Below are 54,525 nucleotides of genomic sequence, written 5' to 3'. Positions count from 1 at the left end.
AGTGCCGCGACCTGCTTGCTCGTGGCCGCGTCCGCGACCTCGGGGAACCGCGTCCGGCGGGACTGCTTGCCCGCCTCCCGCGCGGTGGCACGCCACTTGGCGAGCGCCTTCAGCCCCCGCTCGCCCCGCCACTGGGTGATGCAGCGGGCGGCGGCCCAGGGCACGATCGCGTCGATGCCGACCTCGGTCATGGTCTCGACGGCCAGTTCGCCCCGGTCGCCCTTGGGCAGCGCCTGGACGACGGTGAGCCGGGGCTCGGCCGGGGGCTCCTCGTAGAGGCACCCCACGTCCATGACGACCAGCCGGTCCTTGCCCTCGGCGGCCTTCACCACGCCTTCCACCCACCGGCCCCGGCCGTCGGTGAGGACGACGTCCTCACCGGGCTGCAGCCGCTTCACCGAGACGGCGTGCCGGCCTTCGGGGCCGTCGAGCACGATCTCCGGTCCCCGGCCGTCGAACCGGTCCACCACGAACACCGGCGCGGTCATCGGTCCTCGCTCCCGGTGCGGCCCCCGCCCGTCCCGCCGACCCGTGCGGCGGCCTGCTCGGCCCGCGCGGCGGCGATCTCGGCGGCCAGCACCCCGACCAGCTCCCCGGCAGGCAGCTTCCGGGCCATGCGGTGCCCCTGCCCGGCCCACAGCGCCATGCCCTGCGCGTCGCCGGCCTGGGCGGCGGCCTTGCGCAGCGGCGAGGTGAGGTGGTGGACCTCGGGGTAGGCGACCGGCGCGTACGGGCCGTGCTCGCGCAGGAAGCGGTTGACCAGGCCGCGGGCCGGGCGGCCGGAGAAGGCACGGGTCAGCTCGGTGCGGACGAAGAGGGGGTCGGTCAGGGCCTGCTTGTGCACGGCGTGCGCGCCGGACTCGTCGGTGGCGACGAAGGCGGTGCCGAGCTGGGCCGCGCTCACGCCCGCCGTGAGGAGGGCGGCGATCTGGCCGCCGCGCATGATGCCGCCGGCCGCGACCATCGGCAGGGCCACGGCCTCGCGGACCTGGGCGACCAGCGAGAGCAGGCCGATGCCGGCGCAGTCCCGCTCGGGGTCGTCCCGGTGGGTGCCCTGGTGGCCGCCCGCCTCGACGCCCTGCACGATCACGGCGTGGGCCCCGGACCGCTCCACGGCCTGGGCCTCCTCCGCCGAGGTCGCGGTGACCAGGGTGAGCGTGCCCTTGCGGGCGAGGGACTCCACGACCTCGGGGGTCGGACAGCCGAAGTGGAACGACACCACCGGGACGGGGTTGTCGAGCAGCACGGCCAGCTTAGCCTCGTAGCCGTCGTCGCGTCCGCTGTCCGGGTCGCCCAGCTCGGCGTCGTACCAGGTGGCCTCGCCGGCCAGCTGCTCCGCGTAGACGTCGACGGCGGCGGGCTCGGAATACTCCGGCTGCGGCATGAACAGGTTCACGCCGAAGGGACGGGAGGTGAGGGCCCGGAGGGCCTTGATCTCCTGGTACATCCCGTCGGCCGTCTTGTACCCGGCGGCGAGGAAGCCCAGCCCGCCCGCCTCGGACACGGCGGCGGCCAGCCGCGGCACGGACACACCGCCCGCCATGGGGGCCTGCACGATCGGCAGCGGGACGAGATCGGTCAGCGCGGAGGACATGACGGCATGGTGCCATGCCCTCCGGGGGGAGCCGAATCGGGGACGGACGGTGCGTGGTCGGGTGCGGGTGGGTGGGGGTTGCTCGCGCAGTTCCCCGCGCCCCTGAAAAGCAGGGGCTGCGCCCCGTGCTTTTCAGGGCCCGCAGGGGCCGTTGCTTTTAGGGGCGCGGGGAACTGCGCGAGAAGCCCCACCGGGCCCGCGCCCGGCAACGAACCCACTCAGCGCCCGTTGAACGCGTCCTTCAGCCGGGAGAACAGCCCCTGCTGCCCGGGCTGGAACTGCCCCGTGGGCCGCTCCTCCCCGCGCAGCGCGGCGAGCTGCCGCAGCAGGGCCTCCTGCTCGGGATCCAGCTTCGTCGGCGTCTGCACCTCGACGTGGACGATCAGATCGCCCCGGCCGCCGCCCCGCAGATGCGTGACACCGCGGCCGTGCAGCGGGATCGACTGCCCGGACTGCGTCCCGGGCCGGATGTCGACCTCCTCCAGCCCGTCCAGCGTCTCCAGCGGCACCTTGGTGCCGAGGGAGGCCGCCGTCATCGGGATGGTGACCGTGCAGTGCAGATCGTCACCGCGCCGCTGGAACGTCGAGTGCGGCAGCTCGTGGATCTCGACGTACAGGTCACCGGCGGGACCGCCACCGGGCCCGACCTCGCCCTCACCGGCGAGCTGGATCCGCGTGCCGTTGTCGACACCGGCCGGGATCTTGACCGTGAGCGTCCGCCGCGACCGCACCCGCCCGTCGCCCGCGCACTCGGGGCACGGGTTGGGGACGATCGTGCCGAACCCCTGGCACTGCGGGCAGGGCCGGGAGGTCATGACCTGACCGAGGAAGGACCGCGTGACCTGCGAGACCTCACCGCGGCCGCGGCACATGTCACAGGTCTGCGCGGTGGTGCCCGGGGCCGCGCCCTCGCCGCTGCACGTCGTGCAGACGATGGCGGTGTCGACCTGGATGTCCTTCGTGGTGCCGAAGGCCGCCTCGTCGAGGTCGATCTCCAGCCGGATCATCGCGTCCTGCCCCCGGCGCGTACGCGAGCGGGGACCCCGCTGCGACGCCGTGCCGAAGAAGGCGTCCATGATGTCCGAGAAGTTCCCGAAGCCGCCGGCGCCGAAGCCGCCCGCGCCCTGGCCGCCCGCCTGGGACAGGGGGTCGCCGCCGAGGTCGTAGACCTGCTTCTTCTGCGGGTCCGACAACACCTCGTAGGCGGCGTTGATCTCCTTGAACCGCTCCTGGGTCTTCGGATCGGGGTTGACGTCCGGATGCAGCTCGCGTGCGAGCCTCCGGAACGCCTTCTTGATCTCGTCCTGGGACGCGTCGCGGCGCACGCCGAGCACGGCGTAGTAGTCCGTGGCCACTCAGGACTCCGCCAGGATCTGTCCGACGTACCGTGCCACCGCTCGTACCGCTCCCATCGTTCCCGGATAGTCCATGCGCGTAGGTCCGACCACGCCCAGCTTCGCTACTGCCTCACCGCCCGAACCGTAGCCGACGGAGACGACGGACGTGGAGTTGAGTCCCTCATACGCGTTCTCATGACCGATGCGTACGGTCATGCCCGAATCCCCCGCCTCACCAAGCAACTTGAGGAGGACGACCTGCTCCTCCAAGGCTTCCAGAACGGGCCGGATGGTGAGGGGGAAGTCATGCCCGAAGCGGGTGAGATTGGCGGTTCCGCCGATCATCAGCCGCTCCTCGCTCTCCTCGACGAGTGCTTCGAGGAGGGTGGAGAGCACCGTGGCGACCGTGCCCCGGTCCTCCAGGTCGAACGCCTCGGGCAGGTCCTCGACCAGTCTCGGCACGTCGGTGAAGCGGCGGCCCGCGACCTTGCTGTTGAGCCGTGCCCGCAGGTCCGCGAGTGACGTTTCTCCGAACGGCGCCGGGCAGTCCACCAGCCGCTGCTCCACCCGTCCCGTGTCCGTGATCAGCACGAGCATCAGCCGGGCGGGCGCCAGCGACAGCAGCTCCACGTGCCGCACCGTCGACCGCGTGAGCGACGGATACTGCACGACGGCGACCTGCCGGGTGAGCTGCGCGAGCAGCCGCACGGTCCGCGCCACCACGTCGTCGAGGTCGACCGCGCCGTCCAGGAAGTTCTGGATGGCGCGCCGCTCGGGCGGGGTCATCGGCTTGACCCCGGCGAGCTTGTCGACGAAGAGCCGGTACCCCTTGTCGGTGGGGATGCGGCCCGCGCTGGTGTGGGGCTGGGCGATGAAGCCCTCGTCCTCCAGCGCCGCCATGTCGTTGCGGACGGTCGCCGGGGAGACGCCGAGGTTGTGCCGCTCCGTGAGCGCCTTGGAACCGACCGGTTCCTCGGTCCCCACGTAGTCCTGGACGATGGCGCGCAGCACCTGCAGCCTGCGTTCACTGAGCACCGCGCACACCTCCCGTTCGCGCTCCTGCGGCTTCCCCTTGGCACTCACCCCGGGCGAGTGCCAACACTCCCCGCCCAGTGTACGGCGGTGGGGTACGCCCCCGGCAAGGCCGGGCTCCGGTCGGGGGCACTTTCCTACTGGGGAGTACACGACGACGCCGTCCCCGGAGCTACGGCTAGCGTCGGCGCATGACGGTGACTTGGGAAGAGTGCGGGTGGCAGGAATTGACGCCCGGGGTCGGACGATGCCGCCTGCCCGGCTGGGACTGCACGGCCGGGCTGGTGGTCGGGGACGGTGCGGCCCTCGTGATCGACGCGGGTTCGAGCCTGCGGGAGGGCGCGCGGTTGCGCGCCGAGGCGTGCCGGCTGCTCGGGGGCGCCCGTGTGACACATCTCGCGCTCACCCACCCGCACTTCGACCATGTCTTCGGGGCGGCCGCGTTCGCCGGTGTGGAGGTCTTCGGCGCGGTGGGGGTCGACGGCGTCCTGGGCCGTGACCACGAGGCCCTCCGCGCGGACGCCGTGCACCACGGCCTTCCCGCGGCGGACGCCACCGAGGCCGCCGACCTGCTGGTACGTCCCCGTCACCTGGTCTCCGGGGAGTGGACGCTCGACCTCGGGGGCGAGGTCCGGGTGCTGCTGGCGAACGTGGGTCCCGGGCACACGGGGCACGACCTGGCGGTGCTGGTGTCGGGGGGCGCTCGGGAGGTGGTGTTCTGCGGGGACCTGGTCGAGGAGTCCGGCGAGCCGCAGGCGGGCCCCGACGCGATCCCGTCCCGCTGGCCGGCCGCCCTGGACCGGCTGCTGGACCTCGGCGGCGAGGACGCGCTGTACGTGCCCGGCCACGGGGCGGTGGTGGACGCGGCGTTCGTCCGGGCCCAGCGTGACGCCCTGGCGCGCCGCTTCGGCGTGTCGGACTGAGCACGGGGGCATCCGGGCGCGGCTTCTCCTATCGTCACTCGAATGCGCCAGTACTCACCCGACCTGACCCCGCCGTGGAAGAAGCCGAAGCCGGTCCCCGAGGTCCCGGCCGACCCCGGTCTGGTCGTCGAGGAGCCGGCCACCGGTTTCTGCGGCGCGGTCGTCGGCTGCGAGGCGGGCACGGTGACGCTGGAGGACCGCTTCGGCAAGCACCGCGTGTTCCCGCTGGAGCCGCGGGGGTTCCTGCTGGAGGGGCGGGTGGTGACGCTGGTCCGCCCCGCGTCGTCGGCCCCGGTCCGCCCCTCCCGCACGGCCTCCGGCTCGGTGGCCGTGCCGGGCGCCCGTGCGCGGGTCGCCCGCGCCGGGCGCATCTACGTGGAGGGCCGCCACGACGCCGAGCTCGTCGAGAAGGTGTGGGGTGACGATCTGCGCGTCGAGGGCGTGGTGGTGGAGTACCTGGAGGGCGTGGACGACCTGCCCGCGATCGTCGAGGAGTTCTCCCCGGGGCCGGACGCGCGGCTGGGTGTCCTGGTCGACCATCTGGTGCCGGGGAGCAAGGAATCCCGTATCGCCGCGTCGGTGACCAGCGAGCACGCGCTCGTCGTCGGCCACCCGTACATCGACATCTGGGAGGCGGTGAAGCCGTCGTCGGTGGGCATCGCGGCATGGCCGCGGGTGCCGCGGGGGCAGGACTGGAAGACGGGGGTGTGCCGGGCGCTGGGGTGGCCCTCGGAGAACACCGGGGCGGTGTGGCAGGCGATTCTGGGGCGGGTGGGGTCCTACAAGGACTTGGAGCCGGAGTTGCTGGGGCGGGTGGAGGAATTGATCGACTTCGTCACGGATAGCGGTGGGGCCTGACGTTGGGGAACGTACTGAATCCGCTGGTGTCGATGTCGAGTCGCAGAGCTGGCAGGGGCACCGTTTCCCCGAACTTCCAAATCTCCTGCCCCTTGTAGTCGGCCTTCTCACCAACGCCCTCGGGCTCCGTCAACACGACGCACTGCGCCATGACCGGGTCGACGACGAGGTAGACAGGCACCCCACCTGCGGCGTAGATCGACCGCTTGACACCGTAGTCGCGGTCGATGCTGGTCTTGGAGACGACCTCGACGACCATGGTGATCAGCGTGGACGGAAGCAGCCGCCCCGAGGCTGGCAGAGTCTCGGGGACCACGACGACCAAGTCGGGAACAGGCTCACTCGCCTCGCTGACGATGTCGATGTCCTGTGTCTGGAGGGCGTACCAGTGATCAACCGGAATCTGCCTGCCCAGCAACATCACAATGACGTTGTGCACCAGGTCAGGGCTGGCCATCATCACGATTTCTCCCCGAAGAAGTTCGGCCTTGACACCCTCGGGCGGCTCGAACGTCTCGAAGAACCTGGTCATCCCGCGCTCGTCCACAGCGGTCATCTCCGCAGCCTCCGGATTCCGCCACCGTCAGTTACGGCAGCAGCCTACGAACCAGGTTAGGTACCGAACCCCCGTTTCGCACCGATTCACCCACCCGGGTGATCAGTCCACGAGGTCCCGCACCACCGCGTCCGCCAGCAACCGCCCCCGCAGGGTGAGCACCGCGCGCCCCTCCTCGTACGGCCCCGTCTCCAGCAGCCCGTCGGCGAGGGCGCGACCGGCGGCCGCACGGCCGTCCTCCTTCAGCAGCGACAGGGGGCACCCCTCCCGCAGCCGCAGTTCCAGCAGGATGCGCTCGACCCTGCGGTCCTCGTCCGACAGGAGCTCCCGCCCGGCGCCAGGGGAGCGCCCCGCCGCCAGCGCGCCCGCGTACGCGCCGGGGTGCTTGACGTTCCACCAGCGGACGCCGCCGACGTGGCTGTGGGCGCCCGGTCCCGCGCCCCACCAGTCGGCGCCCCGCCAGTACAGCTCGTTGTGGAGGCAACGCCCGGCGGCGGAGGTGGCCCAGTTGGAGACCTCGTACCAGTCGAACCCGGCGGCCGACAGCATCTCCTCGGCGATCAGGTACCGGTCGGCGTGCACGTCGTCGTCCGTCATCGGGACCTCGCCGCGCCGGATGCGCCGGGCGAGCTGCGTGCCCTCCTCGACGATCAGCGCGTACGCCGAGACGTGGTCGGGCCCGGCGCCGAGCGCGGCGTCCAGGGAGGCCCGCCAGTCGTCGTCGGACTCGCCGGGCGTGCCGTAGATCAGGTCGAGGTTGACGTGGTCGAAGCCGGCGGCGCGCGCCTCCGCGACGCACCGCTCGGGGCGCCCCGGCGTGTGCGTACGGTCGAGGATCTTCAGGACGTGCTGCCGGGCGCTCTGCATGCCGAAGGAGACGCGGTTGAAGCCGCCCGCGCGGAGAGTCTCCAGGTACGCGGGGTCGACAGACTCCGGGTTCGCCTCCGTCGTCACCTCGGCGTCGTCGGCGAGTCCGAACTCGTCCCGGACCGCCCCCAGCATCCGTACGAGGTCGTCGGCGGCCAGCAGGGTGGGGGTGCCGCCGCCGACGAAGACCGTACGGACGGAACGCGGGTCGTCCCCGAGGACCTTGCGGGCGAGGCGGATCTCGTCGACGACGGTGTCCGCGTAGTTGTCTCGGGAGGCGAGGACACCGCCGGTGCCGCGCAGCTCGGTGGCGGTGTAGGTGTTGAAGTCGCAGTAGCCGCAGCGGGTCGCGCAGTACGGGACGTGCAGATAGAACCCGAGGGGCCGCCCGGCCGCGCCGGCCAGGGCGTGGGCGGGCAGCGCGCCGTCGTCGGGGACGGGCTCACCGTCGGGGAGTGCGGAAGGCATGTGCTCCATTGTCCCGCACCCCCGCGGGTCCTCATTCCGCCCGCAGGACGAGCAGCGCGAGGTCGTCGTCGGGCGGCCGGTCACCGAACTCGTGGACGAGCCGCCGGATGCGTTCGGCGGTGAGTTCGGCGTCGAGCCCGGCGCAGCCGGAGAGCGCGGTGGCGAGGCCGTCCTCGTCGTCGAACATGCGGGGGCCGCTGCGGCGCTCGGTGACGCCGTCGGTCACGCACAGCAGGGTGTCGCCGCGGCGCAGCTCGAAGGTCTCGGAGACGTACGCGGTGTCCTCGATCACCCCAAGCAGCGTCTGCGGCTCGGCCACGGCCCGTACGTCGCCGTCGGGGCCCAGCAGCAGCGGCAGCGGGTGCCCGGCGGAGGCGAGGGTGCAGCGGACGCCGCCGTCGACGGGGACGAGTTCGCCGTAGAGGAGGGACAGGAAGCGGGTCTGCGGGCCGTCGGGGTCGACGAGGCCGGGGTCGCCCGCCGTGACCAGGGCGCGGGCGGCGGCGTCGGCGGCCTCGGTGGCGTCGTCGAGGAGGAGCTGGTTGAGCCGGTCGAGGACGTCCGCGACGCCGTAGCCCTCGCGGGCGAGCAGCCGCAGCCAGGGCCGGGCGAGACCGATGACGACGGCCGCCTCGGGGCCCTTGCCCTGGACGTCACCGATCGCGAAGCACCAGCGGCCCCGGCCCGCCGGAAAGAGGTCGTAGAAGTCGCCGCTGGGTCCGCCCTTGTCGCACGGCTCGTAGACGAGCGCGCTGGACACACCGGGGATCTCGGCGACCGCGCCCGGCAGCAGTCCGCGCTGCAGGACGCGGCTGATGGTGGCCTGGCGGGCGTACTGGCGGGCCGCGCCGATGGACAGCGCGATCCGCCGGCTGAGGTCCTCGACCAGCCCGGTCACCTCGTCGGGAAACCGCGGCAGCCCGGCCCGCCCGATGACGAGCGTCCCGAGCGGGCGGCCCCCGGCGATCAACCGGTACGCGAGCGCGGCACCGGGTTCGCCGCCTGCGCTCGCCGTGGCTTCGTCGCCCGCTTGAGCCAGGGCTTCGTCTTCCGCCTGCGCTGTGGCTTCATCTCGCGCTTGAGCTGCGGCATCGTCTTGCGCCTGAGCTACGGCTTCCTCTTCCGCTCGCGCTACGGCTTCGGCCGTGAACGACCCCCCGTCCTCCGCCGGCGTCGGCCACGGCACAGGTACCGCCCGTGATCTCACCGAGTCGGGCAGTCTCGGGGGGTTCTTCTCCAGGGCCCGGCGCAGTTCCTCGATGCGGTTCTCGCTGCCGTGCCACACGCGGGCGAGGCGGGGCGCGGGGCCGAGCGAGCCGTCGCCGCCGCGCCAGCCCAGCCCCTCCTCCTCCAGCCACACCGCGCACCAGTCGGCCAGTCTCGGCACGAGCAGCTGCCCGGCGAGCGCGGCGACCAGGTCCTCGTCCAGCTGTCCGGTGAGCAGGTCGGACGCCTCCGCGAGGAAGGAGAGCGCACCCCGGTTCAGCCACTCCCGGTCGTGCTCCCCGCCGGGCCGGGGCACGGGCGCGACGAGGCCGCCCGGGTCCACGTCCTGTCCGGGGCCCGCCCCACCGGCGTACGCCCGCGCATCCCCGGCGTCGTACCCCTCGGCCCCTTCGGCGCCCTGGGCCGCCGAGCCGCCCGCATCGCCACCGTACGGCTCGAACACCCCCTCCGCTCCCTCCACCGCCATCGCCCCGTCGACCGACAGCCGGGCCCAGACGGTCTTCGCGCCGGTCCGGTAGGTGATCCCCCAGGCTTCCGAGAGCGCGGCGACCAGGCGCAGGCCACGCCCGTACTCGGCGGCGCCGTAAGGCCGTTCGAGGAGGTACGGCCGCTCGGCGCCCTCGCTGCGTACCTCCCGGGAGGGATGGTGGTCCGAGACCTCGAGGAGCAGCCATCCTGCGGCCGCCGGGGCGTCCCGGCCGAGCCGGCAGAAGAGTTCGACATCGGTGCCCGCGTGGACGACCGCGTTGGTGACCAGCTCGCTGACCACCACGAGCGCGTCCTCGACGGCACGGGCCGGGAGCGCGGCGGCACCGGGCAGGCCCGGCCCGGCCCACTCCGCGAGCGCGGCGGAGACGAAGCGCCGGGCGGCGCCGGGCGCGAGCGGCCCGCCCGGAAGCGACAGATGCGCCGTCGCACGCCGGTCGAGACCGGCGTACGCGGGCGCGGCGTGCAGGGACTCGGACCCGACGCGCGCCGGCGCATCAGAAGCGCAGGACACGATGTCCCGTTGCGTCGGAATGGCCCCCACTGAGCGGCTCCCTGAGAAAGTTCGGACGAATAGGCCTCAGGCGGCACGGCCAGAGTGACAGACTGACCACGCCCATAAGCGCCGAGTTACCGAAGTGGGCCACCATGAGCGAGAACAGTGGTACGCGGATGTCCGAAAACGGCCGGAAGAACGGTCAAACGGACAGTCGAACGGACGGACTGATCCGGGCGTCCGACCTCCGCGCGCTGACCGCGGCCATGACCGCCGCGCGCGACGGCAGCTTCACGAAGGTCCCTCAGACGGGCCCCGCGCCGGTCGCGGAGCTGTGCGCCCTCTTCAACCAGATCATCGACCGCAGCACCCACTTCGGCTCCGAAGTGCAGCGCGTACGGCGTGAGTTGGTCCGTCACGGCCGCCTCGACGAGCGGCTGTCGGCCAGTCCGGGCCAGGGCGCCTGGGCGACCCGGGTCGACGACGTGAACCAGACGCTGGACGCCCTGGTCGCCCCCGCCGCGAACGCCACGCGCGTGCTGGACGCGGTGGCGGGCGGCGATCTGACCCAGCGCGTCGACCTGCACGACGGCAACCGTCAACTGCGCGGCGATCTACGGCGGTTGGGTCGCGCCGTGAACAAGATGGTCGACCAGCTGTCGCTGTTCACCGGCGAGGTGACCAGGGTGGCCCGCGAGGTCGGCACGGAGGGGCGTCTCGGTGGCCGGGCCAAGGTCCGTGGCCTGTCCGGGAGTTGGCGGGACGTGACGGAGGCGGTCAACACCATGGCCGCCCGGCTGACCGCGCAGGTGCGGGACATCGCCCTGGTGACCACCTCGGTGGCGCGCGGCGACCTCACCCGGACGGTGACCGTCGAGGCGACCGGCGAACTGCTGGAGCTGAAGCTCACCGTGAACACGATGGTGGACCAGCTCTCCGCCTTCGCCGACGAGGTCACCCGGGTGGCCCGCGAGGTCGGCACCGAGGGCCGGCTGGGCGGCCGGGCCCAGGTCCGGGGCGTCTCGGGGGTCTGGAAGGACCTCACCGACAACGTCAACTTCATGGCGTCGAACCTGACCTCCCAGGTCCGCAACATCGCCCAGGTCACCACCGCCGTCGCCAACGGCGACCTGAGCCAGAAGATCACGGTCGACGCGCAGGGCGAGATCCTGGAACTGAAGTCGACGATCAACACGATGGTGGACCAGCTCTCCGCCTTCGCGGGTGAGGTCACCCGCGTCGCCCGCGAGGTCGGCACCGAAGGGAACCTCGGCGGCCGGGCCCAGGTCCGGGGCGTCTCCGGCGTCTGGAAGGACCTCACCGACAACGTCAACTTCATGGCGGACAACCTGACCTCCCAGGTCAGGAACATCGCCCTGGTCTCCACGGCGGTCGCGCAGGGAGACCTCGGCAAGAAGATCACGGTCGAGGCGAAGGGCGAGATCCTCGAACTCAAGTCGACGATCAACACGATGGTCGACCAGCTCTCCGCCTTCGCCGACGAGGTCACCCGCGTCGCCCGCGAGGTCGGCACCGAGGGGAACCTCGGCGGTCAGGCCCAGGTCCGGGGCGTCTCCGGCGTCTGGAAGGACCTCACCGACAACGTCAACTTCATGGCCCTGAACCTGACCTCGCAGGTCCGCAACATCGCCCAGGTCACCACCGCCGTCGCCATGGGCGACCTCTCCAAGAAGATCACCGTCGACGCCCGCGGCGAGATCCTGGAACTCAAGGACACCGTCAACACCATGGTGGAGCAGCTGCGGGCCTTCGCCGACGAGGTGACCAGGGTCGCCCGCGAGGTCGGCACGGACGGCGCGCTCGGCGGCCGGGCCCAGGTGCAGGGCGTGTCCGGTGTGTGGCGGGACCTGACCGACAACGTCAACTACATGGCGGACAACCTGACCTCCCAGGTCAGGAACATCGCGCAGGTGACCACGGCCGTCGCCAACGGCGACCTGTCCAAGAAGATCGACGTGGACGCCCGCGGCGAGATCCTGGAGCTGAAGACCGCCATCAACACGATGGTCGACACCCTGTCCTCCTTCTCCTCCGAGGTCACCCGTGTCGCCCGCGAGGTCGGCTCCGAGGGCCAGCTCGGCGGCCAGGCCCGGGTCGAGGGCGTGTACGGCACCTGGAAGCGCCTGACGACGAACGTCAACGAACTCGCCCTGAACCTGACCACCCAGGTCCGCGCCATCGCCGAGGTCGCCTCGGCCGTGACCCAGGGCGACATGTCCCGCTCGATCACCGTGGAGGCGCGCGGCGAGGTCGCCGAGCTGAAGGACAACATCAACCTGATGGTGGCCAACCTCCGGGAGACCACCCGCGCGAAGGACTGGCTGGAGTCCAACCTCGCCCGCCTCGCCGCGCTGATGCAGGGCCACCGCGACCTGATGGAGGTCGCCGACCTGATCCTGCGCGAGCTGACCCCGCTGGTGAACGCCCAGTACGGCGCCTTCTACCTGGCCGACCCCGACGAGGACGGCGCGGCCCCGCTCCCGGTGGCGCCCACCAAGGGCCTCGCGTTCATCGCGGGCTACGGCGCGGCCCAGGGCGCGACCGTCGAGACCGGCGGCCTTCCCGTGCACGGCCTGGTCGCGCAGGCCGCCCGCGAGAAGAAGCGGATCCTGGTGGAGGAGGCCCCACCGGGCTACATCAAGATCAACAGCGGTCTCGGGGAGGCGTCCCCGTCCAGCGTCGTGATCATCCCGATCCTCTTCGAGGACAAGCTCCTCGGCGTGATCGAACTGGCGTCCTTCTCCCGCTTCTCCGACGTCCACCTGGCGTTCTTCGACCAGTTCGTGAACACCATCGGCGTCGCCATCAACACCATCATCGCCAACTCCCGCACCGAGTCCCTTCTCGGCGAGTCCCAGCGCCTGGCCATGCAGCTCCAGGAACGCTCGGACGAACTCCAGGCACAGCAGGCGGAACTGCGGCGCTCCAACGCCGAACTGGAGGAGAAGGCAGCCCTGTTGGCCACCTCCTCCCAGTACAAGTCGGAGTTCTTGGCGAACATGTCCCACGAGCTGCGCACGCCGCTGAACTCGCTGCTGATCCTGGCCCGGCTGCTCTCCGACAACCCGGACGGCCATCTCACCGACCAGGAGGTGCAGTTCGCGACGACGATCCACCGCTCGGGCTCGGACCTGCTGCAGCTGATCAACGACATCCTCGACCTCTCGAAGATCGAGGCGGGCCGGATGGACGTACGCCCCAAGCGTCTGCCGCTCATCAAGCTCCTGGACTACGTCCACGCCACGTTCCGCCCGCTCACCCTCGACCGGGGCCTGGCCTTCGAGGTCGCGGTCGGCGAGAACGTGCCGCGCGAGATGTACTCGGACGAGCAGCGCCTCCAGCAGATCCTGCGCAACCTGCTCTCCAACGCCATCAAGTTCACCGCGTCCGGCCGGGTCGAACTGGCCGTCAACCGCGTCAAGGACCCCGACCACCGCTTCACCCGCGAGCACCACGACGAGGTCATCGCCTTCGCGGTCTCCGACACCGGGATCGGGATCGCGGCCGAGAAACTCCCGGTGATCTTCGAGGCGTTCCAGCAGGCCGACGGCACCACCAACCGCAAGTACGGCGGCACCGGCCTCGGCCTGTCCATCAGCCGTGAGATCGCCGGCCTGCTGGGCGGCCGCATCATCGCCGAGAGCGTCCCCGGCAAGGGCTCCACCTTCACCCTGTACGTCCCCGTCCTCAGCCCCGGCCACGGGGTGACGGGCCCCGCCGCCGAGGATCCCGGCAGCCTCGTACCGGAGCAGCTGACCACCGAGCCGTACCCGGCCGCGCACGACGGCGGCGCACACGACGACGTACACGACGACGGGTACGACGACGACACCTGGCCGGCCCCCACCAAACTGGAGGCGTGGAGGGCGGGCCGCGCCGGCCAGGTGCTGCCCGGCCGCCGGGTGCTGATCGTCGACGACGACATCCGCAACGTCTTCGCGCTCACCCACGTCCTGGGCCGCGTCGGCATGCCCGTCCTGTACGCGGAGAACGGCCGCGAGGGCATCGAGACCCTGGAGCGCAACCCGGACGTCGAACTCGTCCTGATGGACATCATGATGCCGGAGATGGACGGCTACGAGACGATCTCCGCCATCCGCCGCACCCCCCGCTGGGCGGGCCTGCCCATCGTCGCCCTCACCGCCAAGGCCATGCCCGGCGACCGCGACAAGTCCATCGCCCGCGGCGCCAACGACTACGTCCCCAAGCCCGTGGACGTCGACCAGCTGCTCACGGTCGTCTGCGCGGTCCTGGACCCGGAGGGCACCCGCGACCCGGCGGACCCGGTACCCGGGCCGCGCACCGACGACGGCGAGGCACCCTCACCATGACCACTCGGGACCGGACCGACGGACGCGCGGGCATACTCCTCGTCGACGACATGGAGGACAACCTGGTCGCTCTGGAGGCCGTCCTGGCATCCCTCGACGAGCCGCTGATACGTGCCCGCTCCGGTGAGGAGGCCATGAAGGCCCTCCTGCGGCAGCGCTTCGCCGTCGTCCTCCTCGACGTCCGGATGCCGGGCATGGACGGCTTCGAGACCGCCGCCCACATCAAACGCCTCGACCAGACCAAGGACGTCCCGATCATCTTCCTCACCGGTACGGACGCCGACGCCGGCTACGCCTTCCGCGGCTACGCCACGGGGGCTGCGGACTACGTCACCAAGCCCTTCGACCCCTGGGTGTTACGAGCGAAGGTGAGCGTCTTCCTGGAACTGCACCGCACGACCCGCCGGCTGGAGACCCTGCTGACGAGCCGGCGGGAGCACGCGGACCAGGTCGACGCCCGGCTGGCGGCCCTGGAGAAACAGCTGACCCAGCCGGCCCCGGACCTGCCGGAGGTCCTCGTCCAGCTGCGGGACCTCCGCGCCCTGGTGACGAGGGAACGCGGCGACTGAAACCGAAGGGGGCGGGGCCGCGTCCGTACGCGGCCCCGCCCCCTTCACACCGTGCTACGCCTCACGCGACCCGGCGTACATCTCCTCGATGAGGTGCGTGTACTCCTTCTCCACCACCGGCCGCTTCAGCTTCAGGCTCGGCGTCAGCTCACCGTGCTCGACGTCGAGATCCCGCGGCAGCAACCGGAACTTCTTGATCGTCTGCCACCGCTGCAGCCCCTGGTTCAGCTGCGTGACATGCCCCTCGATCATCTCCACCGTCACCGGTGCCGAGATGACCTCCTCGTAGGACTTCCCCGCCAGCCCGTTCTCCGCGGCCCACGCCTGGATGGCCAGCTCGTCGAGGGCGATGAGCGCGGTGCAGAAGTTACGGTCGGCGCCGATCACCATCACGTTGGACGTGAACGGGCACAGCGCCTTGAACTGCCCCTCGATCTCGGTCGGCGCGATGTACTTGCCGCCGGACGTCTTGAACAGGTCCTTCTTCCGGTCGGTGATCCGCAGGTACCCGTCGGGCGACAGCTCCCCGATGTCACCGGTGTGGAACCATCCGTCGGCCTCCAGGACCTCCGTGGTCTGCTCCGGCAGCCCGTGGTAGCCCTCCATGATGCCGGGGCCGCGCAGCAGGATCTCGCCGTCGTCCGCGATGCGCACCTCCGTGCCGGGCAGCGGCTTGCCCACCGTGCCCGTACGGAAGGCCTCGCCCGGGTTGAGGAACGACGCGGCGGAGGACTCGGTCAGGCCGTAGCCCTCCAGGATCGGGATGCCCGCGCCGGCGAAGAAGAAGCCGATCTCGGGCGCCAGCGCCACCGAACCGGAGACACAGGCCCGCAGCCGCCCGCCGAACGCCTCACGCAGCTTCTTGTAGACCAGCGCGTCGGCGACCTTGTGCTTGGCCTCCAGCCCGAACGGGACGGACGCGGTGCCGGTGCGCCGGAAGTTGTCCTGGCTGACCTTGGCGTACTCGCGGGCGACCTCGGCCGCCCACTGGAAGATCTTGTACTTGGCCGGGCCGCCCGCGCGCGCCTTGCCGACGACACCGTTGTAGACCTTCTCGAAGATGCGCGGCACGGCGGCCATGTACGTCGGCTGCACGACCGGCAGATTCTCGATGATCTTGTCGACCCGGCCGTCGACGGCCGTGATGTGCCCGACCTCGATGTGCCCGGCGAGGAGCACCTTGCCCATCACGTGCGCGAGCGGCAGCCACAGGTACTGCACGTCCGCCGGCTCCAGCAGCCCGGTCGCGCCGATCGCCTTCGCCATGTACGCCCAGTTGTCGTGCGGCAGACGCACGCCCTTGGGACGGCCCGTGGTGCCCGAGGTGTAGATGAGGGTGGCGAGCTGGTCCTTGGTGATCGCACCGACCTTGTCCTTGATCAGGTCGGGGTTCTTCTCCAGGTGGGCGGTGCCGCGCTTCTCCAGGTCGGCGAGGGAGAGCACCCAGTCCTCGGAGAGGTCCGCGCCCTCGGGGTCGATGACGACGACATGGGTCAGCTCGGGCAGCTCGGCCTTCTTCTCCCGGGCCTTGGCGAGCTGCGCGGCGTTCTCGGCGATGAGGACCCGGCTGCCGGAGTCGGACAGGATGTACGCCGATTCCTCGGCGTTCGTCTGCGGGTAGACCGTGGTGTTGGCCGCGCCCGCGCACATGATGCCGAGGTCGCACAGGATCCACTCGATCCTGGTGGCCGAGGACAGGGCGATCCGCTGCTCCGGCTGGACGCCCAGCTCGACGAGTCCGGCCGCGATGGCGTGGACCCGTTCGGCCGCCTGGGTCCAGTTCAGCGACTTCCAGTCCGAGGGACCCTCGCCGGAGGCCGGCGGCACGGGATACCGGAAGGCCTCGGCGTCCGGTGTGGCCGCCACGCGCTCCAGGAAGAGGGCCGCCATGGACGGCGGGCGGTTCTCGATCAGGGTCTGTGTGTCGCTCACGACATCCTCCGGGGCACGCGACAGCGCGGCTGGCTCATGGACTGTGTGCTCAGGACTGCGCGGCTGGCTCAAAGCGGCTGTTGTTTAACTCGCGAGTAACCATCGAGTGGTGATCAGGGTAGAGCGCGACTGGCCGGTTCGTAAGGGGCGGCGGGCGGTCACTTTCCACCGGGAACGACCCTACGAACACGCACCGGCATCTCCCGGACGACCTGCGGGCCCGTCGCGCCGAAACGCGACGGGCCCGCATCATGCCCGAGTTTCCGGGGGTAACGGCGGCCGCCCCGCGGCCCGCCGCCGACACCGTGCGGTGGCTACTTCTTGCCCTTGCCGCCGCCGGCGTTGTCGTCACTCGACAGAACGGCGATGAACGCCTCCTGCGGAACCTCCACGGAGCCCACCATCTTCATCCGCTTCTTGCCCTCCTTCTGCTTCTCCAGCAGCTTCCGCTTCCGGGAGATGTCACCGCCGTAGCACTTGGCGAGGACGTCCTTGCGGATGGCGCGGATGGTCTCGCGGGCGATGACCCGCGACCCGATCGCGGCCTGGATGGGCACCTCGAACGCCTGCCGCGGGATCAGCTCGCGCAGCTTGGCGACGAGCCGCACCCCGTAGGCGTACGCGGCGTCCTTGTGGGTGACGGCCGAGAAGGCGTCCACCTTGTCGCCGTGCAGCAGGATGTCGACCTTCACCAGGCTGGAGCTCTGCTCGCCGGTGGGCTCGTAGTCCAGGGAGGCGTAACCGCGCGTCTTCGACTTCAGCTGGTCGAAGAAGTCGAAGACGATCTCCGCGAGCGGGAGGGTGTAGCGGATCTCGACGCGGTCCTCGGAGAGGTAGTCCATGCCGAGCAGGGTGCCGCGCCGCGTCTGGCACAGCTCCATGATCGACCCGATGAACTCCGAGGGCGCGAGGATCGTGGCGCGTACGACGGGCTCGTACACGGCGTCGATCTTCCCCTCGGGGAACTCGCTCGGGTTGGTGACCGTGTGCTCCGCGCCGTCCTCCATGACGACGCGGTAGACCACGTTCGGCGCGGTCGCGATGAGGTCGAGCCCGAACTCGCGCTCCAGCCGCTCACGGATCACGTCGAGGTGCAGCAGCCCCAGGAAACCGACACGGAAACCGAAACCGAGCGCCGCGGAGGTCTCCGGCTCGTACACCAGCGCGGCGTCGTTGAGCTGCAGCTTGTCGAGGGCGTCGCGCAGCTCCGGGTAGTCGGAGCCGTCCAGCGGATACAGACCCGAGAAGACCATCGGCTTCGGGTCCTTGTAACCGCCGAGCGCCTCGGTGGCGCCCTTGTGCAGGGTGGTGATGGTGTCACCGACCTTGGACTGGCGGACGTCCTTCACACCGGTGATCAGATAGCCGACCTCACCGACGCCGAGGCCGTCGGCAGCCTTCATCTCGGGGGCCGAGACACCGATCTCCAGCAGCTCGTGGGTGGCGCCGGTGGACATCATGCGGATCCGCTCACGCTTGTTGAGCTGTCCGTCGATGACACGCACGTACGTCACGACACCCCGGTAGGAGTCGTACACCGAGTCGAAGATCATCGCGCGCGCGGGCGCGTCCTGGACACCGACCGGGGCGGGAACGTCCGCGACGACCCGGTCCAGCAGCGCCTCGACACCCAGACCCGTCTTCGCGGAGACCTTGAGCACGTCCTCCGGGTCGCAGCCGATGAGGTTGGCGAGCTCCTCGCTGAACTTCTCCGGCTGCGCGGCCGGCAGGTCGATCTTGTTCAGTACGGGGATGATCTTGAGGTCGTTCTCCATCGCCAGGTAGAGGTTGGCGAGGGTCTGGGCCTCGATGCCCTGGGCCGCGTCGACGAGGAGCACCGTCCCCTCACAGGCCGCCAGCGACCGCGACACCTCGTACGTGAAGTCGACGTGCCCGGGGGTGTCGATCATGTTGAGGATGTGGGTCCTGCCCGGTTCCTCGGTCGGGGCCCAGGGCAGTCGGACCGCCTGGGACTTGATCGTGATGCCACGCTCGCGCTCGATGTCCATGCGGTCGAGGTACTGAGCACGCATCTGCCGCTGATCAACCACTCCGGTCAGCTGGAGCATCCGGTCGGCGAGCGTGGACTTGCCGTGGTCGATGTGCGCGATGATGCAGAAGTTGCGGATCAGAGCCGGGTCGGTACGGCTCGGCTCGGGCACATGGCTAGGGATCGCGGGCACGCAGGGTCCTGATTCTTGAGGTGTCCGCAGCCGTCTGCGGTCTCGGGTCGGATCTGGCGGGTCTGGTACGTAGGCACCATGGTCCCACGGGCGGAGAACTGCGACCGGTTTGGGCCGACCCATGGGCTGCTGGTAGCGTGGGCGGCTGTGTCTCATGCCCTCTCAGCAGGAGGCACATCCCAAGAAAATCAAACGGTGTCCGAGGCGTGCGCGGCGTGTCCTGCACGACCCCCATGGTCTCGTACACCTGTAGCTGAAAAGGCTCATTCGTGGCGAACATCAAGTCCCAGATCAAGCGGAACAAGACCAACGAGAAGGCGCGCCTTCGCAACAAGGCCGTCAAGTCGTCGCTCAAGACCGCGATCCGCAAGGCCCGTGAGGCCGCTGCCGCGGGTGACACCGTGAAGGCCACCGAGTACCAGCGCGCTGCCGCGCGTCAGCTCGACAAGGCCGTCTCGAAGGGCGTCATCCACAAGAACCAGGCCGCCAACAAGAAGTCGGCGCTTGCTTCCAAGGTCGCTTCCCTCCAGGGCTGAGCTTCTCCTTTGATCTGACCGCCGGCTGGACCCAGAACGGGCCCTCTCTCATCCGCTCCCACCCGGCACCCCGGACCCGTACGCGGCCTGCGTTCGCCACGCGGGTACAGGTCCACACGCATTGACCGAAGGCCCCGTCTCCGTCCCTTCCCCAGGGACGAGGGCGGGGCCTTCGGCATGCCTGTGGGGGCGGCCGGTGGAGAGGGGATGCGGGGATGCGGGGACTCGCGAGCGCGAGCGCAGGGGGCACAGCGGGCTCACCACAGCGCGCGACGCAAGGCTTCCCCGGGGCGGGGCGGGCTCACCGCAGGGTGCGGCAAGGCTTCCGTGGGGCGGGCGGCAGGCGGCGGGCGGCGGGCGGCGGGCGGCGGGCGGCGGGCGGCGGGCGGCGGGCGGCGGGGCGAGGAAATCAGCCCCGACGAGACCGAGCCGCCCGCGCGATCACCACGACCGCCTTCTCCAACGCGTACTCCGGATCATCCCCGCCCCCCTTGACCCCCGCATCCGCCTCGGCCACGGCCCGCAACGCCACAGCCACCCCGTCCGGCGTCCACCCCCGCATCTGCTGCCGCACCCGATCGATCTTCCACGGCGGCATCCCCAACTCCCGCGCGAGATCCCCCGGCCGCCCACCCCGCGCCGACGACAGCTTCCCGATCGCCCGCACGCCCTGGGCCAGCGCGCTGGTGATCAGCACCGGCGCCACCCCGGTCGCCAACGACCACCGCAGCGCCTCCAGCGCCTCCGCCGCCCGCCCCTCCACGGCCCGGTCGGCCACCTCGAAGCTCGACGCCTCGGCCCGCCCCCTGTAGTACCGCCCGACCACGGCCTCGTCGATCGTGCCCTCGACATCCGCGACCAGCTGCGACGCCGCGGCCGCCAGCTCCCGCAGATCACTCCCGATCGCGTCGACCAGCGCCTGGCACGCCTCGGGCGTCGCCGACCGGCCGAGCATCCGGAACTCCCCCCGCACGAACGCCAGCCGATCCCCCGGCTTCGTCATCTTGGGGCACGCCACCTCCCGCGCCCCCGCCTTGCGCGCGGCGTCCAGCAGCGCCTTCCCCTTGGCCCCGCCCGCGTGCAACAGCACCAGGGTGATCTCCTCGGCAGGGGCCCCGAGATACGCCTTCACGTCCTTGACGGTGTCGGCCGACAGATCCTGCGCATTCCGCACGACCACGACCTTCCGCTCCGCGAAGAGCGACGGACTCGTCAGCTCGGCGAGCGTGCCGGGCTGCAACTGGTCCGAGGACAGATCCCGTACGTCCGTGTCCGCGTCGGAGGCCCGCGCGGCGGCCACCACCACCTGCACGGCACGGTCGAGCAGCAGCTCCTCCTGCCCCACGGCAAGCGTCACGGGGGCGAGAGGATCGTCTTGCGCAGTCTTCTTGGCCATCCCGGACAGCATCCCACGCCCCACTGACAACCCGACCGGCGTACGGTCCGCTCCCTCAGGGGCGCGGGGAAGCCCGCGAGCACCCCCGGCGGAGCACTACGGCTCCTCCCGCCACCCCTCCCACTCCCCCGCGAACTCGTCCAACGCCACCGGATCGAGCCGCCCCCGCTCGTCCCGCAGCACCAACAGCCACTGCGCGTCCTCGGCGTCGTCCTCCCCCGCCAGCGCGTCCCGCACCAACTGCGGCTCCTCGTCCAGCCCGAACCTCGCCCCGAGCGCCTCCGCCGCCTCCTCGGCCGCATCACGATCAGGCAGCACCAGCACATGTCTCACATCACTCACGGCCCCTATTCTCCGCCGCCCTGTTCCCTGCTCCTCCGGGGACCCTCCCCTCCACGCAAAGCCGAGCACTTCCTCGCCTTCACGAGCATCGCCCGCACCCTCATCTATCGGCGGCTCGTCTGCCGATGTGGGCCTGCAGCAGTTTCACGGCCAGGCCGTGGCCGTAGCGATCGGCCATGTCCATGGGTGTGCGGCCGGCCGGGTCTGCGAGCTCCGGATCAGCCCCGAAGGCCAGCAACACGGCCGTGGTGTGCACCGTCAACGGCTGCCCGCTCTGCAGGGAGCCATCACCCTCGACGTCGATCGCATGCGTCAGCAGCGTCATGTCGCTGAAGACCTCGTCGGGATCGGAACCAGCGGCCAGCAACCGGGCCAGGGCTTCAGCATCCTCCTGCTCGACCGCTTGATGCGCGGGTGTCCAGTAGTCGCTCACCACGTCATTCAACCGCCCCCACCTCCGGAACCCGCCCCAACTCGATCCCGAACCTGTCCCGGTACACCGCCAGCACCTCCGCGTCCGTCGCCGGCTCGGTCACCTCGCGGTCGCCCTTCGCCGAGGTGACCGTGAGGGTGCGGCCGCTGAGGGTGAGGCGGCCGCCGTCCTCGGCGACGCGGGAGCAGACCAGGGACCGGGTGAAATGGGACGCCGGTGACGTGCTGTGCCACCAGGCACCGGCCACGAAGTCCCCGAGCACACGCGGCCTCACCTCCAGCCGGTACTGCGGCTTGCCGTCCCGGAACACATCCAGGTCCCCGAACTCACGCCCTCCGCCCTCCCGGTCCGCCTCGGCCACCCGGAACGTGCCCCCGGGATCCTGCTGCTCCTCCCGATTCCCGAACTCCAGCGGGCGGTGGCTGTTCGCCCCGAACCCGACGTCGACCAGCCGGTCGCCCCCGTCCACCGTCCGCACGCGCAGCGCCAGATGGTCATACGGGATACCGAGCCGCCCCTGCTCGCCGTACACCCGTGCCGCGAGCAGTGTCACGTCGAACCCGAGTGCCGTGAGCAACGCCCCGAACAGTCCGTTGAGTTCGAAGCAGAAGCCGCCCCTGCGGTACCCCACGATCTTTTCCAGCAGGTGTTTCTCCTCCAGGACGATCTCCTCGCCCAGGTGGATCGACAGGTTCTCGAACGGCACCGCCCGCAGATGGCGCAGCTGCAGTTCACGCAGCGCGTCGACCGTGGGCCGGGCCGGCTGCTCGGCTCCGAGGCGGCGAAGGTAGGCGTCCAGCTCTGCGGTGTCCATGACGTCAGTCTCTCGCCACGAGCAGCTCCTTCGCCGTACCCGCGACAGCGATCGCGCCGTCCTCGTCCGTCCGCAGCACCGTGGCACCCCCGGCCCGCAGCGCGGCGACCGTACCGGGTGCCGGGTGGCCGTACGGGTTGTCCGCGCCCACCGAGATGAGGGCCAGCCGTGGAGCCATGGCACGTATCAGCCCCGGATCCTGGTAGGCCGACCCGTGGTTCGGCCTTGGTCTATTAACACGTTGGGGCAGGGCTCGGGAATGACGAAGCCCGCCCCGCCGGTGTCTTGCGGGACACCGATGGGGCGGGCGCTCAGAGGGGCGAGAAGCCCACCCGCCCCGCCAGCGTCTTGCGGGACGCTGCCGGGGCGGGCTGCCGCCTCCTGCCGGTGTCTTGCGGGACACCGGCAGGAGGGGCGTCATGGGGTGCGACCCTGACCCTGCGGTCGCTGTGGGGGTGCGTCAGGACGGGGTCCGCGCCAGCACCACGGCGAGGACGAGGGCGAACACGACGGCCACGTACAGGGCGACAGCGACGAACCGGATCACAGCCCGCCCACCCTTCCCAGATCCGGTGCGGTGCTCGCGCTGGCGCCGCCCAGGCTCTCCCAGTGGCGGGCCAGGTTCCGCACCGAGTGAGCCAGCTTCCCCACAACCGAGACCCGGACGAGGCGCGTGTCCCCGGACCCCAGGCAGAGCGCCTGATGGGCGACCGTGGAGCATGCGCGGGCACGTCTGCGGGCCTCGGAGCCGACGGGGAGCCGGGCGGCCGCTGCCTCGACGGCCGGCGCGAGGACGTGGAGATGCCCGCGCAGCTGGTTCCTCAGCCTGTCCAGGTCCTCGCCCGACATCGGCTCGCCGGCGAGCGGCCTGGCGGCCGCCTCGCGCATGGTCCACAGATCGATCGGCAGGGCATCCGCCTCGACCTCCGACACGATGCGGGTCATGGCAGCTCACCTCGCGACCGGGCGTTGGCCGCAGCCACGCCCGCGCTCAAGGCTTCCTGCAGCGTGGCGGGGCGGGTGTCCTCCGGCAGGGCGTCCCACTCCCGGCCGCCGCTGATCGGGCGCAGCTGCACGTACGGGCCCTCGTGCCCCATGACCCGCCCGATCCTGGTGAGCCTGGTGTCCGCGACGATGGCACCGATGGCCGGCTTGCTGACGGTCATCGTCACCGCGACCTCCTGGTGGAGGAAGCGAGGCGGCGTGTGGCCTCGTCCTCCGGCAGCACGTAGGCCCGGACCAGGTCGCGCGTCAGCGCATCGTCCTCGACGGCCGGGCGGGCGGGGGCCGGCCACAGGTGCGGGGCGCGGCGACGGCGCGCCCCGACGAGGGCGGCTTCCAGGACGCCGCACGGCCTGTGCCGGCGGCCGGGGCGCGGGCCGAGCGCGGGGCTCGCACTCGGCGTGCGGCGGCTGGATCGGGTGCCTCCCGCCAGCAGCGCTCTTCCGTGTTCGAGCAATCGTGGTACAAGGTTCACTGTCGACTCCTTCAAAGTCGGCCGCGCCCCGGGAGGCCACCACCTCGCCGGGGTTTGGCATGTTCGAACATTCGATACGCATCGACGCGTACCGATACGCATCGATACGTGTTTGTGCGGATCTCAACGACGACGCACGATCGTGCCTGGATAGGTTCCGCGGCCATGACGTTCGGACCCAACGACAAGATCGTCCACGACGGTCCGGTCACGCCCTACAGGCAGCTGGCCGAGATCCTGAAAGCGCGCATCACCAGAGGCGACTGGCCACCGGGTCGCGCGATCGCCAGCGAGGCCCGGCTCGTACAGGAGTACGGTCTCGCCCGCAGCACGGTGCGACGGTCGATCGCGGCTCTCGCTGAAGAGGGCGTCGTCTACACCGTTCCCGGGCGCGGGTCCTTCGCTGTCGAGGCGCCGAGGCCCGGAGAAGGTGGCGGCTCGGAGTAAGTCCCCGCTCTGCATCCACTACCCCTCCCGGCGGGTGAGCGCAGCCCCTCGCAGTGTGGGCACCACAGGGCTTCCACTAACACCGTGGCGCCCCACCGTGCAGGTGCGCAAGCGAATCTCCGGGTGAATACCCATCTGCAGGAAAATTGGCATATGCCGAAACGCGCAAATGGGCTGGTGAGGCAGGCAGTTGGGGTGTCATGCTGCGCACGTCAGCGAGTAGTCCGGGCACTTGAGCCGGAGAGGCAGGCACATGGCGGCACCCCACCGACCCACGGCGCGACGAATCGAACTCGGCCACCAGCTGCGCCAGCTACGCAAAGAGGCCGGGCTCACCATCGTGGACGCGGCCACCAGGCTCCGGATCAGCGACACCCAGCTCCAGCGGGTCGAGACCGGCCTGCAGAGCTTCCGCAGGGCCGAGCAGCTGAAGAAGCTCCTCGCTGTCTACCGGGTCACCGACGACGACCGGGTCGAAGAGCTGCTCGCCATTCAGCGTGAAGCATCAAGCCAGGAGTGGTGGACGAACCACACCGGCAACCTCTCCTCCGGCATGCCCAAGTTCCTCGGCATCGAGGCGGCCGCCGAGGAGATCCGCGCCTACCACCCGAACCTCGTGTACGGGCTGCTCCAGACCGAGGCGTACGCGCGATCGATCCACGAGAACGTACGGCCGATCACCGAGATCACGTCCGAGTTCCTGGAGCACAACGTCACGATCCGGATGAGGAGGAAGGAGGCCCTGCTCCGGGACCACAACCCACTGCGGCTGTGGGTGATCCTCTACGAGCCCGCGCTGCGCTACATCGTCGGCGACGAGAACGTCATGCGCGAGCAGTACAGCGAGATCACCGCACTCGCAGCCCTCGACCACATCACCATCCAGATCCTTCCGCAGACGGTCCGCGGCTACCTCGGCGCCCACGACTTCGCGATCATGGACCTTGGCGACGCGATGCCCGCCACCGTTCAGGTGGACACCGCCGGCTTCGGAGCAGCCGTGACGGACAAGCCGCGCGAGGTCAGCCAGTTCCGGCGCCAGATGGAAGCCCTCTCCCGGTCGGCCCTGCCCGCCGAGGACACCCCGAAGTTTCTGTCCACGCTCTCACGAGAGATCACCCATGACTGACATCCGCACCCTTGCTGCCTCCGACCTCGACGTCACCTGGGTCAAGTCCTCCTACAGCAACGGCGGCAACAACTGCGTCGAGGTCGCTGGCCTCGAAGACGCGGTCGCCGTGCGCGACTCGAAGAACCCCGACGGCCCCGCCCTGGTCCTGCCCGGCGCGGTCTTCGGCTCCTTCGTCACCGGCGTGCGCACCGGATCGCTCCACGCCTGACCCGACATGTACGACTGTGGCCCGCTCCAACCGAACTGGAGCGGGCCACAGCCACGAGTACAGCACGGCGCCCCGGCCGCGACGGGGGGCGCAGCCAGAGCACCGAGTACAGAGCCTCGTCACCCCCGGGAGGAGCCGGACCCCTCCAGGAGCGCCGGTGAGGTGACGAGGCGACCACAATGCGCCACCATGGCCGGAACGCGCAATACGTCGGCGGTGGGAAATGTTCTGCCCCGGCTGCTACTCATCGTCTCCGCCTCCACGGCGCCATCGGCGCACGAGGTCGAGGAGCAGAAGCAGCAGGGTGACGTACTGGCAGACCTGTTCGACAGGCATGGATACTCCCGTAGAGCTTGATCCATGCTCGGCCCACAACCAGCAGCAGTCAGCCGCCACTCTGCCGTTCCCGGCACTCTGGGCAAACCGCCGTCCGAGTGAAACGCCGAAGCGCCCCGCCGCCAGCCCGGAAGGGCAGACGACGGGGCGCGAGCGTCAGCGCGTGAGGAGCAGGCCGATCACGGCGGCGAGCAGAGCACCGACGCCGGTGAGCGCGCCGACGACGGGGAGCGGGAACCGGCGGTCCTCCAGCGCATCGACCTTGGTCCGCAGAGGCTTGAACTCCTCGTCGCGGATCTTCTGCAGTTCGGCCTCCATGTCGGCACGCAGCTGCCGGACGTCAGCGTCCGTGCGTGTCGTGCGCTCGACGAGGATGCCCAGGGTTCCCTTGATGGACTCCAGGCCCGTATTGATCTCCCCTCGCAGCTGGGCCAGCTCGACCGCGACGTTGGTCGTCGGGTCGGGAACCGCCGTCACGACGGGTCCTTGGGCTCCCGGTTCGGCACCCAGTAGGTGATGCCGAGCGCGCCCAGCACAGCGAGCACCACACCGATGCCCTCGCCGCTCGTGACCACGCCGTCCTGCACGGCCGTGCCTGCGGCGGCAGCTCCCGCCGCGAGCGCGGCGACGACGGCCTTGGCGAACTCCGAGATCCGCATGGACCTACCTCACTTCCTGGGGAGCTTCAGGGTCTGACCGGGCGTGATCGCGTCGGCGTCCTTGAGGGCGTTGAGCTGGGCGATCTCGCGCCACCGGGCGCCGTCGCCCAGCCTGCTCGCGGCGATCGACCAGAGGGTGTCGCCGGTGCGCACGGTGTAGGTGACCGCCGGGGCGAGCCGGTCGTGGACCCGGGCCCGCATCGACGCCATGGTGAAGCCGAGCGGGTCGACCTTCCCGGGCTGCCACTCCAGGTGGCCGATGACGGAGCGCTCGTTCCAGCCGTGGTGGCGGCAGATCGCGGCGGAGACCCGTTCGATGGCGTCGAGTTGAACCTCGGGCCAGGGATCTTCGCCGTCGCCCCGGTTCTCGCACTCGAAGCCGTAGAAGTGGCGGTTGCCGTCGGTGTTCGACTCGTTGTCCGGCGGGAGGGCCTTCTCGTCGATGACCGCCTGGAGGACGTCGTCGTCGCCGAGGCCGGCGTGGTTGGCGCGGCCGTAGCCGACGAGGTGGACGCGGCCGTCCTTGGTGATGACGCCGTGGCACAGCGGGCCGGGCAGCCCGACGTAACCGTTCCGGCAGATGCGTACGGTGCGCTCGCTGCCGGAGGTGACGGTGTGGTGGATCATCACGCCGTGGACGGGCCCCCACAGGCCGATGTGGTTGCGGTTGTGGTGCTCCCAGTCGCCGACCTCAACGACGGTCAGCCCCTCAGCGCGCAGCACCGCCGCGAACTGGGCGGGAAGCATGGGGGGCGCCATCACACACGCCCCGGCCAGGCCCAGGTGCCAGGCTCGTCGCCCTCGCGGGCTGATGTGGCCCAGTGGACGTCCTCGCCGTCCAGGAGCACCTTCAGGTTGCAGGTGCCGTTGGTGCTGCCCTCGAAGACACGCACCACGATCGCCGGGTACTGGTCGCCCTCGCGCACGAAGTTGCCACGCCGCTCGTGGTGGGCGCGCTGCTGGGTGATGTGCCGGGCGTCGTGGTCGGTCAGCCGGTAGATGACCATCCGGCAGATGGTGGGCGCGGGCATAGGTACCTCCGTCAGGTGTGGATGGCGAGCTTGAACTGGGCGAGGAGGAGCCGGCGGGGCGCGGTGTCGTTGTGGCTGACGCGCAACGCGAGCGGCATCCCGAGGTTCACGAAGCACTCGTGGTGTTTGGTCCAGCACTGCATGCCGGGACTCGGGACCCGATGGTCGGTGCCGGTCGTGTTCCTCGGATCGTCGGTCAGGCCCAGCGGGTCACGGATGTACTGGTCACGCAGCTCGCTGTAGCCGCCGGCCTCCCACTGGATCACCGCGGTGAGAGAGCCCCAGCCTTCGTCGGACGGCCAGATCAGCCCCGAGCGGTCATCCGTGGCCCAGTTCCCGACCACGTAGCCGTCCGGCTGCTCCACCGCATGCATGTCGTGGGCGTCGTAGGACTCCCCTGCATACGGGAAGCGGACGACGTGGTATCCGCCGGGAGGGATCAGCTGCGGTTCGCTGGTGATGAGGGAGCAGACGCGTACTGCCGTCACGTCAGCCTCCGATCTGGTCAAGGAGGTCGGAGCCGACGAGGAGCCGGATCACGCCCTGCATCTGCCGTGTGAGCGCCGGGACTTGCGCGATGTGGTCGGCGTTGGTGGCTGTACCGGCCTGCACCTTGTCCAGGTAGGCCGCGTTGTTCGCGAGGGCCGTGCGGACGCGTGCGCCCAGCTGGTCCCGGTTCGCACGGCGCGTGTCCTCGACGGTCCTGGTCAGTGCCCAGGCGTCCTCAGCCGGTGTGAAGGGACGCTCCTCGACGAGGGCCCCGCACTCGAATCGCCGGTAGGTGCGCGTCGGGGCGTCCCACTGCTCGGCGGTGGATCCGTCGCGGCGCTCGCAGGTGAACGGCAGGCCGGGCACGTCAGGCCCCGGCTCCTCCGCCACGGCTACGCCTTGAGGGTGGTGACGACGACGATGCCCGGCCCGCCTGCGGCGCCCGCAACCGACGACAGGCTAGGGCCGTTGGAGCCGCCAGCCGCGCCGCCTCCGTACGAGTTGCCGGCGATGCCGGCGGTCTGGCCGACGGAGATGCCGCTGGAACGCTGCATCGCCCCGAGTACGCTGCCGCCGCCGTTGTTGAACTTCACCGGGAAGCCGGACATCGTCTGCGAGCAGCCGCCGTCGCCCCCGGGAACCCTGACGCTGCCGCCGGAGCCTCCGGTCCCGCCGTCGGCCCCGGCGAGGCTCGCGCTGGCTCCGGAGGAGGCGGTGCCGGCCTGGCTGCCGTCGCCTCCGGAGCAGGTGATGTGTGCGCCGAACGAGGAGGCTCCGCCGTTGCCGCCGGCGTTCGCTCCCGCGGCTCCGGCCGTGCCGCCCGCGCCGACCGTGACGGCCTCTGTGGCGCCGAGCGTGGCAGCGGCGAACCAGCCGCGGGCGTACTCGCCGCCCGCGCCACCCGGCGACGCGGCACCCTGTCCGGCCGTGGTGGAGGGGCAGCCGCCGGAGCCGCCGCCGCCCGCTTGCACCTCGACGACGACGAACCGTGCGCCGGCAGGCTTGTTCCACGTGCCGCTGCTGGTGAACGTCTGCACGTCGATGCTGCCCGGGATGATCGCGTCGGCGTCCTCCGCCAGGGCCTGGAGGTGCTCCCACAGACGGGCATGGTCGGTGCTCTCCGGGTACGTGATCCCCTTGGAGGTTTCCTGGCTCATGAACTGCGCCTCCACGAGATCGTGAGAGTCCACGCCGCGGACCACGAGCCCCGGCCGGCGAATCGGATGTACGGGTTGTCGGAACTGATGGAGATGGCGATGCCGCCGCGGGTGCCGTCGACGATGGCCTGCGCCCAGGCGTCCGGGATCGTGAACGTCCCCGAGGAGCCGACCTTCAACGACGGCCCGGACGTGGTCTCGTTCAGCGTCGGTGCGCCCGACGGCCGGGTCGCCTGGGTGACGAGCCGGAGGGTGGCCGTGCGGGCCGCGAAGTCACCAGCGGACAGGCGCTTCACCCGGATGGTCGCCTTGGTGACCGTGGCCCCGGACAGCGAGCGCGGCTTACTGCCGTAGAAGGCGACGCCGGTGTTGCGGCCGTAGCCGGAGCCCGCGTAACGGCCCTGGAACGTATCGGCGTAGTTGACGGAGCCGATGTCGGTGCGCCACTTGCCGTCCCGGTAGGAGGCGGTGGCGACCGGCGTGCAGGTCAGCGTGCCGGTCGTCGTGACCGGCTTCGGCACCGGCGCCGTGTCGCCCGTGTCCGGCGGGTTCTCCTGCGCCGGGGGCGGCGGCGGGGGCACCGCGGGGGCGGCGGCGAGGATGGCGGCGGCCACGTAGGTGGAGCCCACGCGGTGCAAGAGGAGGGTGTCGCCGACGGCGACGGCGAGGCCGCTAACGACGCGGACCGTGGTCGGGATGCCGCCGACGGATGCGGTGCAGGCGCCGCTGGTGACGGTCGAGTCCGCGTAGCCGATGAGCGGGCCGCTGCGGGCGAGGGAGGCCTTGAGGTCGCGGAGGTCAGGCATCGATCGTCCTCACCGTGAGCGTCATCGTGTCCGGCGCGTACGGCAGCATCTGCTTCTCGATCATGCAGGGCTGGTTGGTGAGGCCGGCGCCGGTCACCGAGACCACATCGCCGGTGATGAGGCCGGGGTGCGGCACCATCGTCACGGTCAGCCGTCGTGAGGCTGTGCGGCGCAGGCGGGCCAGCGTCGCCGCTGCGGCGGTCCGGCACTGCGAGACGGTCGTGAGCAGCGGGGACGAGAAAATGTAGGGCACCGGCAGCGGGGAGAACGGGCCGTCGGCGCGCAGGGGGCTGTTGCCGGACCGGTCGTAGGCCACGCCCTGGATCTGGTCGCCGTCGCTGTTCTCGCCGCGGGCGACGACCACGGTGAACGCGCCGTCCCTGCTGGAGGCGCCCTGCCAGCGCACCACGGTGCCGCCCGCCCCGTCGGTGATGGAGAGGACCGGATCGCCTGTGTCGTCGAGGGGCTCGATGCGCAGGTAGCCGTCCTCGGTGACCCTGGGCACGGCGGGCCAGGCGTCGAGGACTTCGCTGAGGGCGCCCATGCGGTCCTCGTCCCACTGCATGCCCACGGGCACGGACCGGTCGACCAGGGATCCGTCGAACGTGACGGTGAGCGCGGGCTCGACGAGGGAGCGCACCGTGGACGCGAGGGTGCCCGACGGCTGGAACGGGGCCACGAGCTTGGCCTCGTCGATCAGCGACAGCAGGCCCTCGGCCTGCACGTTGACGGTGTCGCCGTCGGTCTCCGCGCTGGTGGTGAGGAACCAGCCGCGGTCGATCCACTCCGTCGATCCGCCGACGTCGACGCCGTAGGAGATCCGCAGCTGCTGCCCGAACGCGGCCAGCGGATGGTCCGGGCTGATCGGATCCCACTCAACGCCGCGGTCCCGTCGCGGCACGGTCAGCGTGACCCGCTCCGGAACGGCGAGGGAGGTGTCCCGGTCCTCGCCGCCGCCCGCGACGGGGATGCTGTCCGCGAGGAGTTCACCGGCCCGCCACGACTCGGCGCGGACGACCACGGTGTGGCTGCGCTGCACAACGGCCAGGGCGGCATCGGACATCTCCAGCACGTCAGACCCCGAAGTCCTTCAGCGCCAGGGCGAGGAGCGTGGCGTTGTCCGCAGCAAGGTCCGCCAGGGAGGTGTAGTTGTCGGCCACGTCCTGCAGCGTGAAACCCGCGGCCTCCAGGATGGTGGGCCACGCCTCGGTCTCGACGATGTCAAGGCTCCAACGGCGCACCGGGTCGTACCAGTTGCGGTCCTCCGTGTCCGACAGGGCGGCCACGTGCCCGTCGACGCCCGGGATGCTGGTCCGTGCGCGGATGAGGATGATGCCCTCGGTGGCGGAGCCGAGCACCTCGTTCAGCGCGTCGCCCTGCTCCTCGGTTTCGGTGCGCACCAGGACGGTCGCTGAGGCACTCGACCGCGGCCGGGACACGACGACGATGCGGCCGCCCACGTTGAACTGGGTCGCGTCGCGGTCTCGTTTCTTGTCCGGCCAGGAAGCGACCACCACGGTCGCCCCGAGCCCACGGATCGCGTCGGAGATGACGTCCCCGTCCACGGTCGATGTGATCGTGCCGACCGACTCCACGGTCCACACGTTGCCGTTGACGTCCTCCAGCTCGGCCATGTACGACACGGCCACACCGAAAGGCTGCTCGGCGTCGACACGAAGCAGCGCGGTCTGCCCGGTGACGTCGACCGCTTCGGCCGCCCGGACCGCCACCCGGCTCGCGCCGATCACCCGGTAGATGGTGGCGGCGACGATGTTCTCCGCGAGCATGCCCGTCACCGACGCCAGGTTCCGAGGAGGGAACGCGGTCTGTGCGACGGCCGCGATGGCCGCGGTCGCCTCCCGGACCCGCAGGACGCCGGCCACGCCGACGGCTGCGGCAGCCAGCGTCGCCGTGACCGTCGGCGACTGGGTGCCGCTGCCGGACGACACCGCTCCGGTCGCCGTGATCAGCCGGGCGTCATGGCCGTCCGTGACAGCGTCGTCGGCCCGCTCGGTCACCGTGCCGAAGGTGATGCCGGTGGCGGCCACGGCCTCCGCTGTCGCCGATGCCGTGGACACGCTCACGCCGTAGCCGAGCACCGCGAAATCTCCGGCCGCCCACGTCAGCGCCGTGGAGGCCGCAGCCGAGAACCCGGTCCCGGAGGAGGTGTCCTCCCCGAAGGTGACGGCCCACCGCCAGCCGGTGCCCGCGCTGCGATCCAGCACGAGGATCCGGCCGCACACCAGCGACCCCGTGGACCCGGACGGAATCCGTGTCGACGGAGCCGCATCCGAGCCCACCAGGACCCGGGTGAAGAACGTCACCCGCCGCGGACCCGCCGCCGCCCCGAACACGCCACCGCCGCCGGAGAACGTGCCGGCCAGGTTCCAACCGGAAGGGGTGGTGGGGATGGACTCGTCGGTGTGCGCGGATACGACCTGGAGGACGGCCAGGCGCCCGGCGGTCGCCCCGGCCGGGTAGGCGGGGGTGATCGTGTCGGCGTGGTTGGACAGAGCCCCGATGCCGATGAAGGAGATGGCCACTCAGCGCCCCCCAACCTTCGCCCGGAACGCCTGCCGCTGCTCGGACTCGCGGATCATCGGCTGCACGGTGCCCTTCACGGCGCCGAGGAAGGTGCCGTTGTCGAGGAACAGCTGACCCGTGAACTGGCCTCCGGCCGTGGCTGCGGCCGAGCCAGGCGAGGGGCCGCCCCAGGCGGCGCTGATCGCCGCAGCAGACATGCGGTGCCCGGCCGCCTGCACGTCCACGAGGGTCCGGTCCATCCCCTGCACCAGGCCGGCGCCGAGCTGCATGCCGACCTGGTCCCGCATGACGGCCGACGGCGACTTGATCTTCAGGGCCTTCTTGATGGCCTTGACCAGGCTCTGGCCCAACTTGTCCATCTGCTTCTGCAGAGCCTTCTCCTGCGAGATCAGGCCCTGGAGGAAACCCTTGCCGGCGTTCTTGCCCGCGTCGTACAGGGCGTCGGCCGAGGTCCGGCCGATGCTCTTGGCGAGCCCGGCACCCTTCTTCGCCAGCGAGTTGAGCTCCTTGAACTCGGAGCCGGAGGCGGTCATCAGGCGCTCGGCGAGATCGCTGCCGGGCCCCTCCTCGATGACCTGCCGCAGCAAGTCCTTGTTCAGGCCGCGCTTTCGCAGGAAGTCGACGTCCTTCTTGAAGTCGGTGGCTTCGGCCTGCCGCGCCTTCAGGTCTTTGATCAGGGCGCGGGCGTTCTTGCCGTCGCCCAGCGCCATGAACTCTTTGCTGCTGGAGGTCTGGTCCTTGGCGAACTGCCTGCCCTCGGCGATCTTCTCGCGGAGGTTGTCCCGCTTGTCCGCGAGGGACTGTAGTTTGCGGCTGGTCCGTTCGACCTGTCCGGCGAGCCGCCATCCGGTCTTGCCCAGCTTCTTCAGGTCCGTGGCGAGCGCCTTGGCCGCGGACTTGATCTCGGACGCCGACTTGGTCAGCGAGCGGGAGAAGTCCCCGAAGTCGCCGGGCAGTTCACGGCGGGCGTTGATGACGGACTGGGGCGTGGTCTTCTTCCGCTTGACGGTGCCGCCGTTGGCGTAGCCGACGATGCCGCCGTCCGCGAACATCGGCATCCGGGTGCCGAGACGGCCCCAGTTGTTGAGGGCGCCGATGAAGCCGGCCGGGCCGAGTCCCGTGCGCTGCCCGCCCTTGCGGACCGTCTCCGGCACGAGGACGCCCTCGCCCCGGGACGCGAGGATCAGCTGATCGTCGATGCGGGGGGCGTAGCCGGGAATGTAGAGGCCGTCCGCGGCGTGGCCGACGATGCCGCCGTACGACATGCGCCCGGCGCTCACGCCCGCGATGTTCTTGCCCTTGTAGCTGTAGTACGTGGTGATCCGGACGCTCTTGTCACGCAGTCCGGCGATCGCACTGGCGAGGGCGTACACGGCGGCCTGCTGGCTGCCGGTGGGCACCGTGATGGTGACCTTCTTGCCCTTGGTCCGCTTCACCTTGTAGCCGAGCCGTTCGAGCGCGGCCTCACCGGCCTTGGTCAGGGCGTCGACGGTGATCTTCTTGCCGCGGGTGTTCTTGACCTTCCGCTGCACGTTCTCCAGATCAGAGATCGCGCCGTCGGTCTCGGCCTTGACCTCCGTGCCGGTCTTCGGCGGGATCTGCGCGTACCTGCCGATCAGGTCCTTGATCTGCTTTTCGGTGAACCCGGCCTGCCTCATCGTCCGCTTCAGAGCGCCGATACTGGTCTCCAGGACGGCGTTCCCGGCCTCCACCGAGCCCTTCTGGTCGGCCACCGACTGGGCGTACTCCTGTGCAGCCTTCGCCGAGTCGAGGAACGCGGTCTTCACCGCACGCCCCTTCTCCGAGGTGATGTCCAGCCCTGTGCCGTTCTCCTTCACCGCTGCGGCGAGGTCGTCGAGAGACTGCTCGAAAGCGATCTGCTGCTCGGCCGTGGTGATCGCGACGCCGTTCAGGAGGTTCAGCGCCTCGGTCAGCTTCTCGGCCGCCGTGCGCTGATCGGCCATCTCGTCGGCGGTCATGGCCGTCGCCTCGCCGAGTTCGCCTTCCGACGCGGCGGTGATTTTCGCCTGTGTGTCTGCACCCGCCAGACCGTTGGCGTAGCTCGGCAGCAGCGTCAGCAGCTTCTCAGCAGAGGTGCCGTGCTTCTCCGCCTCGGCCGCCATCTGCTTGAAGCCTTCGGCAGCCACGTCGGTGGCGCCGCTCGCCACGAGCGAGGCAAGGGCCTCGTCGAGCGAGGCCACCTTCTCCCGAGCGTCCTCCAGCCAGGGGCTGCCGTCAGCCATCGGGTCGAACGTCGACAGGAAGTCCTCGAAGCGGCCGGCCACGTTGGGGTGGGCGATCCGCGCGACCGCCTCGCCGAAGCCGTCCAGATCCTTGCCGAACGCCTTGGTCAGCTCACCGCCCTTCTTGCCCTTCTGCGCCAGGTCCACCAGCGAGTTGGCGAGCTTGGTCGCGTCCGGGCCGGCGCCGCGCATCTTGTCGGCAAGGGAGTCGATGCCCCAGGCGACGGCGGTGAGGGCGCCCAGGACGAGGCCCAGCTTGCCCAGCGTCATCATCTGCGCCCGGACCACGGTCGAGGTGATGCCCAGCGCGATCAACTCGCGGCGCACCAGCATGATGCGAGGCAGCAGCAGGAGCATCGAGGCGCCCGCCAGGCCGAGGATGCCGACGAGTCCGGTCAGGAGGCCGACGGACTGCTGGAGGCCGGGCGGGAGGCTGCTGTAGGCGTTCACGAGCCGGGTGACCCACTGCACCATGTCCCGCAACGAGGAGTTCGCGGCCGTGCCCGTCTCGATGAGCGCCGACTCAAGGGCCGCCCGCAGGAGCTTGACGTCGCCGATCAGGTTGTCCATGCGCGTCATGGCGACGGCCTGCGCGTAGCCCTGATCATTGACGGCGTCGGTGTAGGTCTGGACGCCCTCCGCGCCGTGCTTGTAGATGATGTTCGCGGCGCGGACGGCGTCCGACCCGAAGATGATGCCCATCGCACTGTTGCGGGCCTCGGGCGTCAGGCCGGCGAACGACTCCTTCATCCGCGCGGCCATCTCGTGCAGACCGACGAAGTTGCCCTGCGCGTCGTAGGCGGAGAACCCCAGCTTGTCCATCGTGGCCTGCGCCTCTTTGGACTGCGGGGTGAGCCGCTGCAGCATCACCTTGAAGCTGGTGCCGGCGTCGGAACCCTTGAGGCCCTCAGCCGCGAAAAGGGTCAGGGCGCCCACGGTGTCTTCGAGGCTGAGCCCGGTCTGGGAGGCGACCTGGCCCGCCATCCGCAGGGACAGGCCCATCTGGTGCACGTCGGTCGTGGACTTGTTCGCGGCGGCCGCGAGGACGTCGGCGACGTGCCCGACGTCCTTGCCCTTCAGCCCGAACACGGTCATCGCGTTGGCGGCGATCTCCGCGCCCTCGGCGACGTTGATCTCGGCTGCCGCCGCCAGGTTCAGGGCGCCGCGCAGCGCGCCCCCGGCGATGTCGGCTGTGGACACGCCGGCCTTGGCGAGTTCGTGCTCCGCCTCCGCCGCCTGCACGGCAGAGAACGCGGTCGTGCGGCCCATCTCCAGTGCCGCCGACCGGAGTTTGACCATCTCGGCGCCGTTGGCCTGGGTGACGGCCCGGACGTTGCTCATGGCCTTCTCGAACCGTGCCGACGCTGCGACCGCGAACCCGAACGCGGCGATCAAGCCGATCGAGGCACCCTGCACCATCTTCAGGGCGGTCCGCTGGTTCTCGCCGACCCGGACCATGGTCCGGCCGGCGTCCCGCATCCGCGTGCGGATGTCGCGGGAGGTGCGGCCGGCCGTACGCGACGCCTCCCCCATGCGGGCCCGGAACGCGGTGATGTCCGCAGTGAGGATGACGGAGACGGTGCGGACAGCCACGGCTCACCCCCTGGTCAGGTTGACGTGGAGGCCGCGCATGTCGCCGCCGCTGGATTCGAACTGACCCACGGTGCGGGCCGCTGTGTGGCAGGCGTGGCAGCGCACCAACTGCGCTTTCCACGTCCCTTCGTTCTTCTTCTCCGTGGCGTCACCCCACGGCTGGCGGCAGTCCGGGCACACGTCCTGCTCGATGTGGTGCAGGGCGAGCGCCCACTCCCGGTCCTCGTCCGTCCACAGCGGTTCCCCCGGCTGCGGCCACGGACGGCCGAGGAAGATCGACCGGGGCACGCCCCAGGCGCGGGCGGTCTCTACTTCCCGCCGGTGTGGGAGGCGAGGATCGCGGAGGCGTGCAGCGCGAAAGGGACGGAGGTGCCCTCGCTGTTCACGGACCAGGCGGCGTTGATGAGTTCCTGGCGCTGCCCCAGGTTGAGCGTCTCGAACAGGGCGTCGACGTCCTCGGGCGTCATCACCGGGTCGATCGCGCACGCGGCCACCAGCGCAGGAGCGAGGGTTTCGTCGTCCCACGCCTCTTCCGGGGTCTTGCCCGGATGCTCCGCCACGAGATCGCTCCACGCCTTCGCGCCGAGCGCCCGGAACGTGAACGGGACCTCGGCGGCCGCCATTCGTTCCCGGGCGTCCTTGATCTTCTCGGCGATCTCGATGCCGGGGTTGGCCTCGGCGAGCGACTGCTGCTGCCACGACGAGGTCGCCGCCAGCTCCGCCTCCAGGCGCTCGACCTCGGCGGCCACATCCCCGGCGAGACAGATCGGCACCGTGTGCTCGCGCGGCTTCGCCTTCGCGAGGATGTCCTTGATGTCGGGCATCAGGCGACCGTCGCGTCCGTGTTCGGCTCGGCGCGCAGCTTCATCTGGCTGGTGAACTTCGCGACCTCGTTCGGCGCCGGCGGAATGCTGTTCCGCTCGCCACACTCGACGGGGTAGACCTCGCACTTCTGCGCGGCGGCCCAGGCAGTGGTGTAGGCCAGGATGCGACGCACGACGAGGTAGCCGGTGGTCTGGTACGGAAGCGTGGTCCACGGCAGGTCGTCGGTGGGGTTGTCGCCCCGCTTGAACGTGACCTCCGGGGAGAAGCTACGGCGGCCGGCACGGTTGGTGGTGAACGTCGACGCGAGGCTGGAGTTGTCGACGTCGGCGGTCTCGGCCGGGATGTTCAGGCCGTCGGGGGTGATCCGCTCGGTGAAGTTGAGACCGGCGTTCAGCTCCGCGACCGTCGGCGCAGCGATGTTGGCGATCGTGGTGACCCAGTAGACCCGGGTCTTACCGTCGTTGATCACGTCGGACATGGACGTGTCCTCCTTCGGGGCATGAAAAAAGCCCCGACGAGGCGGGGCGGGCGGGCTGTGCGGGGGCGGCGGTCAGATGGACAGAGCGGCCACGGTCACGGACGTCACGCCGGAGTAGGTGACCGCCGCGAGACCCGAGTCGGAGTTGTCCGCGAACGGAGTCGCCGGGATGGGGATCATCTTCTCGCCGGACGCGTCCACCGTGACGGTCAGATCCGGGTTGGCCACCGAGGCGTAGAAGTTGCCGGGCGCGGCGACCGTGACGGTGATCGGCGAGCCGCCGCCGTTCATGACGTGCAGGAACGTCGTCGGGCCGGGCCTGACCTTGTCGCCGCCGCCCGCGGCGGCGGCGTAGGTCGGGTCGGTGCCGGCGGCGACGATGGCTTGCGTGGTGAGAGTGGCCACGAGGCTCCTCCTACGAGGTGGATTTGAGGTGGTACTGGATCGGGACGTAGAACAGCGGCGGGGAGACGTCGTCGTCGCGCTGCACCGGGGGGCCGCCGAGATCCTCCGGCCGCCACGTGGTGCGGCCCGTCACCGCGACCGGCGCGTGCAGGGCCCGGCGGACCTTGTCGGCCAGCCACAGGCAGCGCTCCTCGGTCGGGGCCACGCACGTCACCTGGAACATGCAGTCGAAGTCTGTGCGGGCGTCAGCCAGTGACTCCGACACCGCCTGCCCCGGCGTGAAGTACAGGACCACGTACATGCGGTCGGCCGGGACCGGGTCGGGGGCGCGGCCCAGGCCGACCACCAGCGGTGCGGCCTCCAGCGCGGCCCTGACCGCGTCCCGGTGCGGCAGGACTGCGGGCGGGGTACTCATCCGCGCCCCATCTGGGCGCCGATCGCCGCCACGTGCAGCGTGAAAGCCGCCGCCTCCGCCGCCAGCGCCCGGGCGCCGTCCATGTGCGGCGGGTTGTTGACCGACCCGAACTCCAGCAGGTTGCCGAGCGGACCCTGCGGCCTGCCCTTGTCCGGGCCGATCTCAGCCGATGCCCCGGTCGGGTGCGGCCGCATGTCGTAGCTGATGGACGCCGGATACAGGCGCGCATGCCTGCCCGAGCTCGCCGTCGCGTTCGCCCGCCAGGCGTTCTTCACGTTCAGCGCGCCGCGCGCCACCACCGCCCGCGCCTGCACCTGCGCGCGGGCGCCGTTGGCGCGGAACACCCTCGCCAGTTCGTCCAGTTGGCGGGTGTTCGCGTTGATGCTCATGGTGACCTGTCCTCCGCGATGATCCGCCACGCCGTGGCGGTGCCGCTGTACTGCACGCCGGACACCCACAGCCGCAGTCCCGTCAGCCGCGGGTCCGGGGATGCGGTCACGTCGATGACGTCGCCCGGCCGGGGCCGTTCGCCAGTCTCGGGCAGCTCCGTGGCGAACGGGATCGTCACCTTGTACTGCCGGAGCGTGACCTCCTGCTCGCCAGCCTGGACTTCGGAGTCGGCGAGCTGCTCGACCTTCACCCGCGCCCGGCCGGTGTAGAAGGTGACCGCGGGCTGGCCGGGCACCGTCTGCCCTGAGTCCCGGTCGAACAGGTCGGGGCCCGGCCGGTAGACGCTGACGGTGTCGCGCATCAGGGCCTCGGCCTCACGGCGGCCGGCGGCGAGAGCGGCGTCGAGCGCGCTCACGACGGGGCCACCGAGAACGCGGCCCGCCGGTAGGGCCGCAGGTCTTCCTTGTGCGCCCGGGTGAGCCGGGCGCCCCCGATCGTCTCCGCCGCGAACGTGCGGCTGTAGTCGTCGATCGCGACGCTGCGGAGGTTCTCCGGGTTGGCCAGGTTCATCTTTGCGAGGTCCACGACGATCTCCACGATGTCGTCGGGAATCTCCGCGTCGCCGTGGCTGTAGGTGACCCGCACCCTGGGCGCCCACACGCCCAGCTGACGCTGGTAGGGCCAGCCCGCGATGCGGGTCAGCGCGTAGTAGGACTGGCTGCGGGTGAGTTCACTGCCGAGCCGGGTGTAGTCCCGGTTCTCGACCGCGATGACCTCGACACCCCCGGGCTCCGCCAGTTCGACGACGGTGAGCGGGTGCTCCTCGTCGACGACGAGGGGCCGCTGCGGCAGCGTCAGCACCCGCTCACCGCCGGGCAGGTCGATCGTGTCGTCCTCGACGAGCGTGATGTCCTGCCGGACGTACCGGCGTACCCGGCCCGACGCCCACCGCAGCGCCAGTTGCACGTCTGCGGCCGGCGCCGACTCCGCCAGGCTGCCGAGGTCGGCCACCGTCGCCAGCGGGGGAAGAGCCACGGCAGCCTCCCCTCAGCTCTCGGTGAGCTTGGCGAGCTGCTTCAGCAGCGTGGCGCGCGGCTTGTCGGTGGCCTGCTCGGCGGCGGCCGCCTGCTCAGCCCGCTCGGGGTCGTCGCCGACCCAGTCGAGGACCTTGCCGACCGCCGCGGTGATGTCCAGCTCGTCGGACGGCGGCGGATCACCGGGGTCGGTCGCGTCCGCGTCCGGGTCGGACTCGGGCGGGCAGTGAGGGCCGTCGCACACGTCGCCGTCGACGCACGGCTCCCGGTGCCCCGGAGTCTGGCCCGACTCGCTCTCCTCGGGGGCGTCCAGGCAGGTCACCTTGCCGGGGGCGCTCTTCAGCAGCAGGGCGGCGAGTTCACCGGTGACCTCCTGCCCCTCGGCGAGCCGTACGGGGACGTGACCCTGGAACAGCTTGATGTTCTCGTTGACGCGTACGCGCACGAGATCCTCCTCTCCGGGCCCCACCCGGCCGCAGCCGGGTGGGGCGGGCGGTCAGTTCGCGGAGTGCTCCAGCATCACGGCCCGCTTGAACTGGGCCGGGTCGCCGTTGGCGAGGCTGTCGCTCGGGACGCCGTAGTCGCCGACCCACGACCAGGCGGTGGAGACGATCTGCTGCAGGCGGTCCTGCGGCGGGCGGACGATACGGGCCACGTCCACGCCCGGCGCCACGTTGATCATGGCGATCTCGGGGACGTCCGCGACGCCGGTCTCCCGGAGCAGGCCGCCGATGTCCTCGAACGGAGCGGACACGAGGGCACCCGAGCCGACGACGACCGGTCGGTGCACGGTCGTCAGGAGGTCCTCGTATCCGGTCGAGGCGGTGGTGAGGTACGGCACCTCCTCGTTGCGGACCCACACGATGCCGCCGAACACGCCGAGGGCCAGGTCCCGGTAGGTCTCCGAGTCGGCGCGCCCCTGGTAGAGGTTCTGGAACTCGGTGTCCTCGAACAGCTGCGACTCGGTCACGCTGTCGATGTGGGCGACGTAGTTGCCGCCCTCGGCCGAGGGAACGCTCATACGCCGCAGCCGGGCGACCGCAGCCCGGAAGTGCGAGAACTTGATCAGGTCGCCGGCGCCGAGGTCGAAGGCGCTGTCGTTGGACGTGCCCGCGCGTACCGAGTACGGGGCCTGCGCGGAGACGACCGAGTCACCGAGCACGTCGGCCCGGGCGGTGCCCAGGGTCAGGGTGCCCGTGACGGTGTCGACGCCGGTGACGGTGTTGGCGACGCCCTCGATGCTGACGGTCAGCGGGTTCGCACCGGAAACCGGCGTCGGGACCCCGTTGACGATCTTGTGGGTGAAACCGTCGACGCTCGCGACCACGATCGACGTGTCCGACGAGCCCGCCGTGCGGCAGTACGTACGGCCGCCCGCGTACCCCCGGTACAGCTTGTTCCGGGCCAGCCGGTTGATGGTCTGGCCGGCGTGGATGCCGAGCCTGGACACGTCGTTGAGGAACTTGCTCGCGAGCGTCATGCGGCTCTGGAGCATGTTGGTCTCCACCGCCTTGCCGTACTGGTCCATCACGACTTCCCACTGCTCGATGTCGTAGGTGCCGGTGCTGGCGTCGGAGCCGGTGATGGCGGTCGGGTCCGGCGTCATGAGCCCGTTGCGGGTCATGATCCGGCGGTCGCCGAGGCCGCCCTGCCACGGCTCCGGGTCGGCGATCTGCGGGAACAGCAGCTCGGGCCGCAGGGACTCGTGGAACATCCGGTCCAGGAGCCCGTCCTGCATGATCGCGCGGATCGCCGCCGGCAGGGTGGACCGGACGTCGTGACGGCCGAGGTCGAACCACGGCCGCGCGGCCGCCGGGGACGGGATGAGCGTGCGGAGGCCGTCGTGCCGGTCGAGCCGGAACCACGACCGGCGAGCGGTCAGGGTCATGTCTACTCCTGTGTGATCTCGACGGACACGAGGTCCGGGTGTTGTGCTGCGACCTGCTCCAGGCCGAGCAGCGCGGTCTGTGTGATGGCCGACACCGCTGCGCAGACCCGCCCGTCCTCGACGTGGCCTTCGTGACCGTCGACCTCGATCGAGGTGCGACCGTCCGTCAGCCGGGCACGGATACGGATCACGTCAGCGGCGCAGCTTCACGCCGTACTTGGCCAGTTCGGCGTCGACGGCGGATCGGTCGGCGGTGCGCCAGTCGGCGGGCGGCGGGTCCTTGCGCGGCCCCTGGCTGGGGTCGGGCTTCGGCTGCTTCGGATCCTTCGGATCGGCGGCAGCCTGCTTCTTCAGGTGCGGCTTGCGTTCCAGCAGCTCAGCGAGGTCGGAGGCGATGCCTGCCGTGTCGATCTCGCCGTCGGCGTCGGCGTACGCGGCCAGGTCGAGGAACGCGACCGCATCGTCGGGGTCGGCGAACTCTGCGGCTGCGGCCTTGACCTCCGCACGCACGGCGCGGGCCGTCGCGGCTTCCGCGCGCCTCGCCGCGGCCTCCGCCCGGCTGGTCGCCTTGTCCAGCTCGGACTTGTCGCGGTCCTCGTACTCCTGAACCTTCGCCTGGGCGTCGGCGGCAGCCTTCTTCGCGGCGGCGAGCTCCTTCTTCGCGGCCTGCTTCTCGGCCCGCTCCTTCTGGAGCGCGCGCTTCCCGGCGTCGCCGAGCCCGTCATCCGGGTCCTTCGGATCGGCCGGGTCCGGGTCGCCCTCGGGGTCCTTCGGGTCGGCCGGGTCCGCCGGATCCTTGGGATCGGCCGGGTCGGGGTCGTCGTGGCGGGTGATGCTGAACCAGTCCACACCGCCTCGGGCAGCGGGCAGCCAGCGGTTACGCAGATACATCAGGTGGGTCTCCCGTCGCGGGATCGGTGAGCAGCCGCGCATCGCGCGCGGACAGAGCGAGGCTTCTCAGCCGTCGATGTAGCCGAAGCGCCGCAGCATGCGGATCGCTTCGTCCCGGCTCTCGGCGAGCCGGAAGATCTCCTCCGGCATGAGCCGGGGGGTCCGAAGGCGGAACTGGCGGCCGATGTCGGCCGGGACCTGCCCGCGCCTGATGGCGCGGGTCCGCTCCGAGCGGTAAAACGCGCCCCTCGTCGTGGTGCCCTCGCGGGTCGCCCTGACCCTGCGGCCGAAGGCGGACGCCGTGTACATGCCGCGGCGGGCGTTCACGACCGAGGTGATGTCCGCGCCCGCCCGGATCGCGCGAGCCCCGGCGATCGTGAAGATGCGGTCCTGCTCGCGCCGGGACAGCGAACCGAAGTACGTCTGTGCGTCGACGAAGCCACGCGGCCCGCCCCGGCCGACGGTGGGCGCCATCTCCCGGCGCTCCAGGAAGCCGCGCCGCAGGCTGGATCGGGCGATCAGGGTGGCCGGCATGTGGATGCAGTCGCACCGCGGGTGCCGCTGAAAGCCCGCGTTCCACCCGAATTCCTTGCCGGACAGGATGGCGCAGCGGGCGCAGCACGGGGCGGCGGCGATGCGGATGTAGCCCTGGATCGTGCGCCGTCCCGCGATGCCCGCGCCGACCGCCGTACGGCCGGCGTCGGCGACCTGGGTGGCGGCCATCTTCAGGAGCTGGTTCAGGCCCCGCATCATCGCTTCGACGTCGTCCAGGCCGGCGCCGATGGCCTGCTTGGTGGAGATGACCGGCAGGTACAGCAGCGACTCAAGCGACCGGCCGTCGGAGGCGTGCCCGGCGAATGCTGCCGCCCGCAGACGCGTGCCGTCGGGTTCGCTGCCGTCGGCGGCCTCGATGGCGTTCAGGTACGGGTCGGCCTGGGTGGCCGCCGCGAACTGGCCGACGGCGACGGCCTCGACGATCCGCGGCCCCACCAGGGCCTCCCAGGAGCCGGTCAGGTCCCGGCGATCCAGCTCCCGCCACAGGTCTTGCACGCGGTCGGCCGTACGGCGCGCGAGCCGGGACTGCGCCACGTAGTACGCCTCCGCCAGCTGAACGGCGGACAGGCGCTCGGGCGCTGTCGTCACGCGGCGTCCGCCGGCTCGGGCAGCGGCTCGTCCTCGTCGTCCACGCCCGGCTTCGGCCCGGCCTGCAGAGCGGCCAGGTCCCCGGCGAGGACCCGGGCCATGGCGTCCTCGGCGGCCTCACGGTCCTGCTCCTCCATGCGCGCGATCTGCGCCTGCGAGTAGCCGAGATCCTCGCGGGTCTGCCGCAGCGGCACGATCTTCGCCGAGTACTTCTTCACTGCGGCATCCGCCGCCTGCGCGACGGTGGGGGTGGAGGCGTCCCTCCATACCGTCTCCAGGCTCATCACCCGCGGGTCCCACTCGCCGTCGCGGATCCGCAGCGCGAGCCGCATCACCTGCTCCCACGCCTCGCCCCACTCGCGCTGGCGCCGCTCGGCCCGCTTCACGAGCCTCGACTCCGAGGACCGGATGGCGTCGGCGCTGGCCGGGTTCTGGCTGGTGTAGCCGAGGAAGTGAGGCGGCAGACCGGCCAGGCTGGCGACGAGCTGCGCGAGCTGGTTGATCGTGTCGTGGAAGTTCTTCAGCTGCGCCTCGGGGAACTGGATGACGTCCGCGCCGCCGTCCTCGCCCGAGCCGCGCCGGCGTTCTGTCGCCCACACCCGGCCGATGATCCGGGAGAACGCCGAGACCTTCCGGCCCTGCTCGTCCTGGAAGTCGTCCTCACCGAAACCGAACGCGACGCGGCGCGGGGTGGCGTGGTATTCCGCGCTGACCATCATGTCGGTGGCGATCTTGCAGGCGGCATCCGACAGCGGGATCACGGCCTTCAGCTCACTGACCCCGCCCGGCTTCTTCAGGCGGGCCCGGTTCGCGAGCGGCACCACCGGCACCTCGCCGAGCCCGTGGTCGTCGCGCGTGGGCTCACCCTCGTCGCCGGTGTCCTCGGCCCACACGCCGGAGCGGTCCTTCGTCCACCACGACGTCGCCCCCGGCAGGTACAGCGTCGCGTGCTCGATCGGCGAGGCGCCCTCTTCCTCCTCGCACCAGCGCTTCACCGCCGCAGCCACAGCCCCGGTGCGGGGGTCGTGCTCCGCGTACACATCGAGCGGCGACTCCACGGTGATCAGCGGTGTCTTCGGGTCGTCCTCGCGGGCGCCGACGATGACGTACGCCCGCCGCATCACCAGCCCGTCCAGGTGCCCCTGGTGGGACCTGGAGTCCAGCCGGTTCGCCTGCCAGATCCGCCACAGCTCCTCGTCGGCCTGCGCCTCGTCCGGGAAGCGGAAGCCCTCGACGTCCAGGCGCTCCTCAAGGCTGTCGGCGACGAGGAGCGGCCAGTTCACGACGACCTGCCGGATCCGCTCGTCCATCTCCGCCTGAAGCTCCGGCGCCAGGTAGGACAGCGGCTGCTCGCCCTCGTAGTAGGAGTCCAGCAGCGTCAGTTCCGGCTTCTCCCGGTCATGGCACTGGATCAGGTGCTTCAGCCACTGCTGCTCGGTGCGCGCCACGGCTCACCTCGCCCTCATCGCATGATCACCATCTTGGACTTCTTCTTCGGGCGTCCCTGGCCGGCCTTGATGGCGTCGGACCGGGCCTCCCACGACAGGTCCCCGGCCATCGCGCCGTCCATCTTGAACGGGCTGTCGTGGCGCTCTTTCTCGATCACCCACAGCGGCTGACCGTCCTCGTCGAGCATCTTCAGCACCCGCTTGCGGGCGTTGGCGATGTGCCGGGCGAAGGTCTCGTCACCGTTGTGGCTGACGTCGCCGGCCTTCATCGCCCGGTGGTAGGCGCGCACGCTGTAGGCCATGGCCTTCGGCCGGTTCGTCCACCACTCGGTGACCCGCTTCTCCCCCCACCGGCCCTTCCAGCGGACGACCATGCCGTCCCAGTACGGCGGGTCCGCGTACACGCGGATGACGTGAAACCGGTCGAAGGCTTCGACCAGGGCGTCATCGACCTCGTCCTCGGGGCACTCCCACTCGGTCTCGCCGGGCGGGCACTCCCAGATGCCCAGCGGCCACTGGAAGCCGGTCTCGATGTGCGTGGCGATCAGAGCGGTCGCGTCGCGGAACTGGGCACCGTCGAAGCCGACGGCGATGGGGTCCCCGTCCGGCACCACGAAGTCCGGCCGCGCCAGCTCGTCGCGCCACCGCCGCACGTCGAACGCCTGCCGTCCGGCCTGCACCCGCCGGTTGAGCCAGACCCGCTCGTAGTACGAGCGGTCGGTGTCCGGGTGGTTGTAGAGCGAGGCGACGTAGTCGACCTGCCCCTCGAAGTCCGGCCATGAGGCGATCGCCGGGCCGGACGCTTCGCGGATGGCCGCCCGCAACTGCTCGTCATCGGACAAGTCCTCGCCCTCGCGAGGGGTGGCCTCACGGTGGAAGAAGCACAGGGCCCGGTCCTTGACCTTCTCCTCCGCGACCAGCTCCGCGTACTCGTGCGTCCCCTCCGCCACCGACCCCTCGCCAGGGGTGTAGGTGGTGGTCGTCTCCAGGCTCCACGGGTCCGCGAGCATGCGCTTGGGGATGTTCGCGAGCATCGTCTGATGCGCCTCGCGCAGCCGCGGCAGCACGAACCGGTGGGTCTCGTCGAAGTGCTGGAACGTCGTACGGGCGCCGTCGCGCGAGTCCGGCGAGGAGGCGAGGGCCTGTGCCTTGCCGTCGCCGCCGATCCGCATGATGCGTTCCAGGCCCGAGTCGAACAGGTCCGCGTCCGGGCCCTCGGTGCACATCACGTACAGCGCGCCGTACGCCAGGTCCGAGGTCTGCTCTTCGGTGTACGCCACCATCGGGATGTACGGGTCCCGCACCGGCCGCCCCACCGGCCGGCCCTTCGAGTCGAACCCGTCGCATCGCACCGGCGCCTCGACATGCAGCTCCGCGTACGCCACCGCGGCGGCCAGCTCTGTCTTCGCCGTGCCCTTGCGGACGCTGAGCCCGACCCGCTTGAAGCGGCGCCGCCCGGCCCGCGGATGGTTCTGCGGGTACACCTCGTACCAGCGGTAGATCAGCGCCCGCTTCTCTGCGTCGAGCTGGTAGTCGTCGCCGCGCAGGTCGCCGGGGCCGTGGACGCACCGCTCTTCGAGGAACTCGCAGACCTGGGGTCCGAGGGTGGGCCAGGGTTCGGCGTCCGGCGCGGGGACGTGCAGGACGCCCACGGCCTACACCGCGTGCAGCGTGGCCCGCGGGTCCTGCGGAGGTTCGCCCCGGCCGCCGGCCGCCTGGGCGGTGCGGCGTCGGCGGGTCCGCTCGGAGGCGTCCTCGCCCCGCTCGATCTCCCACTGAAGACGGCGGCGGTCGATCGGGGTCAGTCCGAAGCACTGCCGCTGCAGCCGGATCTCCGACGCCAGGGACGCCGACGGCTCACGCCAGAAGTTGTCCACCAGCACGGCCAGCATGATCAGGCCGTGCACGTCGACCCGGCCGTCGACGAACTCGCTCGCCATGGGAGACGCCCACACGTCTTCCCACCAGAGCCGGGTCTGCTTGAGCCAGCGGCGGCCGCCGGGGAGTTTCGGCACGGGGAAGTCGTCCGGGACGCCGGACAGCCGGCGCGCGGTGGTCGCCTTGTTGCGGCGCTGGCGGGTCTTCGAGTCCTTCGGAATCTGAGGCATGCGATGCCCCCTTCAAGTGCCAGAACGGCACGTCAGCCGGGCCATCGCGGCACCGGACACGGTGTGACGCACGGTCACGGGACCGGCGTCGCGCCGGGCCTGGGATCCGTACAGACTGGAATCGCCCTCCCCGGCGGTCCGGCAAGATCGTTGATCTTGGGATATCCCCCCAGGTGATCATGACCGAGAGTAATCGTGATCATGATCTTGGTCTCGCCCATGATCATTCTGATCTCCGGGGAGGGAGATGATCATCACGGAGACCCCGGCCGACCCCGGGAGGGCCGGCTGAGACGTCTCAGGGGAGCGGCTGGCGCACGGCAGGGCTCGGGGTCGTGCCTTGCGTGGTGCGCAGCGTGTCTGTGTGCTCGGTGCTGTCGACCTGGTCCGTGCTCGACAGCTCGTGCTCTGCGGTGACTGAGTAGCCGAACGGTGCTGGCTTGGGCTGAGGCTCGGGGCCCGAGGTGAGGAGGCGCAGCGCGGTGGCTTCGGCTCTGGCCAGGGCCTTGGCCGAGTGGCCCTTGATCCTGATCTCGACGGTGCGGTCGCCGTTCGTGACCGTGATGTGCATCAGCCCGTGCTCCGGTGCCCGGGGCCGAGGGTGCCCTGCCGTGTACCCCGCCGTGTGTCCTGCTCGGCGAGCCAGAGCCTGACGGTCCGGTTGTGCCGTGCGTCGGCGAGGGCGTTGTGCTGGCCGGCGTGCTGCTTCGGCAGGGCGGTGTCGGGGATGCCGAGGCGGGCCCGCTCCTGCTGGATGTCGTGGGTGAACATGGGGACGCCTTCGGGCAGGTCGATCATGGGTCCGAAGAGTTGGGCGAGGGCGACGTGGTCGTACGCCCCGTAGTCCGCCCACAGTTCGGCGTCCGGGCCTGCTGCCAGGATGAAGTCGCGGACGTCCGTGGCGATGGTCTTGTGCCGCTTCACCGCAGGGTCGAGGTAGTTGAACAGCCAGTCGTTCGGCATGTGGTTGCGCCAGTCGCCGTGCGGCTGAGGCAGGCGCGGGATGACGTTGGCCATCAGCCACGGGTGGTTCCGCACGCGTCGGCGCAGCTGCCATCCGCGCCAGGTCCGGGCGGTGAGCCGTCGAGACACGGCGTAGTACTCGCGTCCGTCGTCGCAGACCAGGCCGATCGAGATCAGCTCGATGGTGCGCCCGTCCTCCAGGAACTCCAGGTCGTAGTCGATCGCGGTCACTGGTGCCACCCTCCGGGCTGGTGCTGGGCGGTCTCGCTGGAGTGGCAGGGCCCGCATAGGCCGCGGCCGTGCACCGGGTCGTTGGGGTCGAGGCCGCGGGCGACGAGTTCGCGCCGGTCGAGGGGCCAGTGGTCGGCGTGCTTGGAGGGCTTGCGGCATGGCGCGGCGTGGCCGTGGGTGGTGTCGGTGCATACGCAGGTGGGGTGTTTGGCGAGGACTGCGGGCCGGAACTCGGTCTCGTGCTGGCGGCCGTAGCCGCGCTGCCGGGCGGTGCCGCGCTGGGCTTCGGCTTCACGCCGGTGCTCGTCGCATCGGCCGGCCTGGGTGAACTCGGGGCAGCCGGGGACGCTGCAGACGCGCCATCCCGTTCGCCTGCCCATGGCGCCCCCGTCCCGCTACGGTGTCGGCTATCGCCTTATGGGGGGTCAGATGAGAACCGATGCGGCTTTCGGTGTGTTCGTGGTGGGCCTGGTGCTGTTCATGCTGGGTGTGTGGATGCGGTTCGCGCCGGCGCCGATGGTGCTGGGTGGTCTGCTGATGTTGGGGACGGTGGCGGCGACGGCGCGGCAGCGGCGTACGGGGCCGGCTCCGGAGGTGACGTTCCGGCCTGGTGGTGATGGCCGGCCGTGGCGCCGCTAGATGACGTTGAGGTAGCCGGACAGGCGGACGATGGTCTCGGAGCCGGGCGGGTCGAAGGACACCCAGACGCGGTAGTCGCCGGGGGTGAGGGTGGTCTCGCCGCCGTCGGGTCCGATGAGGAGCACGGCCTCGTTGTCGCTGTTCCAGGCTCCGGTCTTCCAGTCCGCGACCGTGGGGTTGCTGCGGTTGTGGACGGGCAGGATGGCGAGCCTGGGCGGGCTGCCCGTGATGTCGACATTCTCGGGTGCGGTGACGGGGACGTGCAGGTTTTCCGTGGACGTGGAAGGGATCAGCACGGTGCGTCGACCTCCCACCGTCCGGGTTGCGGTGCGCTGGCCGAGTAGAGCGCGCCGTGCGGCGTTCCAACGGTGAAGTCGGCGTCAGCGTCTGGGCTGGCTGTGACGAGAGGCCGCGCGGTGCTGGTCTCGACGGCCGGGCCGAGGGTGGCGCTCTTGGAGCCCGTCAGGGGCTGGGCTGCCTCTACGGAGGTGGCTGGGCCGAGGCTGCGGCTCTTCGCGGCCGCGATGGGCTGCGCGGTCTCGGTGGCTGCTGCGGCGGGCAGCGGCGCCGCCTTGGTGCCGGCCAGGGCCTCGGCCGTCTCGGTCTGTGCTGCGACACCCAGGGCCGTGGTCTTCGTGCCGGTGAGGGGCTGCGCGGTCTCGGTGGATTCTGCGGGGGTGAGGTTCGCGCCGGCGGTCACGTCCGCGGCGGCGAAGTCATCGAAGCGGAGAGCGCCGGCGGACTCCGAGCGGATGCCGACGCTGGTGCCCGTGGTGACGCTGGTGTCGGTGACGGAGACCCGTTCGATGCCGTTGACGTAGCCCTTGATGGTCGATCCGACTGCCTGCACCTTCGCCACGTCGCCCGGCGCGGCGGCGGCCGTGTAGGTGCCGATGACGGTGAAGCTACCGCCGACGACGCTGAACAGGGCCCACTCCGAGCCGTCGTTGCGCCACAGGTAGCCGCTGGAGATGTTGGAGTTGCCGCGGCACCATACGCCCTGGCTGGCGGCGACCGTGGCGGCGATGGTGACTTGCGCGGAGTGGTCACTGCTGTCCATGGTGCCTGCGGCCCGCAGGATGATCGTGCCGCCTGCTGCGCCTGGGGAGAGCTGGGCGGAGGCGATAGACCAGTCCCCGGACACTTCGACCCACCCGGCGCCCAGGTCGCTGGTGTTGCCGCGGTCGAAGTCGTCGCTGAAGCTGGCCACGGCTAGGCGGCGGAGCTGGCCCGGAGGAGATCGGCGATGGTCAGGGTGAACGTGTTGCCGTCCGGCGTCCAGCTGAGGTCGTGCTTGGTCAGCGGAATCAGGTCGGCGTCCGTGCCCGTGGTCGTGTCCGGGTCGTAGCAGACGACGACCGCGCCGACCGGGTTTCCCGTCGGCGACGTGTACACGACGTCAGCAGCGTCGATGTCGACGCGGTCGCTGGCGTCGTTGACCGTCACCGTCACCCCGGAGAGCGTCTTCCGGGTCACCGTCGTCTGCTCGTTGGACGCGCCGGCGAGGACGTCGGCGAGGGTGTCGTAGTCCCGCATCGTCGAGTCGGCGACGAGTCCGGATGCCTCCAGCGCCACGAGGACCAGGGCGTCGTTCGCGTTGGGGAGGCTGGCGTATTGGGCGATGCGCCCGAGAGCCACGTTGAAGACGATGTTCGCCATCGCGGAATCCCTCCCAGAAGGCCAGAGTTACGGTGCAGCTCAATCCGGGGCGGGTCCGTGCAGCAGAACGCCCGGCATCGTCCGGCCGGGCTGCGGAGGCACTACGTGCACCATGACACAGAATGAGCGGCACGGAGCTAGCAGTCAAGCGCTAGCAGGTCAACACTCCCGGTCAAGCCGCTTCCCTCGGGCGCGTGGCGTCGCCGATGTCGGCCAGGTCCCACAGGGCGAGCGGCTGGCCGCGCGAGGGGTTCGGGCGGAAGCCGGCCGGGGCCAGGCCCCGGCGGCGCGCCCAGTCCCGGAACTGCTTCGCCGTCCTGCCCAGGCTGTAGGCGGCCTCCTCGGTGGTGACGAGAGGCCGGCCGTCACGTCCGGTGCGCGTGGTGGTCACGGGCCCAGTGTGCAACTACCAGTCGTACCAGTGATCTACCATCTGGCCCCAGATTGGTAGTTCGGCGCGGCTGAGCCCCGGCCTCCCTGGTTGCTACGGGGAGGGCGGGGCTCGTTGTCTCGGCTACTGGAGAACGGCGCCGATGGCCAGGCCGACCAGGCTGACGGCCAGAACCGGCAGCCCGAGTGTGGCTGCCTGCTGCTTGGCGAACCGGCTCAGGACCACCTGCCCGGCCACGGCCGCGACCATGAGGACGGCAGCCTGTTGCTTCTTCGACATCTCCATTCACCTCCCTTCCACACATGGTTGGGCGCAGCATGCCACGCGGGTCTGACAATGCCCGGCAATTTAGGGGAGGTTGGAAGCAGCTGGGGCAGCTGCGACAACTGTTCAAGCGCTGTGCGAGCGTCCGCGCCGCGCCTTCCGGAACCTCCACCACAGGTCGGCGCCGTTGATGACCACCGAGAGAAGCGAAAGCGTGACGAGCATGCTCCATCGCCCATCGCTCCACGGATTCGCGTACGTATTGATCACGCCGCTGAGCGTCACGGTCAGCATGACGATCCGGCCTTCGCGATCGAAGAGTGCGGAAGCGATCCATCGCACATGGTGGAATCGTGGGCGCCCGGCGAGGTACATGCCTCGGATGCTAGTCATGGCGCTCGCGAGAAGGGTGAGTGCGGAGAGGAGCTTGAGGATCTTCCCTGGCCGGTCCTGAATGCCTGCCGCCCACTCCTCCTCCAGGCGCTGACGCGCCTCGGCGTCCGGAACGCACCGGGCCGCGAGCCAGATGACCTTGCGGGCGAGCCAGGGCGAGACGTCGCAGAACTCGTTGATGACGAGTCCGAGCACGAGGGCGGTGACGATTTCCGTGCTCATCATGCCGCCCCTAGCCGTCGCATGAACCCGAGAGCCGGGCCCAAGTTGCCGCCCCGCCGGGCAGGAAGCTGGCCCCGGCGCTCTTTGACGGTGGCTCGCGCGGACGTCATGCCTTCGGCCGTGAGTTGGTAGAACCGCCTTCGCGGTCGACCGGGCTCCGGGTGTTCGGCTTCCCAGCGGCTCTCAACCCAGCCGGCCTCTTCGAGGCGGAGGAGGATCGGGTAGACGCTGCCGGTGGGCTTTCCCGCGGCCTTGGCTACGGAGAAGCCGTGTAGTTCCTCGCCGGAGATGAGGACTTCGAGCACGTCGAGAGTCGCCCCGGTGATTCTGAATGGGGTCTTCATGACAGCTAACTCTAGTTATGCAGCGTTGACGTGTCCAGCATGTTCCACATGGCCCGACCAGGACAGCCGTTCTACCGAAACGCCTCGCAGAACGGGGTGACGGGGCAAGCGAGGGTGTCCAGGTAGCTGCCGTGGACGCACCGGTCCCGGTTGTACTCCGGGTCCTCCTGCCGCCGGGGTGCGCGGCGGATGTCGGCTCCTGCGCGTTTGTGCCAGCCGGTGGGCTCGTCCTGGGTGTCGGGCTCGAACACGGCGGCCGCCGCGACGAGGGCGGCCATGCCCCGGTAGCACCAGCCGTACGCGGCGCACCCAGAGGTGTCGTCGTCGTACACGCAGACGAGCCGGTGGTTGGCGAGCATGCGGACAGCGATCCACCGGCAGCCGGACTCGCGGGCGATGACCAGGCCGCGCCACAGCGGATCGGTCTCCGGGTTGTCGATGAGCTTCACGGGGACCTCTCCTGGTTGCGGGCGCGCTCGTAGCGTTGGCGGGCGGCGATGAACGCCTCACCGGTGCCGCCACGGTCAGGGTGCGCGTCGGCCATCTCGGCGCGCAGGGTGGCGAGGTCCCGCTTGGCCGGCTGTTCGAGCTCGGGCGGGTTCAGGTACAGGTGGAAGTCGGGCGCCCACCAGCCGCCAGCGCCGTGGTTGTAGATCTCCCCGTCGGCTTCGATCTGCTGCCGGTTCACGTAGCCGATCTCGATGTCGCCCGGGATGCGTTCGCGGCGCACGTAGTAGATCCGCTTCGGGGTCTTCTTCGTGATCCGGAACTGGATGACGCGGGGCGGCTCGTAGAACCGGGAGTCGTCGGCCACGCTGCTGTCGATGCCGTACAGGTACTCGACGGTGGCGGGCTCACTCGGCATCGGTTATCCGCTGGTCGTGGTCGGCGCACTCGCACGGGCAGTTGTGGCTTCGCTCGCACGGACATGGCTCGCAGCAGTAGTGCTGGCCGCAGTCCGAGCAGCGCGAGCGGTTGCAGTCCTCGCAGCGGTGGCTCACCGGTTCGCTCCCTCGCACGAGGACCAGCAGGAGGTGTTGTGCCGGGCGCAGTAGCCGTCGTAGACGAACCAGCGCCAGCACGGCAGCCGCAGGCCGTGGGAGCGGTGGCCGCAGTAGCGCCAGTGGTAGCCGCCGACGACGGCCGTACGGCGGTGGCGGCCGAACAGGACAAGGTGAGGGCCGACCGCCGACCAGGCGAGCAGCAGTGCCCTGACGGCGGCGAGCAGGTACAGCCGCGGGCGGGCCGGGCCGAGGACGCGGGCGGTCACCGGCCCGGCTCCTGGGGCAGCGGGCGACGCCAGTACGACTCTTCGGTGTGGTCCCACCTCTCCCAGCCGTCCCGGCCTGCGTCGGTGTTGCGCTCCCAGGTGGGGTCGGGGTCGCCGTTGTCGTCGGCCGGCGGGACCCCGGCGTTGTCCCACTGCTTTCGGGGGCCTTCGGTGGTGCGGTACTCGTACGCAGGGTGCGCGAACCGCGCGTGCAGCTCGGCGTCGGTGAGCTGCACCAGAACTCCCGAGCCAGGCTCCTCGCTGGCGGTCTGCGTGATCTCCACCGGCACGTAGCCGATGCCGAGCCGGACCGCGATGCACAGCCGGTGGTGGCCATCCCACAGCCGGCCGTCCGAGCCGATCAGCACCGGCATCGTGATGCCGTTCGCGCGGATCTGCTCCTCCAGCCTGTCCAGGTAGCCCGTTTCGGCGTGGCGGCGGGCGAGGTCGGCCCACTCTTCTTCCCACGTCCAGTCCTGGGAGCCGCAGCACACCTCGGTGAGGACCCGTTGGAGGGGCCAGACCTGAAGCTCGACGCGCGTCTCGGGTTGCGGTGTCTCAGGGGCCCGGTCTGCGGCAGGCACGACAGTCGGGGTGCCCT

General features: G+C 70.7%; 66 protein-coding genes and 1 pseudogene (2 of these 67 cut by a window edge). 9 read left to right on the top strand and 58 right to left on the bottom strand.

Annotated features, from left to right (window positions below; genetic code table 11):
- From SCAB_RS29430 to hrcA, 4 genes are all read right to left on the bottom strand, one after another.
- Positions 1–488 carry the 5' portion of a 16S rRNA (uracil(1498)-N(3))-methyltransferase gene (locus SCAB_RS29430; protein ID WP_013003741.1) on the bottom strand. 253 nt of this gene lie to the left of the window's left edge, so only the first 488 of its 741 coding nucleotides appear in the window; the start codon lies at positions 486–488; the stop codon falls past the left edge of the window.
- Positions 485–1,594 carry a nitronate monooxygenase gene (locus SCAB_RS29425; protein WP_013003740.1) on the bottom strand — a complete coding sequence of 370 codons (1,110 nt, stop codon included), beginning with the start codon at positions 1,592–1,594 and terminating at the stop codon, positions 485–487. Before SCAB_RS29425 ends, SCAB_RS29430 begins: the two co-directional genes overlap by 4 nt.
- A gap of 218 nt (positions 1,595–1,812) precedes the next feature.
- Positions 1,813–2,949: a molecular chaperone DnaJ gene (dnaJ, locus tag SCAB_RS29420; RefSeq protein ID WP_013003739.1), complete on the bottom strand. Its 1,137-nt coding sequence runs from the start codon at positions 2,947–2,949 to the stop codon at positions 1,813–1,815.
- Positions 2,950–3,966 carry a heat-inducible transcriptional repressor HrcA gene (gene hrcA, locus SCAB_RS29415; protein WP_037723896.1) on the bottom strand — a complete coding sequence of 339 codons (1,017 nt, stop codon included), beginning with the start codon at positions 3,964–3,966 and terminating at the stop codon, positions 2,950–2,952.
- Between the two features lie 188 nt (positions 3,967–4,154).
- Between hrcA and SCAB_RS29410 the strand changes: the two genes are divergently transcribed.
- Both SCAB_RS29410 and SCAB_RS29405 read left to right on the top strand, forming a co-directional pair.
- Complete coding sequence (locus SCAB_RS29410; protein ID WP_013003737.1) at positions 4,155–4,886, top strand: MBL fold metallo-hydrolase; 732 nt, start codon at positions 4,155–4,157, stop codon at positions 4,884–4,886.
- Between the two features lie 42 nt (positions 4,887–4,928).
- Positions 4,929–5,744, top strand: coding sequence for a DUF3097 domain-containing protein (locus SCAB_RS29405; RefSeq protein WP_013003736.1), 816 nt, complete (start codon positions 4,929–4,931; stop codon positions 5,742–5,744).
- Here the strand turns inward: SCAB_RS29405 and SCAB_RS29400 are convergent.
- From SCAB_RS29400 to SCAB_RS29390, 3 genes are all read right to left on the bottom strand, one after another.
- Positions 5,722–6,300, bottom strand: a complete 579-nt coding sequence (locus tag SCAB_RS29400; protein WP_013003735.1) for a Uma2 family endonuclease — start codon at positions 6,298–6,300, stop codon at positions 5,722–5,724. The genes SCAB_RS29405 and SCAB_RS29400 overlap by 23 nt on opposite strands.
- A gap of 102 nt (positions 6,301–6,402) precedes the next feature.
- Positions 6,403–7,635 carry a radical SAM family heme chaperone HemW gene (gene hemW / locus SCAB_RS29395; protein ID WP_013003734.1) on the bottom strand — a complete coding sequence of 411 codons (1,233 nt, stop codon included), beginning with the start codon at positions 7,633–7,635 and terminating at the stop codon, positions 6,403–6,405.
- 31 nt (positions 7,636–7,666) lie between these two features.
- Complete coding sequence (locus tag SCAB_RS29390; RefSeq protein ID WP_013003733.1) at positions 7,667–9,892, bottom strand: ATP-binding SpoIIE family protein phosphatase; 2,226 nt, start codon at positions 9,890–9,892, stop codon at positions 7,667–7,669.
- Positions 9,893–10,020: 128 nt separating this feature from the next.
- Here SCAB_RS29390 and SCAB_RS29385 point away from each other — a divergent pair, with 128 nt between their 5' ends.
- The gene (locus SCAB_RS29385) at positions 10,021–14,196 is read left to right on the top strand and encodes a HAMP domain-containing protein (RefSeq protein WP_013003732.1); all 4,176 of its coding nucleotides are present in this window, start codon (positions 10,021–10,023) and stop codon (positions 14,194–14,196) included.
- Positions 14,193–14,765: a response regulator gene (locus SCAB_RS29380; RefSeq protein WP_013003731.1), complete on the top strand. Its 573-nt coding sequence runs from the start codon at positions 14,193–14,195 to the stop codon at positions 14,763–14,765. The genes SCAB_RS29385 and SCAB_RS29380 overlap by 4 nt, the downstream gene beginning before the upstream one ends.
- A gap of 54 nt (positions 14,766–14,819) precedes the next feature.
- On the opposite strand, the gene SCAB_RS29375 is transcribed toward SCAB_RS29380, so the two are convergent.
- Entirely contained in the window at positions 14,820–16,697 is a 1,878-nt protein-coding gene (locus SCAB_RS29375; protein ID WP_041669792.1) for an AMP-dependent synthetase/ligase, read from the bottom strand.
- A gap of 314 nt (positions 16,698–17,011) precedes the next feature.
- A complete protein-coding gene (gene lepA / locus SCAB_RS29370; protein WP_013003729.1) occupies positions 17,012–18,880 on the bottom strand; it encodes a translation elongation factor 4 in 1,869 nt (622 codons plus the stop codon).
- Positions 18,881–19,149: 269 nt separating this feature from the next.
- On the opposite strand from lepA, the gene rpsT reads away from it, so the two are divergent.
- Positions 19,150–19,416 carry a 30S ribosomal protein S20 gene (gene rpsT / locus SCAB_RS29365; protein WP_037723851.1) on the top strand — a complete coding sequence of 89 codons (267 nt, stop codon included), beginning with the start codon at positions 19,150–19,152 and terminating at the stop codon, positions 19,414–19,416.
- A gap of 409 nt (positions 19,417–19,825) precedes the next feature.
- On the opposite strand, the gene holA is transcribed toward rpsT, so the two are convergent.
- The 8 genes and pseudogenes from holA to SCAB_RS29330 all read right to left on the bottom strand — a co-directional run bounded on the left by holA (position 19,826) and on the right by SCAB_RS29330 (position 23,878).
- A complete protein-coding gene (gene holA, locus SCAB_RS29360; RefSeq protein WP_193789220.1) occupies positions 19,826–20,812 on the bottom strand; it encodes a DNA polymerase III subunit delta in 987 nt (328 codons plus the stop codon).
- A 96-nt stretch (positions 20,813–20,908) separates the two neighbouring features.
- Positions 20,909–21,154 carry a hypothetical protein gene (locus SCAB_RS29355; protein ID WP_013003726.1) on the bottom strand — a complete coding sequence of 82 codons (246 nt, stop codon included), beginning with the start codon at positions 21,152–21,154 and terminating at the stop codon, positions 20,909–20,911.
- A 100-nt stretch (positions 21,155–21,254) separates the two neighbouring features.
- Positions 21,255–21,587: a hypothetical protein gene (locus tag SCAB_RS29350; RefSeq protein ID WP_037723894.1), complete on the bottom strand. Its 333-nt coding sequence runs from the start codon at positions 21,585–21,587 to the stop codon at positions 21,255–21,257.
- A 4-nt stretch (positions 21,588–21,591) separates the two neighbouring features.
- On the bottom strand, positions 21,592–22,401 hold the full coding sequence (locus tag SCAB_RS29345; RefSeq protein WP_013003724.1) for an arylamine N-acetyltransferase family protein: 810 nt from the start codon (positions 22,399–22,401) through the stop codon (positions 21,592–21,594).
- A 4-nt stretch (positions 22,402–22,405) separates the two neighbouring features.
- Positions 22,406–22,621, bottom strand: a pseudogene (locus SCAB_RS45355) (ComEC/Rec2 family competence protein); the annotation flags it as partial.
- A gap of 323 nt (positions 22,622–22,944) precedes the next feature.
- The gene (locus SCAB_RS29340; RefSeq protein ID WP_013003721.1) at positions 22,945–23,346 is read right to left on the bottom strand and encodes a DUF6415 family natural product biosynthesis protein; all 402 of its coding nucleotides are present in this window, start codon (positions 23,344–23,346) and stop codon (positions 22,945–22,947) included.
- Complete coding sequence (locus tag SCAB_RS29335; RefSeq protein WP_041669790.1) at positions 23,343–23,567, bottom strand: hypothetical protein; 225 nt, start codon at positions 23,565–23,567, stop codon at positions 23,343–23,345. The genes SCAB_RS29340 and SCAB_RS29335 overlap by 4 nt, the downstream gene beginning before the upstream one ends.
- Positions 23,568–23,569: 2 nt before the next feature.
- Entirely contained in the window at positions 23,570–23,878 is a 309-nt protein-coding gene (locus SCAB_RS29330; protein ID WP_148274234.1) for a hypothetical protein, read from the bottom strand.
- Positions 23,879–24,043: 165 nt separating this feature from the next.
- Here SCAB_RS29330 and SCAB_RS29325 point away from each other — a divergent pair, with 165 nt between their 5' ends.
- The 3 genes from SCAB_RS29325 (at position 24,044) to SCAB_RS29315 (ending at position 25,665) form a co-directional block, all read left to right on the top strand.
- Positions 24,044–24,325, top strand: coding sequence for a GntR family transcriptional regulator (locus tag SCAB_RS29325; RefSeq protein ID WP_013003718.1), 282 nt, complete (start codon positions 24,044–24,046; stop codon positions 24,323–24,325).
- A gap of 253 nt (positions 24,326–24,578) precedes the next feature.
- A complete protein-coding gene (locus tag SCAB_RS29320; protein WP_013003717.1) occupies positions 24,579–25,454 on the top strand; it encodes a helix-turn-helix domain-containing protein in 876 nt (291 codons plus the stop codon).
- Positions 25,447–25,665, top strand: coding sequence for a DUF397 domain-containing protein (locus SCAB_RS29315; protein WP_013003716.1), 219 nt, complete (start codon positions 25,447–25,449; stop codon positions 25,663–25,665). Before SCAB_RS29320 ends, SCAB_RS29315 begins: the two co-directional genes overlap by 8 nt.
- A gap of 492 nt (positions 25,666–26,157) precedes the next feature.
- On the opposite strand, the gene SCAB_RS29310 is transcribed toward SCAB_RS29315, so the two are convergent.
- The 30 genes from SCAB_RS29310 to SCAB_RS29165 form a co-directional block, all read right to left on the bottom strand.
- The gene (locus tag SCAB_RS29310; RefSeq protein ID WP_013003714.1) at positions 26,158–26,478 is read right to left on the bottom strand and encodes a hypothetical protein; all 321 of its coding nucleotides are present in this window, start codon (positions 26,476–26,478) and stop codon (positions 26,158–26,160) included.
- Entirely contained in the window at positions 26,475–26,660 is a 186-nt protein-coding gene (locus SCAB_RS29305; protein WP_013003713.1) for a hypothetical protein, read from the bottom strand. The genes SCAB_RS29310 and SCAB_RS29305 overlap by 4 nt, the downstream gene beginning before the upstream one ends.
- 9 nt (positions 26,661–26,669) lie before the next feature.
- Entirely contained in the window at positions 26,670–27,407 is a 738-nt protein-coding gene (locus SCAB_RS29300; protein WP_013003712.1) for a LysM peptidoglycan-binding domain-containing protein, read from the bottom strand.
- Between the two features lie 11 nt (positions 27,408–27,418).
- Positions 27,419–27,691 (bottom strand): hypothetical protein, encoded by a 273-nt coding sequence (locus tag SCAB_RS29295; protein WP_041669788.1) that lies wholly within the window; start codon positions 27,689–27,691, stop codon positions 27,419–27,421.
- 11 nt (positions 27,692–27,702) lie between these two features.
- Positions 27,703–28,179 (bottom strand): hypothetical protein, encoded by a 477-nt coding sequence (locus SCAB_RS29290; protein WP_013003710.1) that lies wholly within the window; start codon positions 28,177–28,179, stop codon positions 27,703–27,705.
- A 1-nt stretch (position 28,180) separates the two neighbouring features.
- A complete protein-coding gene (locus tag SCAB_RS29285) occupies positions 28,181–28,570 on the bottom strand; it encodes a hypothetical protein (RefSeq protein WP_013003709.1) in 390 nt (129 codons plus the stop codon).
- A gap of 2 nt (positions 28,571–28,572) precedes the next feature.
- Positions 28,573–29,337, bottom strand: a complete 765-nt coding sequence (locus tag SCAB_RS29280; protein WP_148274233.1) for a glycine-rich domain-containing protein — start codon at positions 29,335–29,337, stop codon at positions 28,573–28,575.
- Positions 29,334–30,143 carry a hypothetical protein gene (locus SCAB_RS29275; RefSeq protein ID WP_013003707.1) on the bottom strand — a complete coding sequence of 270 codons (810 nt, stop codon included), beginning with the start codon at positions 30,141–30,143 and terminating at the stop codon, positions 29,334–29,336. The genes SCAB_RS29280 and SCAB_RS29275 overlap by 4 nt, the downstream gene beginning before the upstream one ends.
- A complete protein-coding gene (locus tag SCAB_RS29270; protein ID WP_331459150.1) occupies positions 30,136–31,206 on the bottom strand; it encodes a DUF5047 domain-containing protein in 1,071 nt (356 codons plus the stop codon). The genes SCAB_RS29275 and SCAB_RS29270 overlap by 8 nt, the downstream gene beginning before the upstream one ends.
- Before the next feature lie 10 nt (positions 31,207–31,216).
- Positions 31,217–32,686 carry a hypothetical protein gene (locus SCAB_RS29265; RefSeq protein WP_013003705.1) on the bottom strand — a complete coding sequence of 490 codons (1,470 nt, stop codon included), beginning with the start codon at positions 32,684–32,686 and terminating at the stop codon, positions 31,217–31,219.
- Positions 32,687–36,523 (bottom strand): phage tail tape measure protein, encoded by a 3,837-nt coding sequence (locus SCAB_RS29260; RefSeq protein ID WP_013003704.1) that lies wholly within the window; start codon positions 36,521–36,523, stop codon positions 32,687–32,689.
- A gap of 3 nt (positions 36,524–36,526) precedes the next feature.
- Positions 36,527–36,811 (bottom strand): hypothetical protein, encoded by a 285-nt coding sequence (locus SCAB_RS29255; RefSeq protein WP_013003703.1) that lies wholly within the window; start codon positions 36,809–36,811, stop codon positions 36,527–36,529.
- 20 nt (positions 36,812–36,831) lie between these two features.
- Entirely contained in the window at positions 36,832–37,347 is a 516-nt protein-coding gene (locus SCAB_RS29250; protein ID WP_013003702.1) for a hypothetical protein, read from the bottom strand.
- Positions 37,347–37,826, bottom strand: coding sequence for a phage tail tube protein (locus tag SCAB_RS29245; RefSeq protein WP_013003701.1), 480 nt, complete (start codon positions 37,824–37,826; stop codon positions 37,347–37,349). The genes SCAB_RS29250 and SCAB_RS29245 overlap by 1 nt, the downstream gene beginning before the upstream one ends.
- Before the next feature lie 72 nt (positions 37,827–37,898).
- Complete coding sequence (locus SCAB_RS29240) at positions 37,899–38,231, bottom strand: hypothetical protein (protein ID WP_013003700.1); 333 nt, start codon at positions 38,229–38,231, stop codon at positions 37,899–37,901.
- Positions 38,232–38,241: 10 nt separating this feature from the next.
- The gene (locus SCAB_RS29235; protein WP_013003699.1) at positions 38,242–38,646 is read right to left on the bottom strand and encodes a hypothetical protein; all 405 of its coding nucleotides are present in this window, start codon (positions 38,644–38,646) and stop codon (positions 38,242–38,244) included.
- On the bottom strand, positions 38,643–39,035 hold the full coding sequence (locus SCAB_RS29230) for a hypothetical protein (protein WP_013003698.1): 393 nt from the start codon (positions 39,033–39,035) through the stop codon (positions 38,643–38,645). The genes SCAB_RS29235 and SCAB_RS29230 overlap by 4 nt, the downstream gene beginning before the upstream one ends.
- On the bottom strand, positions 39,032–39,451 hold the full coding sequence (locus tag SCAB_RS29225; RefSeq protein ID WP_013003697.1) for a DUF6093 family protein: 420 nt from the start codon (positions 39,449–39,451) through the stop codon (positions 39,032–39,034). The genes SCAB_RS29230 and SCAB_RS29225 overlap by 4 nt, the downstream gene beginning before the upstream one ends.
- On the bottom strand, positions 39,448–40,071 hold the full coding sequence (locus SCAB_RS29220) for a hypothetical protein (RefSeq protein WP_013003696.1): 624 nt from the start codon (positions 40,069–40,071) through the stop codon (positions 39,448–39,450). Before SCAB_RS29220 ends, SCAB_RS29225 begins: the two co-directional genes overlap by 4 nt.
- Before the next feature lie 12 nt (positions 40,072–40,083).
- Positions 40,084–40,515, bottom strand: coding sequence for a hypothetical protein (locus SCAB_RS29215; protein ID WP_041669782.1), 432 nt, complete (start codon positions 40,513–40,515; stop codon positions 40,084–40,086).
- Between the two features lie 51 nt (positions 40,516–40,566).
- Positions 40,567–41,958 carry a hypothetical protein gene (locus tag SCAB_RS29210; protein WP_013003694.1) on the bottom strand — a complete coding sequence of 464 codons (1,392 nt, stop codon included), beginning with the start codon at positions 41,956–41,958 and terminating at the stop codon, positions 40,567–40,569.
- Between the two features lie 2 nt (positions 41,959–41,960).
- Complete coding sequence (locus SCAB_RS29205; RefSeq protein ID WP_013003693.1) at positions 41,961–42,149, bottom strand: ribosomal-processing cysteine protease Prp; 189 nt, start codon at positions 42,147–42,149, stop codon at positions 41,961–41,963.
- Between the two features lies 1 nt (position 42,150).
- Complete coding sequence (locus SCAB_RS47430) at positions 42,151–42,849, bottom strand: hypothetical protein (RefSeq protein ID WP_049875790.1); 699 nt, start codon at positions 42,847–42,849, stop codon at positions 42,151–42,153.
- Between the two features lie 66 nt (positions 42,850–42,915).
- The gene (locus SCAB_RS29195; RefSeq protein ID WP_013003691.1) at positions 42,916–43,992 is read right to left on the bottom strand and encodes a hypothetical protein; all 1,077 of its coding nucleotides are present in this window, start codon (positions 43,990–43,992) and stop codon (positions 42,916–42,918) included.
- Positions 43,989–45,440 (bottom strand): phage portal protein, encoded by a 1,452-nt coding sequence (locus SCAB_RS29190; RefSeq protein WP_013003690.1) that lies wholly within the window; start codon positions 45,438–45,440, stop codon positions 43,989–43,991. Before SCAB_RS29190 ends, SCAB_RS29195 begins: the two co-directional genes overlap by 4 nt.
- Positions 45,441–45,454: 14 nt before the next feature.
- Positions 45,455–47,092: a terminase gene (locus SCAB_RS29185; RefSeq protein ID WP_013003689.1), complete on the bottom strand. Its 1,638-nt coding sequence runs from the start codon at positions 47,090–47,092 to the stop codon at positions 45,455–45,457.
- A 3-nt stretch (positions 47,093–47,095) separates the two neighbouring features.
- A complete protein-coding gene (locus tag SCAB_RS29180; protein ID WP_013003688.1) occupies positions 47,096–47,548 on the bottom strand; it encodes a phage terminase small subunit in 453 nt (150 codons plus the stop codon).
- A gap of 298 nt (positions 47,549–47,846) precedes the next feature.
- Positions 47,847–48,119, bottom strand: coding sequence for a hypothetical protein (locus tag SCAB_RS29175; protein WP_013003686.1), 273 nt, complete (start codon positions 48,117–48,119; stop codon positions 47,847–47,849).
- Entirely contained in the window at positions 48,119–48,742 is a 624-nt protein-coding gene (locus SCAB_RS29170) for a 3'-5' exoribonuclease domain-containing protein (RefSeq protein WP_013003685.1), read from the bottom strand. Before SCAB_RS29170 ends, SCAB_RS29175 begins: the two co-directional genes overlap by 1 nt.
- Complete coding sequence (locus SCAB_RS29165) at positions 48,739–49,122, bottom strand: hypothetical protein (RefSeq protein WP_013003684.1); 384 nt, start codon at positions 49,120–49,122, stop codon at positions 48,739–48,741. The genes SCAB_RS29170 and SCAB_RS29165 overlap by 4 nt, the downstream gene beginning before the upstream one ends.
- Positions 49,123–49,171: 49 nt before the next feature.
- Between SCAB_RS29165 and SCAB_RS29160 the strand changes: the two genes are divergently transcribed.
- Positions 49,172–49,381, top strand: coding sequence for a hypothetical protein (locus tag SCAB_RS29160; RefSeq protein ID WP_013003683.1), 210 nt, complete (start codon positions 49,172–49,174; stop codon positions 49,379–49,381).
- Here the strand turns inward: SCAB_RS29160 and SCAB_RS29155 are convergent.
- From SCAB_RS29155 to SCAB_RS47420, 11 genes are all read right to left on the bottom strand, one after another.
- Entirely contained in the window at positions 49,378–49,677 is a 300-nt protein-coding gene (locus tag SCAB_RS29155) for a hypothetical protein (protein ID WP_041669779.1), read from the bottom strand. The genes SCAB_RS29160 and SCAB_RS29155 overlap by 4 nt on opposite strands.
- Positions 49,671–50,591 carry a hypothetical protein gene (locus tag SCAB_RS29150; RefSeq protein ID WP_013003681.1) on the bottom strand — a complete coding sequence of 307 codons (921 nt, stop codon included), beginning with the start codon at positions 50,589–50,591 and terminating at the stop codon, positions 49,671–49,673. Before SCAB_RS29150 ends, SCAB_RS29155 begins: the two co-directional genes overlap by 7 nt.
- Positions 50,592–50,593: 2 nt before the next feature.
- Positions 50,594–51,040, bottom strand: a complete 447-nt coding sequence (locus tag SCAB_RS29145) for a hypothetical protein (protein WP_013003680.1) — start codon at positions 51,038–51,040, stop codon at positions 50,594–50,596.
- A 172-nt stretch (positions 51,041–51,212) separates the two neighbouring features.
- Positions 51,213–51,431 (bottom strand): hypothetical protein, encoded by a 219-nt coding sequence (locus SCAB_RS29140; RefSeq protein ID WP_013003679.1) that lies wholly within the window; start codon positions 51,429–51,431, stop codon positions 51,213–51,215.
- A gap of 123 nt (positions 51,432–51,554) precedes the next feature.
- Positions 51,555–51,710 (bottom strand): hypothetical protein, encoded by a 156-nt coding sequence (locus SCAB_RS47425; protein ID WP_158512264.1) that lies wholly within the window; start codon positions 51,708–51,710, stop codon positions 51,555–51,557.
- A 111-nt stretch (positions 51,711–51,821) separates the two neighbouring features.
- On the bottom strand, positions 51,822–52,313 hold the full coding sequence (locus tag SCAB_RS47100; protein ID WP_013003677.1) for a hypothetical protein: 492 nt from the start codon (positions 52,311–52,313) through the stop codon (positions 51,822–51,824).
- Positions 52,310–52,654, bottom strand: coding sequence for a PadR family transcriptional regulator (locus SCAB_RS29130; protein WP_041669777.1), 345 nt, complete (start codon positions 52,652–52,654; stop codon positions 52,310–52,312). The genes SCAB_RS47100 and SCAB_RS29130 overlap by 4 nt, the downstream gene beginning before the upstream one ends.
- Positions 52,655–52,725: 71 nt before the next feature.
- Positions 52,726–53,103 (bottom strand): hypothetical protein, encoded by a 378-nt coding sequence (locus SCAB_RS29125; protein WP_013003675.1) that lies wholly within the window; start codon positions 53,101–53,103, stop codon positions 52,726–52,728.
- Positions 53,100–53,519, bottom strand: a complete 420-nt coding sequence (locus SCAB_RS29120) for a hypothetical protein (RefSeq protein WP_013003674.1) — start codon at positions 53,517–53,519, stop codon at positions 53,100–53,102. The genes SCAB_RS29125 and SCAB_RS29120 overlap by 4 nt, the downstream gene beginning before the upstream one ends.
- A gap of 132 nt (positions 53,520–53,651) precedes the next feature.
- The gene (locus SCAB_RS29115; protein WP_013003673.1) at positions 53,652–53,924 is read right to left on the bottom strand and encodes a hypothetical protein; all 273 of its coding nucleotides are present in this window, start codon (positions 53,922–53,924) and stop codon (positions 53,652–53,654) included.
- On the bottom strand, positions 53,921–54,525 hold the 3' portion of the coding sequence (locus tag SCAB_RS47420; protein ID WP_158512263.1) for a ParB N-terminal domain-containing protein. It continues 565 nt past the right edge of the window; only the last 605 of its 1,170 coding nucleotides appear in the window; its start codon lies beyond the right edge, outside the window — the gene reads right to left on this strand; it ends in the stop codon at positions 53,921–53,923. Before SCAB_RS47420 ends, SCAB_RS29115 begins: the two co-directional genes overlap by 4 nt.

It is taken from the genome of Streptomyces scabiei 87.22 (genome assembly GCF_000091305.1).
Lineage (GTDB): Bacteria > Actinomycetota > Actinomycetes > Streptomycetales > Streptomycetaceae > Streptomyces > Streptomyces scabiei.
This window is presented reverse-complemented; position numbering and strand designations above follow the sequence as displayed.

Bases quoted from the DNA above. Each gene is read 5' to 3' on its own strand.
- SCAB_RS29425 (WP_013003740.1), bottom strand. From the start codon at position 1,594: ATGTCCTCCGCGCTGACCGATCTCGTCCCGCTGCCGATCGTGCAGGCC.
- SCAB_RS29410 (WP_013003737.1), top strand. From the start codon at position 4,155: ATGACGGTGACTTGGGAAGAGTGCGGGTGGCAGGAATTGACGCCCGGG.
- SCAB_RS29405 (WP_013003736.1), top strand. From the start codon at position 4,929: ATGCGCCAGTACTCACCCGACCTGACCCCGCCGTGGAAGAAGCCGAAG.
- SCAB_RS29400 (WP_013003735.1), bottom strand. From the start codon at position 6,300: ATGACCGCTGTGGACGAGCGCGGGATGACCAGGTTCTTCGAGACGTTC.
- hemW (WP_013003734.1), bottom strand. From the start codon at position 7,635: ATGCCTTCCGCACTCCCCGACGGTGAGCCCGTCCCCGACGACGGCGCG.
- SCAB_RS29385 (WP_013003732.1), top strand. From the start codon at position 10,021: ATGTCCGAAAACGGCCGGAAGAACGGTCAAACGGACAGTCGAACGGAC.
- SCAB_RS29380 (WP_013003731.1), top strand. From the start codon at position 14,193: ATGACCACTCGGGACCGGACCGACGGACGCGCGGGCATACTCCTCGTC.
- holA (WP_193789220.1), bottom strand. From the start codon at position 20,812: ATGGCCAAGAAGACTGCGCAAGACGATCCTCTCGCCCCCGTGACGCTT.
- SCAB_RS29345 (WP_013003724.1), bottom strand. From the start codon at position 22,401: ATGGACACCGCAGAGCTGGACGCCTACCTTCGCCGCCTCGGAGCCGAG.
- SCAB_RS29340 (WP_013003721.1), bottom strand. From the start codon at position 23,346: ATGACCCGCATCGTGTCGGAGGTCGAGGCGGATGCCCTGCCGATCGAT.
- SCAB_RS29335 (WP_041669790.1), bottom strand. From the start codon at position 23,567: ATGACCGTCAGCAAGCCGGCCATCGGTGCCATCGTCGCGGACACCAGG.
- SCAB_RS29325 (WP_013003718.1), top strand. From the start codon at position 24,044: ATGACGTTCGGACCCAACGACAAGATCGTCCACGACGGTCCGGTCACG.
- SCAB_RS29320 (WP_013003717.1), top strand. From the start codon at position 24,579: ATGGCGGCACCCCACCGACCCACGGCGCGACGAATCGAACTCGGCCAC.
- SCAB_RS29315 (WP_013003716.1), top strand. From the start codon at position 25,447: ATGACTGACATCCGCACCCTTGCTGCCTCCGACCTCGACGTCACCTGG.
- SCAB_RS29305 (WP_013003713.1), bottom strand. From the start codon at position 26,660: ATGCGGATCTCGGAGTTCGCCAAGGCCGTCGTCGCCGCGCTCGCGGCG.
- SCAB_RS29300 (WP_013003712.1), bottom strand. From the start codon at position 27,407: ATGCTTCCCGCCCAGTTCGCGGCGGTGCTGCGCGCTGAGGGGCTGACC.
- SCAB_RS29295 (WP_041669788.1), bottom strand. From the start codon at position 27,691: ATGCCCGCGCCCACCATCTGCCGGATGGTCATCTACCGGCTGACCGAC.
- SCAB_RS29280 (WP_148274233.1), bottom strand. From the start codon at position 29,337: ATGAGCCAGGAAACCTCCAAGGGGATCACGTACCCGGAGAGCACCGAC.
- SCAB_RS29275 (WP_013003707.1), bottom strand. From the start codon at position 30,143: ATGCCTGACCTCCGCGACCTCAAGGCCTCCCTCGCCCGCAGCGGCCCG.
- SCAB_RS29270 (WP_331459150.1), bottom strand. From the start codon at position 31,206: ATGTCCGATGCCGCCCTGGCCGTTGTGCAGCGCAGCCACACCGTGGTC.
- SCAB_RS29250 (WP_013003702.1), bottom strand. From the start codon at position 37,347: ATGCCCGACATCAAGGACATCCTCGCGAAGGCGAAGCCGCGCGAGCAC.
- SCAB_RS29245 (WP_013003701.1), bottom strand. From the start codon at position 37,826: ATGTCCGACGTGATCAACGACGGTAAGACCCGGGTCTACTGGGTCACC.
- SCAB_RS29235 (WP_013003699.1), bottom strand. From the start codon at position 38,646: ATGAGTACCCCGCCCGCAGTCCTGCCGCACCGGGACGCGGTCAGGGCC.
- SCAB_RS29230 (WP_013003698.1), bottom strand. From the start codon at position 39,035: ATGAGCATCAACGCGAACACCCGCCAACTGGACGAACTGGCGAGGGTG.
- SCAB_RS29210 (WP_013003694.1), bottom strand. From the start codon at position 41,958: ATGACCCTGACCGCTCGCCGGTCGTGGTTCCGGCTCGACCGGCACGAC.
- SCAB_RS47430 (WP_049875790.1), bottom strand. From the start codon at position 42,849: ATGTATCTGCGTAACCGCTGGCTGCCCGCTGCCCGAGGCGGTGTGGAC.
- SCAB_RS29180 (WP_013003688.1), bottom strand. From the start codon at position 47,548: ATGCCTCAGATTCCGAAGGACTCGAAGACCCGCCAGCGCCGCAACAAG.
- SCAB_RS29175 (WP_013003686.1), bottom strand. From the start codon at position 48,119: ATGCACATCACGGTCACGAACGGCGACCGCACCGTCGAGATCAGGATC.
- SCAB_RS29165 (WP_013003684.1), bottom strand. From the start codon at position 49,122: ATGGGCAGGCGAACGGGATGGCGCGTCTGCAGCGTCCCCGGCTGCCCC.
- SCAB_RS29160 (WP_013003683.1), top strand. From the start codon at position 49,172: ATGAGAACCGATGCGGCTTTCGGTGTGTTCGTGGTGGGCCTGGTGCTG.
- SCAB_RS29145 (WP_013003680.1), bottom strand. From the start codon at position 51,040: ATGGCGAACATCGTCTTCAACGTGGCTCTCGGGCGCATCGCCCAATAC.
- SCAB_RS47425 (WP_158512264.1), bottom strand. From the start codon at position 51,710: ATGTCGAAGAAGCAACAGGCTGCCGTCCTCATGGTCGCGGCCGTGGCC.
- SCAB_RS47100 (WP_013003677.1), bottom strand. From the start codon at position 52,313: ATGATGAGCACGGAAATCGTCACCGCCCTCGTGCTCGGACTCGTCATC.
- SCAB_RS29130 (WP_041669777.1), bottom strand. From the start codon at position 52,654: ATGAAGACCCCATTCAGAATCACCGGGGCGACTCTCGACGTGCTCGAA.
- SCAB_RS29120 (WP_013003674.1), bottom strand. From the start codon at position 53,519: ATGCCGAGTGAGCCCGCCACCGTCGAGTACCTGTACGGCATCGACAGC.